General features: G+C 69.2%; 42 protein-coding genes, 1 tRNA gene and 3 riboswitches. Of the genes, 18 read left to right on the forward strand and 25 right to left on the reverse strand.

What is annotated here, in order from left to right:
- Window positions 1-809: peptidogalycan biosysnthesis protein (locus VEC03_RS10775; RefSeq protein ID WP_324915103.1), on the reverse strand; the 809-nt coding region annotated here is incomplete at its 3' end.
- Here VEC03_RS10775 and VEC03_RS10780 point away from each other — a divergent pair.
- Together VEC03_RS10780 and VEC03_RS10785 are read left to right on the forward strand one after the other, a co-directional pair.
- On the forward strand, window positions 808-2,472 hold the full coding sequence (locus tag VEC03_RS10780; RefSeq protein ID WP_324915105.1) for an NAD+ synthase: 1,665 nt from the start codon (window positions 808-810) through the stop codon (window positions 2,470-2,472). The two genes, VEC03_RS10775 and VEC03_RS10780, sit on opposite strands and share 2 nt — an antisense overlap.
- Window positions 2,473-2,491: 19 nt before the next feature.
- Window positions 2,492-2,830 (forward strand): P-II family nitrogen regulator, encoded by a 339-nt coding sequence (locus VEC03_RS10785; RefSeq protein WP_324915107.1) that lies wholly within the window; start codon window positions 2,492-2,494, stop codon window positions 2,828-2,830.
- Between the two features lies 1 nt (window position 2,831).
- Here VEC03_RS10785 and VEC03_RS10790 read toward each other — a convergent pair whose 3' ends face one another.
- The 5 genes from VEC03_RS10790 to VEC03_RS10810 all read right to left on the reverse strand — a co-directional run bounded on the left by VEC03_RS10790 (window position 2,832) and on the right by VEC03_RS10810 (window position 5,732).
- Window positions 2,832-3,455, reverse strand: coding sequence for a TIGR00730 family Rossman fold protein (locus tag VEC03_RS10790; RefSeq protein WP_324915108.1), 624 nt, complete (start codon window positions 3,453-3,455; stop codon window positions 2,832-2,834).
- A 13-nt stretch (window positions 3,456-3,468) separates the two neighbouring features.
- Window positions 3,469-4,032, reverse strand: a complete 564-nt coding sequence (locus VEC03_RS10795; protein ID WP_324915110.1) for an RDD family protein — start codon at window positions 4,030-4,032, stop codon at window positions 3,469-3,471.
- Window positions 4,033-4,042: 10 nt separating this feature from the next.
- The gene (locus tag VEC03_RS10800; protein WP_324915112.1) at window positions 4,043-4,666 is read right to left on the reverse strand and encodes a DUF3106 domain-containing protein; all 624 of its coding nucleotides are present in this window, start codon (window positions 4,664-4,666) and stop codon (window positions 4,043-4,045) included.
- Window positions 4,667-4,740: 74 nt separating this feature from the next.
- Window positions 4,741-5,169 carry a DUF3619 family protein gene (locus VEC03_RS10805; RefSeq protein ID WP_324915114.1) on the reverse strand — a complete coding sequence of 143 codons (429 nt, stop codon included), beginning with the start codon at window positions 5,167-5,169 and terminating at the stop codon, window positions 4,741-4,743.
- Complete coding sequence (locus VEC03_RS10810) at window positions 5,166-5,732, reverse strand: RNA polymerase sigma factor (protein WP_324915117.1); 567 nt, start codon at window positions 5,730-5,732, stop codon at window positions 5,166-5,168. Before VEC03_RS10810 ends, VEC03_RS10805 begins: the two co-directional genes overlap by 4 nt.
- A 264-nt stretch (window positions 5,733-5,996) precedes the next feature.
- On the opposite strand from VEC03_RS10810, the gene VEC03_RS10815 reads away from it, so the two are divergent.
- The 8 genes from VEC03_RS10815 to pbpG all read left to right on the forward strand — a co-directional run bounded on the left by VEC03_RS10815 (window position 5,997) and on the right by pbpG (window position 15,991).
- Window positions 5,997-7,784 (forward strand): acetolactate synthase 3 catalytic subunit, encoded by a 1,788-nt coding sequence (locus VEC03_RS10815; RefSeq protein ID WP_324915119.1) that lies wholly within the window; start codon window positions 5,997-5,999, stop codon window positions 7,782-7,784.
- Window positions 7,785-7,914: 130 nt separating this feature from the next.
- The gene (gene ilvN / locus VEC03_RS10820; RefSeq protein WP_324915121.1) at window positions 7,915-8,406 is read left to right on the forward strand and encodes an acetolactate synthase small subunit; all 492 of its coding nucleotides are present in this window, start codon (window positions 7,915-7,917) and stop codon (window positions 8,404-8,406) included.
- 35 nt (window positions 8,407-8,441) lie between these two features.
- Window positions 8,442-9,458: a ketol-acid reductoisomerase gene (gene ilvC, locus VEC03_RS10825; RefSeq protein WP_324915123.1), complete on the forward strand. Its 1,017-nt coding sequence runs from the start codon at window positions 8,442-8,444 to the stop codon at window positions 9,456-9,458.
- 135 nt (window positions 9,459-9,593) lie between these two features.
- Entirely contained in the window at window positions 9,594-10,490 is an 897-nt protein-coding gene (locus VEC03_RS10830) for an MBL fold metallo-hydrolase (RefSeq protein WP_324915126.1), read from the forward strand.
- Between the two features lie 59 nt (window positions 10,491-10,549).
- Entirely contained in the window at window positions 10,550-11,368 is an 819-nt protein-coding gene (gene pssA, locus VEC03_RS10835; RefSeq protein ID WP_324915127.1) for a CDP-diacylglycerol--serine O-phosphatidyltransferase, read from the forward strand.
- Between the two features lie 208 nt (window positions 11,369-11,576).
- On the forward strand, window positions 11,577-13,271 hold the full coding sequence (gene leuA / locus VEC03_RS10840; protein ID WP_324915179.1) for a 2-isopropylmalate synthase: 1,695 nt from the start codon (window positions 11,577-11,579) through the stop codon (window positions 13,269-13,271).
- An 11-nt stretch (window positions 13,272-13,282) separates the two neighbouring features.
- The gene (locus tag VEC03_RS10845; RefSeq protein ID WP_324915129.1) at window positions 13,283-14,821 is read left to right on the forward strand and encodes a 2-isopropylmalate synthase; all 1,539 of its coding nucleotides are present in this window, start codon (window positions 13,283-13,285) and stop codon (window positions 14,819-14,821) included.
- 117 nt (window positions 14,822-14,938) lie between these two features.
- Window positions 14,939-15,991, forward strand: a complete 1,053-nt coding sequence (gene pbpG / locus VEC03_RS10850; RefSeq protein WP_324915131.1) for a D-alanyl-D-alanine endopeptidase — start codon at window positions 14,939-14,941, stop codon at window positions 15,989-15,991.
- A gap of 97 nt (window positions 15,992-16,088) precedes the next feature.
- On the opposite strand, the gene VEC03_RS10855 is transcribed toward pbpG, so the two are convergent.
- Genes VEC03_RS10855 through VEC03_RS10880 form a run of 6 tightly spaced genes read right to left on the reverse strand, consistent with a single transcriptional unit; the run spans window position 16,089 to window position 20,403 of the window.
- On the reverse strand, window positions 16,089-16,886 hold the full coding sequence (locus tag VEC03_RS10855) for an IclR family transcriptional regulator (RefSeq protein WP_324915133.1): 798 nt from the start codon (window positions 16,884-16,886) through the stop codon (window positions 16,089-16,091).
- A gap of 29 nt (window positions 16,887-16,915) precedes the next feature.
- Window positions 16,916-17,677, reverse strand: coding sequence for an arginyltransferase (locus tag VEC03_RS10860; protein ID WP_324915135.1), 762 nt, complete (start codon window positions 17,675-17,677; stop codon window positions 16,916-16,918).
- Complete coding sequence (aat, locus tag VEC03_RS10865) at window positions 17,674-18,420, reverse strand: leucyl/phenylalanyl-tRNA--protein transferase (RefSeq protein ID WP_324915138.1); 747 nt, start codon at window positions 18,418-18,420, stop codon at window positions 17,674-17,676. The genes VEC03_RS10860 and aat overlap by 4 nt, the downstream gene beginning before the upstream one ends.
- Before the next feature lie 52 nt (window positions 18,421-18,472).
- Window positions 18,473-19,252 carry a hypothetical protein gene (locus tag VEC03_RS10870; protein ID WP_324915139.1) on the reverse strand — a complete coding sequence of 260 codons (780 nt, stop codon included), beginning with the start codon at window positions 19,250-19,252 and terminating at the stop codon, window positions 18,473-18,475.
- Window positions 19,253-19,261: 9 nt separating this feature from the next.
- A complete protein-coding gene (locus VEC03_RS10875) occupies window positions 19,262-19,564 on the reverse strand; it encodes an acylphosphatase (RefSeq protein ID WP_324915141.1) in 303 nt (100 codons plus the stop codon).
- A gap of 26 nt (window positions 19,565-19,590) precedes the next feature.
- Window positions 19,591-20,403 carry a universal stress protein gene (locus VEC03_RS10880; protein WP_324915142.1) on the reverse strand — a complete coding sequence of 271 codons (813 nt, stop codon included), beginning with the start codon at window positions 20,401-20,403 and terminating at the stop codon, window positions 19,591-19,593.
- 412 nt (window positions 20,404-20,815) lie between these two features.
- Here VEC03_RS10880 and VEC03_RS10885 point away from each other — a divergent pair, with 412 nt between their 5' ends.
- Both VEC03_RS10885 and VEC03_RS10890 read left to right on the forward strand, forming a co-directional pair.
- Entirely contained in the window at window positions 20,816-24,034 is a 3,219-nt protein-coding gene (locus tag VEC03_RS10885) for a PAS domain-containing hybrid sensor histidine kinase/response regulator (RefSeq protein ID WP_324915144.1), read from the forward strand.
- Window positions 24,035-24,104: 70 nt separating this feature from the next.
- Window positions 24,105-25,049, forward strand: a complete 945-nt coding sequence (locus VEC03_RS10890) for a response regulator (protein WP_324915145.1) — start codon at window positions 24,105-24,107, stop codon at window positions 25,047-25,049.
- Window positions 25,050-25,172: 123 nt separating this feature from the next.
- On the opposite strand, the gene VEC03_RS10895 is transcribed toward VEC03_RS10890, so the two are convergent.
- A tRNA-Asn gene (locus VEC03_RS10895) sits at window positions 25,173-25,248 on the reverse strand.
- Window positions 25,249-25,287: 39 nt separating this feature from the next.
- On the reverse strand, window positions 25,288-27,378 hold the full coding sequence (locus tag VEC03_RS10900; RefSeq protein WP_324915147.1) for a TonB-dependent siderophore receptor: 2,091 nt from the start codon (window positions 27,376-27,378) through the stop codon (window positions 25,288-25,290).
- A gap of 72 nt (window positions 27,379-27,450) precedes the next feature.
- A riboswitch (TPP riboswitch) is annotated at window positions 27,451-27,547 on the reverse strand.
- A 49-nt stretch (window positions 27,548-27,596) separates the two neighbouring features.
- Window positions 27,597-27,701: riboswitch (TPP riboswitch) on the forward strand.
- 50 nt (window positions 27,702-27,751) lie between these two features.
- Between VEC03_RS10900 and thiM the strand changes: the two genes are divergently transcribed.
- The 3 genes from thiM to thiD are packed head-to-tail and all read left to right on the forward strand — an operon-like array spanning window position 27,752 to window position 30,056.
- The gene (gene thiM, locus VEC03_RS10905; RefSeq protein ID WP_324915149.1) at window positions 27,752-28,585 is read left to right on the forward strand and encodes a hydroxyethylthiazole kinase; all 834 of its coding nucleotides are present in this window, start codon (window positions 27,752-27,754) and stop codon (window positions 28,583-28,585) included.
- The gene (thiE, locus tag VEC03_RS10910; protein ID WP_324915151.1) at window positions 28,579-29,223 is read left to right on the forward strand and encodes a thiamine phosphate synthase; all 645 of its coding nucleotides are present in this window, start codon (window positions 28,579-28,581) and stop codon (window positions 29,221-29,223) included. Before thiM ends, thiE begins: the two co-directional genes overlap by 7 nt.
- The gene (gene thiD, locus VEC03_RS10915; protein WP_324915153.1) at window positions 29,220-30,056 is read left to right on the forward strand and encodes a bifunctional hydroxymethylpyrimidine kinase/phosphomethylpyrimidine kinase; all 837 of its coding nucleotides are present in this window, start codon (window positions 29,220-29,222) and stop codon (window positions 30,054-30,056) included. Before thiE ends, thiD begins: the two co-directional genes overlap by 4 nt.
- Here thiD and VEC03_RS10920 read toward each other — a convergent pair.
- The 8 genes from VEC03_RS10920 to VEC03_RS10955 all read right to left on the reverse strand — a co-directional run bounded on the left by VEC03_RS10920 (window position 30,053) and on the right by VEC03_RS10955 (window position 38,398).
- Window positions 30,053-31,348, reverse strand: coding sequence for a purine-cytosine permease family protein (locus VEC03_RS10920; RefSeq protein WP_324915155.1), 1,296 nt, complete (start codon window positions 31,346-31,348; stop codon window positions 30,053-30,055). The two genes, thiD and VEC03_RS10920, sit on opposite strands and share 4 nt — an antisense overlap.
- A gap of 53 nt (window positions 31,349-31,401) precedes the next feature.
- A riboswitch (TPP riboswitch) is annotated at window positions 31,402-31,502 on the reverse strand.
- Between the two features lie 83 nt (window positions 31,503-31,585).
- Complete coding sequence (locus VEC03_RS10925) at window positions 31,586-32,689, reverse strand: NAD(P)/FAD-dependent oxidoreductase (protein ID WP_324915157.1); 1,104 nt, start codon at window positions 32,687-32,689, stop codon at window positions 31,586-31,588.
- Between the two features lie 135 nt (window positions 32,690-32,824).
- Window positions 32,825-33,148 (reverse strand): ferredoxin FdxA, encoded by a 324-nt coding sequence (gene fdxA / locus VEC03_RS10930; RefSeq protein ID WP_324915159.1) that lies wholly within the window; start codon window positions 33,146-33,148, stop codon window positions 32,825-32,827.
- A gap of 109 nt (window positions 33,149-33,257) precedes the next feature.
- A complete protein-coding gene (locus VEC03_RS10935; RefSeq protein WP_324915161.1) occupies window positions 33,258-34,547 on the reverse strand; it encodes a sulfate adenylyltransferase subunit 1 in 1,290 nt (429 codons plus the stop codon).
- Window positions 34,547-35,479 carry a sulfate adenylyltransferase subunit CysD gene (gene cysD, locus VEC03_RS10940; protein WP_324915162.1) on the reverse strand — a complete coding sequence of 311 codons (933 nt, stop codon included), beginning with the start codon at window positions 35,477-35,479 and terminating at the stop codon, window positions 34,547-34,549. Before cysD ends, VEC03_RS10935 begins: the two co-directional genes overlap by 1 nt.
- The gene (locus VEC03_RS10945) at window positions 35,476-36,198 is read right to left on the reverse strand and encodes a phosphoadenylyl-sulfate reductase (RefSeq protein WP_324915164.1); all 723 of its coding nucleotides are present in this window, start codon (window positions 36,196-36,198) and stop codon (window positions 35,476-35,478) included. Before VEC03_RS10945 ends, cysD begins: the two co-directional genes overlap by 4 nt.
- Window positions 36,198-36,590, reverse strand: a complete 393-nt coding sequence (locus VEC03_RS10950; protein WP_324915165.1) for a DUF934 domain-containing protein — start codon at window positions 36,588-36,590, stop codon at window positions 36,198-36,200. The genes VEC03_RS10945 and VEC03_RS10950 overlap by 1 nt, the downstream gene beginning before the upstream one ends.
- A complete protein-coding gene (locus tag VEC03_RS10955; RefSeq protein WP_324915167.1) occupies window positions 36,587-38,398 on the reverse strand; it encodes a nitrite/sulfite reductase in 1,812 nt (603 codons plus the stop codon). Before VEC03_RS10955 ends, VEC03_RS10950 begins: the two co-directional genes overlap by 4 nt.
- A gap of 135 nt (window positions 38,399-38,533) precedes the next feature.
- Here VEC03_RS10955 and VEC03_RS10960 point away from each other — a divergent pair, with 135 nt between their 5' ends.
- Entirely contained in the window at window positions 38,534-39,277 is a 744-nt protein-coding gene (locus VEC03_RS10960) for a response regulator (protein ID WP_324915169.1), read from the forward strand.
- On the opposite strand, the gene mnmD is transcribed toward VEC03_RS10960, so the two are convergent.
- Together mnmD and VEC03_RS10970 are read right to left on the reverse strand one after the other, a co-directional pair.
- The gene (gene mnmD, locus VEC03_RS10965) at window positions 39,252-41,093 is read right to left on the reverse strand and encodes a tRNA (5-methylaminomethyl-2-thiouridine)(34)-methyltransferase MnmD (protein WP_324915171.1); all 1,842 of its coding nucleotides are present in this window, start codon (window positions 41,091-41,093) and stop codon (window positions 39,252-39,254) included. The genes VEC03_RS10960 and mnmD overlap by 26 nt on opposite strands.
- 11 nt (window positions 41,094-41,104) lie before the next feature.
- A complete protein-coding gene (locus VEC03_RS10970) occupies window positions 41,105-41,377 on the reverse strand; it encodes an oxidative damage protection protein (protein WP_324915172.1) in 273 nt (90 codons plus the stop codon).
- Window positions 41,378-41,555: 178 nt separating this feature from the next.
- Between VEC03_RS10970 and epsC the strand changes: the two genes are divergently transcribed.
- Window positions 41,556-42,464, forward strand: a complete 909-nt coding sequence (gene epsC, locus VEC03_RS10975; protein WP_324915174.1) for a serine O-acetyltransferase EpsC — start codon at window positions 41,556-41,558, stop codon at window positions 42,462-42,464.
- A 119-nt stretch (window positions 42,465-42,583) separates the two neighbouring features.
- A complete protein-coding gene (locus VEC03_RS10980; RefSeq protein ID WP_324915176.1) occupies window positions 42,584-43,144 on the forward strand; it encodes an NAD(P)H-dependent oxidoreductase in 561 nt (186 codons plus the stop codon).
- Between the two features lie 49 nt (window positions 43,145-43,193).
- On the opposite strand, the gene VEC03_RS10985 is transcribed toward VEC03_RS10980, so the two are convergent.
- On the reverse strand, window positions 43,194-43,551 hold a 358-nt coding region (locus VEC03_RS10985; protein ID WP_324915178.1), incomplete at its 5' end, for a glycosyltransferase.

The raw sequence follows: 43,551 nt of genomic DNA on the forward strand, positions 1-43,551 counted from the left end.
AGAATCAGCACCATGTGCCGGGGCAGGGCGCGGCCGATGCGGCAGAAAAACTCCAAAGTGAGGTACGGACTGGAGTGGTGGTCACGGTAAGTCTGCCGGTAGCAGCGCTCGAAGAATGCCCAGTCGCGTTCGCGGATGTCATCGCCTTCCAGCCACTTGAAGCGAATCCCTGCGTCCAGCACTTTGCGGCGCTCCTGCCTGACTTTCTTGCGCTTGTCATGGCTGAAGCCAGCCAGGAATTGCCCGAAATCCGCATAGCCGCGATTTTCCCAGTGAAACTGAACGGTGGTGCGCGGCATCATGCCGTGAGCCACCATCACGGCGGCTTCGTCCCGGGTCGGAAAGAGGCAATGCAGCGACGACACCTTGAGGTCCCGTGCGAGCTGTAGCGCACCCTGCAACAAGGTGTCACGCGCTTCCTGCGTCGCGGCCAGCAGCCGGCATCCGGATACGGGCGTGAATGGCACTGCCGAAAGGAGCTTCGGGTAGTACGCGATGCCATGACGGTGATAGGCATCGGCCCAGGCCCAGTCGAACACGTACTCGCCATAGGAATGCGCCTTCAGGTGGAAGGCGCAGGCCGCTTGCAGCGTGCCGGCGCGCCACAGCGTGACGAAGGCCGGCTCCCAGCCGGTGGCCGCCGTGGCGCTGGCGCTGTCGTGCAGCGCGGCGAGGTACTCGTGCCGCATGAAGGGGGTCGGCTGGTCCTGCGCCGCGAGCAGTTCGTTCCAGTCCTCGCGGGGCGCTTCGCCCGGCGTGGCGAGGAGTCGAATGACATAATCGTCCGGCTGTTTTCGCACTGCTGACATGGCCCTCCGGATCTGTACCGCCCAGCTCAACTTCGTGGTGGGCGACATGCCCGGCAACGCCCGCAGGATCGTCGAGGCCGCCCGGCAGGCCTACCAGGACGGCGCGCGGCTGGTCCTCACGCCCGAGCTCTCCATCTGCGGCTACGCGGCCGAGGACCTGTTCCTGCGGCCTGCGTTCATCGCCGCCTGCGATGATGCCGTCAAAACCGTGGCCCGCGAACTCGCGGGGTTGAAGGGGCTGCACGTCGTGGTCGGCCATCCGGTGGGCGGCGACGTGCGCAGCCGGTCGGTGCAGGTGCAGCGGCGGCTGAATGCCGCCAGCGTCCTCAGCGAGGGCAAGGTGCTGGAGACCTACGCCAAGCGCGAGCTGCCAAACTACCAGGTGTTCGACGAGCGCCGCTACTTCACGCCCGGCCGCGGCAGCTGCGTGTTCCAGGTCGAGGGCCTGAACGTGGGCCTGCTCATCTGCGAAGACGCCTGGTTCGAGGAGCCGGCCCAGCTGGCCGCCGAGTCGGGCGCGCAATTGCTGGCCGTGATCAACGCGTCGCCCTTCCACATGGGCAAGGGCGGCGAACGGATCGCCCGCATGGCCGAACGTGCCCAGGCGGTCGGGCTGCCTATCGTCTACGCCCACCTGGTGGGCGGCCAGGACGAGGTGGTGTTCGACGGCGGGTCGTTCGCGCTGGCGGCCGACGGCACGCTGGCCGGCCGCGCGCCCTCGTTCCGCGAGGACCTGTTCACGGTGAATGTCGAGGGTGCGCCCGATGCGCTGGTGCTGAATGGGCCGATGGCGCCGGCGCGGGAACCCGAAGCCGAGCTCTGGGATGCGCTGGTCCTGGGCGTGCACGACTACGTCACCAAGAACGGCTTCCCGGGGGTGCTGCTGGGGCTGTCGGGCGGCATCGATTCCGCGCTGGTGCTGGCGATCGCCGTGGACGCGCTCGGCAAGGACAAGGTGCGCGCGGTGATGATGCCGTCGCCGTACACGGCCGACATCTCGTGGATCGACGCGCGCGACATGGCCACCCGGCTGGGCGTGCGCTACGACGAGATCTCCATCGTGCCGCAGTTCGAGGCCTTCAAGGCCGCGCTGGCCGGGGAGTTCCAGGGGCTGCCGGAGGACGCCACGGAGGAGAACATCCAGGCCCGCATCCGCGGCGTGCTGCTCATGGCGCTGTCCAACAAGTTTGGCAGCATCGTGCTGACCACCGGCAACAAGAGCGAGATGGCCACCGGCTACTGCACGCTTTACGGCGACATGGCCGGCGGCTTCGCGGTGATCAAGGACGTGCTCAAGACCAGCGTGTTCGCGCTGGCGCGCTGGCGCAACGCCAACGACCCCTACGGCACCGGCGCGCATCCGATCCCCGACCGCATCATCACCCGCCCGCCCAGCGCCGAGCTGCGGCCGGACCAGGTCGACCAGGACAGCCTGCCGCCGTACGAGGTCCTCGACGCCATCCTCTCGCGCTACATGGAGGAGGACGAGGGCGTGGAGCAGATCGTGGCCGAGGGCTTCGACCGCGCGATGGTCGAGCGGGTCGCGCGGTTGGTGAGGATCAACGAGTACAAGCGCCGACAGGCACCGGTCGGCATCCGCGTCACGCACCGGGGCTTCGGCAAGGATTGGCGCTATCCTATTACCGGGAAGTTCGGCTCCTAGAGGGAGCATGAAAGGCTACATGAAACAGATCACCGCCATCGTCAAACCCTTCAAGCTCGAGGAGGTGCGCGAGGGCCTCGCCGAGTGCGGCGTCACCGGGCTGACGGTCACCGAGGTCAAGGGCTTCGGTCGGCAGAAGGGCCACACCGAGCTGTACCGCGGCGCCGAGTACGTGGTGGACTTCCTGCCCAAGGTGAAGATCGAGGTGGTCGTGAAGGACGAGGACGTCGAGCGTTGCGTCGATGCCATCGTCAAGGCCGCGCGCACCGGCAAGATCGGCGACGGCAAGATCTTCGTCACCAGCGTCGAGAAGGTGGTGCGCATCCGCACCGGCGAGACGGACGAGTCCGCCGTCTGAGCTAGATCTGCGACAGGTCCTGCGCCGACGCCGGCGTGGACTCCGCCACCAGGGCCTGCAGCAGCGCATCCGGCTCGCTGCCGATGCGCACCAGGTCCATCTGCCAGTCGTTCATGAACCCGTGGGCCACGCTGCTGCGCAGGAACGCCAGCATCGGGCCATAGTAGCCATCCGTATCCAGGATGCCCACCGGCTTGGCGTGGTAGCCGAGCTGCCTCCAGGTCCAGGCTTCGAACAGTTCCTCCAGCGTGCCTATGCCGCCGGCCAGTGCCAGGAAGGCACCGGCGCGTTCGGCCATCAGCCGCTTGCGGTCGTGCATGCTGTCCACCACGTGCAGCTCGGTGCAGTCGCGCTTGGCGAATTCCTTGTCCACCAGGGCCTGCGGGATCACGCCGATCACGGTGCCGCCGGCCGCGAGCGTCGCGTCGGCCACGACGCCCATCAGCCCGGCGTTGCCGCCGCCGTAGACGAGCTGGCCGCCGCGTGAGCCGATCCAGTGGCCCACTTCGCGTGCGGCGTGCACGAAGGCGGCGGCAACGCCGGATCGGGAGCCGCAGTACACGCAGATCGAGAAGGGCGGGGTGCTGGCGGAAGCGGAATCGGAAGCGTGCAACGGCTGGGACATGGGTCCCGATTGTCTATGAGCCGCGTGACCTGCCGCCCGACGTGGGCGGCACCGCAACCAGCCGCGTGCCGGCCAGCGCATCGTGCCAGAACTGCCGCTGCGGATGGAAGCGGCTGAGCAGCGCCCATACCGCCACCCAGCCGAAGACCACCACGGCGTACTCGCCGAGCCCGAGATGGAAGGGCGCCAGCGCGATCAGCGGCGGCAGGAACCACAGCCAGCTGCACAGGTAGCGCACCAGGGCGCGGCCCTGGGTCAGGGGGCGGCCGGCCGCATCGACCGCGCGGATGTTCCAGGTCTTCATGGCCAGCGTCTGCCCGCGGCTCCAGAACCACGAGAAGTAGATCCCGAAGACCACGAACAGGAAGGCCTGCAGCAGCGGGCGCCGCTCGTCCATGCCGCTGCGGACCTGGCCCAGCGTGCTGAACAACCAGCCGGCGACGAAGACGACGGCGAACAGCAGCATGCCTTCGTAGACCCAGCAGGCCATGCGACGGCGCAGCGAGGGGGCAGTGAGATCGGGGGCGGCAGGCGAAGGAATGGCCGTGCCGCCGGACGGGACCGGCGCGTGCGTCATCGTCGGGATGCTAGTCGGGGTTGGCCGGAACCGGCGACGCAGGCTGCGCCTCCGCCGGTGGCGCCTTCCGGGACTTGCGAGGGGGGCGCGGCACCTTGGCGAGCTTCTGGGCCGGCACCGGCTTGAGGGCGGCTGCGGCCGGCGGGGTGCGCGCCGGCGCGCCGGCCGCCAGCTTGCGCTTTTCCTCGGGCGAGAGGGCCTGGTAGGCCTCCCACTTGGCCTTCTTGTCGTCGGCCGACAGGCCCTTGGTCTCGGCGAAGTTCAGCCGCGCCTGGGTGCGCTGGTGCGGGCTCAGGGCCACCCAGTCTGTCATCCGGCTGTGCAGGCGCGCCTGGTCCTGCGGCGCCATGCGCTGGTAATTGCGGGAAAGGGCGATCCACTTGCGCTTCTGCGCTTCGCTCAGCGTCGGCCAGGCGCCGGCCAGCGGCTGCAATGCCTGCTGCTGCTTGGGGCTGAGGTCGGCCCAGCCCGAACGTCGCTCCGCGCCGGCCCGGCCGCTGCCGGCCTGGGCGACCCGGGTACCGGGCGTCTTGGCGGTGGCCGCTTGCGCGGGCGCAGCAGCCCCGGGCGGCGGGTTGGCCTGCGCGGCCGTCCCGTGCAGCGCCAGGCTGCCGGCGAACGCCAGGACGAGCATGCCCGCGGCGCGGCGCAGCCGGGGCAGTGCGGCGCCTGGGCCGGAACGCGGGAAATGCACTCGCGACCCCGGCATCAGAGGCTGGACTTGAGGAACTGGACGAAGCCCGGGTCGGCGTAGGCGGCGGGCGGCAGGTCGTCGGTGAGGAGGTCGGCGTCGACTTCGGCCACTTCGCGCGCGCGCCTATCGTCCTGCACGACCTGGATGGCGACCAGGCCGGCCACCAGCGCGACCAGCGGCAGGGCCAGTGCCACGCGCTGCCAGAGGCGGATGCGATCGGGCCCGCGCAGCGCGGCCTGGCCATTGCCGGCGGCCGAGACCGTGCGCGTAGGCTGGAGAGCGGGGGCCTTGCGCCGCGCCAGGGCCTGTTCGCGCGCGGCGCGCAGGCGCTCGGTGATGTCGCGGGGCAACTCGGCCGCGGCGGTGTCGAGACGGGCGGCAACCCGGCGGCCGAACTGGTCCTGGCGGGCCTGGGCCAAGGCCAGGGTGGAGACGTCTTTCATGGTTGTAATCCCTTTGCCTTCAGTGCCTTGCTGAGGGCCTGGACCGCCCGGGAGCAGTGCGTCTTGACGCTTCCCTCGGAGCAGCCCATGGCGGCGGCCGTTTCGGCCACGTCCATGTCCTCCCAATAACGCATGAGAAAAGCCTCGCGTTGACGGGGGGGCAGGGCCTTGACCTGCGCTTCGATCTCCCTCAGCACCTCGGCCCGGCGGCTGGCATCCTCGGCGCTCTCCGACTGCTGGGAACCCTCCAGCGCGGCATAAGTTTCCAGCAGGTCGAAATCGCCGTCGTCCGAGGCCGATTCGAAGTCGCTCAGGTTGGAGAACAGCGCATTGCGCGTCTTCTGGCGGCGGAACCAGTCCAGCGTGCAGTTGGAGAGGATGCGCTGGAACAGCATGGGGAACTCGGCCGCCGGCTTGTCGCCGTAGTGCTCGGCCAGCTTCATCATGCTTTCCTGCACGATGTCCAGCGCCGCCTCCTCGTCCCGCACGTGATAGACGGAGCGCTTGAAGGCCCGCTTTTCGACGCTCTTGAGGAAGTCGGAGAGTTCTCGTTCGGTGGCCAAGGGGCGGAGGGCCTTTCGGGGCGCAGCGGCTCGCCGTCGGGGTGGTCGAGGCGGCGGGGATTATGGCACCGGGGTCATCCAGTTGGGCTGCGGCTCGCCGCGGTGACATAATGCGCGCTGCAGGTCACAGGCAAACGAGCCCGGATCCGGCGGCGCGATCGGCCCGTCCATGGTCCCAGGGTTCAAAGTCCGGACGCGGCTTCACGAGAGTTCGCGAAGGGGCACCCAACTGGTCTTTCGTTCCCGAAGCCCGAAAGGTTGATCATGGAAATCTCGAAGGCGGAGATCACCTCCGCGGCGGCCGCCGGTACCGGCGCCGAACCCCATACACCCACCGAACTGCGCGGCGCCGAGATCATGGTGCGCGCGCTGCAGGCCGAAGGCGTCAAGTTCGTCTGGGGCTATCCCGGCGGCGCGGTGCTGCACATCTACGACGCGCTGTACAAGCAGGACGGCATCCAGCACGTGCTGGTGCGGCACGAGCAGGCGGCGGTGCATGCCGCCGACGGCTATGCGCGGGCCACCGGCGAAGTGGGCGTCGCGCTGGTCACCTCGGGTCCCGGCGTCACGAATGCCATCACGGGCATCGCCACCGCGTACATGGACAGCATCCCGATGGTGATCGTCACCGGGCAGGTGCCGACCGCGGCCATCGGCCTGGATGCTTTCCAGGAGTGCGACACCGTCGGCATCACGCGGCCGGTGGTCAAGCACAACTTCCTGGTCAAGGACGTGCGCGACCTCGCCGCGGTGATGAAGAAGGCCTTCCACATCGCACGCAGCGGCCGCCCCGGGCCGGTGGTGGTGGACATCCCCAAGGACGTCTCCTTCAACAAGACGTCCTACACCGGGTATCCCGACAAGATCGAGATGCGCTCGTACAACCCGGTCCGCAAGGGGCACGGCGGCCAGATCCGCAAGGCGGTGCAGTTGCTGATGACGGCCAAGCGGCCCTACATCTACGCCGGCGGCGGCGCGATCCTGGGCAACGCCACCGCCGAACTGCGCGCGCTGGCCGACCTGCTGGGGTATCCGTGCACGAACACGCTGATGGGCCTGGGCTCGATCGACGGCACCGACCCGAAGTTCCTGGGCATGCTGGGCATGCACGGCAGCTTCGAGGCCAACAACGCCATGCAGAACTGCGACGTGCTGCTGGCCGTGGGCGCGCGTTTCGACGACCGCGTGATCGGCAACCCCAAGCACTTCGGCTCGGCCGAGCGCAAGATCATCCACATCGACATCGACCCCTCCAGCATCTCCAAGCGGGTGAAGGTGGACGTGCCCATCGTCGGCGATGTCAAGGACGTGCTGGCGGACCTGGTGGCGAACATCCGCGAGTCCGGCCAGAAGCCCGACGCACAGGCGCTGGCGGGCTGGTGGGAGACGATCGAGGGCTGGCGCAAGCGCGACTGCCTGAAGTACGACCGCGCCAACAAGGACGTGGTCAAGCCGCAGCACGTGATCGAGACGCTTTGGAAGCTGACCAAGGACGTCGACACCTACATCACGTCGGACGTCGGCCAGCACCAGATGTGGGCTGCGCAGTTCTACAAGTTCCGCGAGCCGCGGCGCTGGATCAACTCCGGCGGCCTTGGCACCATGGGCGTGGGCATCCCGTACGCGATGGGCATCAAGCTCGCCAAGCCCGACTCCGAGGTGTACTGCATCACCGGCGAAGGCTCGGTGCAGATGTGCATCCAGGAACTGTCGACGTGCCTGCAGTACAACACGCCGATCAAGATCATCTCGCTGAACAACCGCTACCTGGGCATGGTGCGCCAGTGGCAGGAACTCGATTACGAGGGCCGCTACAGCCACAGCTACATGGACGCGCTGCCCAACTTCGTGAAGCTGGCCGAGGCCTATGGCCACGTGGGCATGCTGATCGAGAAGCCGCAGGACGTGGAGCCGGCGCTGCGCGAGGCGCGCAAGCTCAAGGACCGGACGGTCTTCATGGACTTCCGCACCGACCCCACCGAGAACGTCTGGCCGATGGTCAAGGCGGGCAAGGGCATCACCGAGATGCTGCTGGGGAGCGAGGACCTGTAAGTCGACCCGTCGCCTCCGCGCAGGCGGGGACGGCGCATTTCCCGCCCCGGCGGGCCCGAGACGAATCTATTGACCGCCAAGCCCGGCGCTTACCGGCACCGGGGGAGGGCGGCGAGAAGAGGAATCGCACATGAAACACATCATCGCCGTGCTGCTGGAGAACGAACCCGGCGCACTCTCCCGCGTGGTCGCCCTGTTCTCGGCCCGCGGCTACAACATCGAATCGCTGACCGTGGCGCCGACGGAAGACCCGTCGCTGTCGCGCATGACGATCCAGACCACCGGTTCGGACGACGTGATCGAGCAGATCACCAAGCACCTGAACCGACTGATCGAGGTGGTCAAGGTGGTCGACCTGACCGAAGGCGCCTACACCGAGCGCGAGCTCATGATGGTGAAGGTGCGCGCCGTCGGCAAGGAGCGCGAGGAGATGAAGCGCATGGCGGACATCTTCCGCGGCCGCATCATCGACGTCACCGAGAAGAGCTACACCATCGAGCTGACGGGCGACCAGTCCAAGAACGACGCGTTCCTGGTGGCCATCGACCGCAGCGCCATCCTCGAGACCGTGCGCACCGGCGCCAGCGGCATCGGCCGCGGCGAGCGGGTGCTCCGCGTCTAGTCCCCATTCCCCCCTGTATCCAACCTGGAGAGACCATGAAGGTTTACTACGACAAGGACTGCGACCTGAGCCTGATCAAGGGCAAGACCGTCGCCATCATCGGCTACGGCTCGCAGGGCCATGCGCACGCGCAGAACCTGAACGACAGCGGCGTCAAGGTCGTGGTCGGCCTGCGCCCGGGCGGGGCTTCCTGGCCCAAGGTCGAGAAGGCCGGCCTGAAAGTCGCCGCGGTGGCCGAGGCCGTGAAGATGGCCGACGTGGTCATGATCCTGCTGCCCGACGAGCAGATCGCCACGGTCTACAAGACCGAGGTCGAGCCGAACATCAAGCAGGGCGCCTCGCTGGCCTTCGCGCACGGCTTCAACGTGCACTACGGCCAGGTCGTGCCCCGTGCCGACCTCGACGTGTGGATGGTGGCGCCCAAGGCACCCGGCCACACCGTTCGCAGCACCTATAGCCAGGGTGGCGGCGTGCCGCACCTGGTGGCCGTGCACCAGGACCAGAGCGGCAAGGCGCGTGACCTCGCGCTGTCGTACGCCATGGCCAACGGCGGCGGCAAGGCCGGCATCATCGAGACCAACTTCCGCGAGGAGACCGAGACCGACCTGTTCGGCGAGCAGGCCGTGCTGTGCGGCGGCACCGTCGAGCTGATCAAGGCCGGCTTCGAGACGCTGGTGGAAGCCGGCTACGCGCCCGAGATGGCGTACTTCGAGTGCCTGCACGAGCTCAAGCTGATCGTGGACCTGATCTACGAAGGCGGCATCGCGAACATGAACTACTCGATCTCCAACAACGCGGAGTACGGCGAGTACGTCACCGGCCCGAAGATCGTGACCGAGGAGACCAAGGCCGCCATGCGCCAGGCCCTGAAGGACATCCAGACCGGTGAGTACGCCAAGAGCTTCATCCTGGAGAACCGCGCCGGCGCGCCGACGCTGCAATCGCGCCGCCGCCTCACGGCGGAACACCAGATCGAGGTGGTCGGCGAGAAGCTGCGTGCGATGATGCCCTGGATCAAGAAGAACAAGCTCGTCGACCAGACGCGCAACTGACCTTGCCGAGCGGCCTCCGGCCGCGCGCAAGGCCATCCCCGCGAAGGCGGGGATCCGGAAGGGGCGGCCGAGAGGCCGCCCTTTTTGTCGTCACGAGCCTTGCTAGAGTCCTCCTTGAAGTTCCGACCAACCACCATGGACCCATCGCTGCGCTTCGGCCCCGTCTCCATCTTCCTGGGCGACAAATCCGGCAAGTACCCCGACGGCAACCAGGTGCTGGTGCACGGCAGCGACATGCGGGTCGCCTTCGACACGCCACAGGTCGCCAACCGCATCGGACCCGCCTTCGACGATGCCATCGACCTGGTGATCCTCGGCCACGTGCACGAGGACCACATGGCCGGGCTGCACCGGCTGCCGCGCGCGCAGGTCCAGGTGCACGAGGCCGACCTGGAGGCCGCGCGCTCGTGGGAAGGGCTCTCGCGGCACTACGGCTATCCGCAGGAGGTGCTGTCCGCGCTCCGTCCCATGCTGGAGCGTGATTTCGACTACCGGCCGCGACCCGACGCCATTGGCTATGCCGACGGCGCCTGCTGGGACCTGGGCGGCGGCGTGACCGTCCGCGCGCACCACCTGCCCGGCCACACCGCCGGGCATTGCGCCCTGGTGGTGGAGAGCGAGGGACTGGCCTTCATCGGCGACATCGACCTGACCGGTTTCGGGCCGTACTACGGCGATGCCACGTCGGACCTGGCGGCCTTCCGCCGCAGCCTGCAGGCGGTGGCGGACATCGAGGCCCGTGTGTGGGTGACCTCGCACCACCGCGCCGTGCTGGTCGAGCGGGCGCAGTTCCTCGACCAGCTGGCCCGCTTCGCACGCCGCATCGACGAGCGATCCGACACCCTGCTGGGGTACCTGCGCGAGGGGCCGCAGACCCTCGCGCAACTGGTGCAGCGCCGGATCCTCTACCCGGCGGGCTTCAGCGTTCCGTACGCCGAGTGTGCCGAGCGCAACAGCATCCGGATGCACCTCGACGAGCTGGTCGCGCAAGGACGCGTGCGCGCCGAGGACGGGGTGTTCGGGCTGGCCTGAACCCGCTGCGGCGACGCCATGGCGGAACCCGCCATGGCGCCGCGCTTACACTCTGCGCCATGCACGACGGCGCCGATCACACCGACCACAGCCCCGAGGAGGGCATCGTGGTGCGCCGCCGGCGCAAGGGCATCTACATCCTGCCCAACCTGTTCACGCTGGCCGCGCTGTTCGGTGGCTTCTATGCCGTGGTGATGGCGATGAACCAGCGCTTCGACATGGCCGCCGTGGGCGTGTTCGTGGCCATGGTGCTGGACAGCCTGGACGGGCGCGTGGCCCGCATGACCAACACCCAGAGCGCCTTCGGCGAGCAGATGGACTCGCTGTCCGACATGGTGTCCTTCGGCGCGGCGCCCGCGCTGATCGCCTACGAATGGGCGCTCAAGGGACTGGGCCGCTGGGGCTGGATCGCGGCCTTCGTCTATTGCGCCTGCGCGGCCCTGCGCCTGGCCCGCTTCAACGTCAACACCGCCGTGGTCGACAAGCGCTACTTCCAGGGGCTGCCGTCCCCGGCTGCGGCGGCCCTGGTGGCGGGCTTCATCTGGCTGATGAACGACTACGGCGTCAAGGGCTACGAGATGGTGTGGGCCATGTTCGCCATCGCGCTGTATGCCGGCCTGACCATGGTGACCAACGTGCCGTTCTACAGCTTCAAGGACATCGGGATGAAGAAGAGCGTCCCGTTCGCCGTGATCGTGCTGATCGCGCTGGGCATCGCCGTCATCAACATCGACCCGCCCGTGGTGCTGTTCGTGCTGTTCTGCGTGTACGGCCTCTCCGGCTACGCGCTCTATGGCTGGCGCAAGGCCAAGGGCCTGCAGACCAGCGTGATCAGCACGTCCACCGACGAACCCGACGAGCGCGGCCTGCACCGCTAGGAAAGCCCCCAAGCGGTCGCGGTCCTCATCCTGTGCTACATTCGTTGCCCATGAACCGCATTGCGCTGGCCCTACTCCTAATCCCCCACGGGCGGAGACGGTAGCGCGCGCGCAAGAAACCCACCTCGACGGCCCGTATGCACCAGCAGCGGGCCGTTCTGTTTTTGGGGCTGCTGGTCCACCACCCTGACCGAAAGACCACATGTCCATGCTGAAGAACCCCGCCGCCAAGTACCGTCCGTTCGCCCCGGTCGGCCTGAAGGACCGGATCTGGCCGGACGCGGTGCTGAGCCGCCCGCCCGTGTGGTGCAGCGTGGACCTGCGCGACGGCAACCAGGCGCTGATCGAGCCCATGGACATCCCGCGCAAGCTGCGCATGTTCCAGACCCTGGTGAAGATCGGCTTCAAGGAGATCGAGGTCGGCTTCCCGTCGGCATCCCAGGTCGAATTCGATTTCGTGCGCCGCCTGATCGAGGAGGACCTGATCCCCGCGGACGTGACCATCCAGGTGCTGACGCAGGCGCGCGAGCCGCTGATCCGCCGCACCTTCGAATCGCTGCGCGGTGCCCGCCGTGCCATCGTGCACCTGTACAACGCGACCGCGCCGGTCATGCGCAAGGTCGTGCTCGGGCTGGACGAGGACGGCATCGTGGAACTGGCGACCTCGCAGGCACGGCTGTTCAGCGAACTCGCGGCCCGGCAGCCCGGCACCGACTGGGTGTTCGAGTATTCGCCCGAGATGTTCTCCGGCACCGAGCTGGCGTTCGCCAAGCGCGTGGTCGATGCCGTCACCGAGGTCTGGCAGCCCACGCCGCAGCGCAAGTGCATCGTCAACCTGCCGTCGACGGTGGAGCACTCCACGCCGAACATTTTTGCCGACATGATCGAGTGGATGCACCGCCACCTGGCGCGGCGCGATTCGATCGTGCTGTCGGTGCATCCGCACAACGACCGCGGCACCGGCACCGCCGCCGGCGAGTTCGCCGTGATGGCCGGCGCCGACCGACTGGAAGGCTGCCTGTTCGGCAACGGCGAGCGCACCGGCAACCTCGACATCGTCAACGTCGCCCTGAACCTGTACACGCAGGGCGTGGACCCGGGGCTGGACTTCTCGGACATCGACGAGATCCGCCGCACGGTGGAGCACTGCAACCAGTTGCCGGTGCACCCGCGCCACCCCTACGCCGGCGACCTGGTCTACACCTCCTTCTCCGGCTCGCACCAGGACGCCATCAAGAAGGCGTTCGCGGCGCGCCGCGAAGGCGACATCTGGGACATGCCGTACCTGCCGCTCGATCCCAAGGACCTGGGCCGCAGCTACGAGGCCGTGATCCGCGTCAACAGCCAGTCGGGCAAGGGCGGCATCTCCTACCTGCTCGAGACCGAGTACGGGCTGGAGCTGCCGCGGCGGCTGCAGATCGAGTTCAGCCAGGTGGTGCAGGCGGTGATGGACGACAGCGGCAAGGAACTGACCGCCCGCGAGATCCACGACCTGTTCGAGCGCGAGTACGGCATGCGCAGCATCGCCTCGCTGCGCCACCAGGTGCTGGAGGAGGGCGACGACGGCCGCGTCACCATCGCCGCCGAAGTGGCGCTGGCCGGCGGGAACCTGAAGCTGCAGGGCACCGGCAACGGACCGATCGATGCCTTCGTGCAGGGCCTGTCCGCCGCCACCGGCGAGACCGTGCGGGTGCTCGACTACCGCGAGCATGCGATCGGCGCCGAGGCGCACGCGCAGGCCGTGGCCTACCTCGAGCTTCGGGTGGGCGATCGCACCTTGTTCGGCGTCGGTCGGGATGCGAACATCGTGTCCGCTTCGCTCAAGGCCATCGTCTCCGGCCTGCAGCGGGTCCGGGCGATCGAGGCCCGGCAGGTGCAGGCGGAATTCGCGCCGGCGAAATGAGGAACCAGGACATGGCCGACAAGCTGATCATTTTCGACACCACCCTGCGCGACGGCGAGCAGTCGCCCGGCGCTTCCATGACCCGCGACGAGAAGCTGCGCATCGCGCGCCAGCTCGAGCGGCTGAAGGTCGACGTCATCGAGGCGGGCTTCGCCGCCAGCTCCAACGGCGACTTCGAGGCCGTGCAGTCCATCGCCAACGCGGTCAAGGATTCCACCGTCTGCTCGCTCTCGCGCGCCAACGACCGCGACATCGCCCGTGCGGCCGAGGCACTCAAGGGCGCCGCCCGCTCGCGCATCCACACCTTCATCGCGACGTCGCCGCTGCACATGGAGAAGAAGCTGCGCATGACGCCCGAGCAGGTGCTGGAGCAGGCCAAGCTGTCGGTGCGGTTCGCGCGCAACCTCTGCGGCGACATCGAGTTCTCGCCCGAGGACGGCTACCGCAGCGAGATCGACTTCCTCTGCCGGGTGCTGGAAACCGTGATCGCCGAGGGCGCCACCACCATCAACGTGCCCGACACGGTGGGCTACGCCGTGCCCGAGCTGTACGGCAACTTCATCCGGACCCTGCGCGAGCGCGTCCCCAACTCCGACAAGGCGATCTGGTCGGTGCACTGCCACAACGACCTGGGCATGGCGGTGGCCAACTCGCTGGCCGGGGTGAAGATCGGCGGTGCGCGCCAGGTGGAGTGCACCATCAACGGTCTGGGCGAGCGCGCCGGCAACTGCTCGCTGGAAGAGATCGTCATGGCCGTCAAGACCCGGAAGGACTACTTCGGGCTCGAGGTCGACATCGACACCCGGCACATCGTGCCGGCCAGCCGCATGGTCAGCCAGACCACCGGCTTCGTGGTGCAGCCCAACAAGGCGGTGGTCGGCGCCAACGCCTTCGCCCACGCCAGCGGCATCCACCAGGACGGCGTGCTCAAGGCGCGCGACACCTACGAGATCATGCGGGCCGAGGACGTGGGCTGGAGCGCCAACAAGATCGTGCTGGGCAAGCTGTCGGGCCGCAACGCCTTCAAGCAGCGCCTGCTGGACCTGGGCGTGCAGCTCGAGAGCGAGGCCGACATCAACGCCGCCTTCGCCAAGTTCAAGGAACTGGCCGACCGCAAGAGCGAGATCTTCGACGAGGACATCCTGGCCCTTGTCAGCGACGAGGCGGTCACGCACGAGCAGGAGACCTACCGACTGGTCTCGCTCGCCCAGCACAGCGAGACCGGCGAGCGGCCGCACGCCGTGGTCGTGTTCACGGCCAACGGCCAGGAAGTGCGCGGCGAATCCGACGGCAACGGCCCGGTCGACGCCTCGCTCAAGGCCATCGAGAGCCACGTGCGCAGCGGCGCCGAGATGGTGCTCTATTCGGTGAACGCCATCAGCGGCTCCACCGAGAGCCAGGGCGAGGTCACGGTCCGGCTGCAGAACTCCGGACGGGTGGTCAACGGCGTGGGCGCCGATCCCGACATCGTGGTGGCCTCGGCCAAGGCTTACCTGAGTGCTCTCAACAAGTTACAAAGTAAAGCTGATCGGGTGGCTGCACAAGGTTAGGTTTGTGTCCATATAATTCGGCCCCGGCTGAGGTTTCTTGCCTAAGTTGTTGATCTTGTGTAAGTTTTGCAGGATCGACCCTCAGCCCTGAAACAAGAGCCGAAAAAAGGAGACCGGATGCAGCCCCCCTTGCCGATGGCCCTGCCCAGGACCTGGACTCGCGCCCTGCGGTCGTTCGCCGCAATCCTCATCGTCTGCGCCCTGGTTCCGGTCACGGCCGACGCCGGTACGCGCAAGGAAACGGTCGCCAAGAAACAGCGCACCGCTTCGGCCCACAAGACGGCGAAGGCCACTATCCGCAAGAAGCGCCGCTCGGTGGTGATCACCCAGACGCCGCGTCCGTCCTACGGCCACCTGGCCGGCCTGCACGACACGCGCGACGACCTCGACCTCAAGTCCAGCGTGGCCTTGGTCATCGACCAGGACACGAGCGAGGTGCTGTTCTCCAAGAACGAGCAGGCGGTGCTGCCGATCGCCTCGCTGACCAAGCTGATGACGGGCCTGATCATCAGCGAGGCCAAGCTGCCGCTGGACGAAGAGATCACGATCACCCAGGACGACGTGGATACCGAGAAGGGCAGCCGCTCGCGCCTGCGCGTGGGCACCCGGCTGACGCGCGGCGAGGCGCTGCACCTGGCCCTGATGTCCAGCGAGAACCGGGCCGCCAACGCGCTCGGCCGCACCTATCCCGGCGGTCTGGATGTGTTCGTCCAGCTGATGAACGCCAAGGCCCGCCTGCTGGGCATGAAGGACACCCAGTACGTCGAGCCGACCGGCCTGTCCAGCCGCAACCAGTCCAGCGCCAAGGACCTCGCCACGCTGGCGAACGCCGCCTACCAGGACCCGTTGCTGCGCGAGTACACCACCTCGCCCGGCTACGAAGTGGCGGTGGGCAATCGCACGCTCCAGTACAACAACACCAACCGGCTGGTGAAGAACCCCGACTGGGAGATCGGCCTGCAGAAGACCGGCTACATCTCCGAAGCCGGCCAGTGCCTGATCATGCAGGCCAAGGTGGCCGGCCGGAAGGTGATCATGGTGTTCCTCGATTCGGCCGGGAAGCTGAGCCGGCTGGCCGATGCCGAGCGGGTGAGGCGCTGGGTGGAGACGAATGCACCCGCGGCGGCGAAGGCTTCGGAGTCGACGGTGATCCGGCAGGTGAACGGATAAGCCGCTCCGCTGGAATCCGCTACGCTGGAATCCGCTACGCTCCAACACGAAACACGGCGCCTTTGGCGCCGTGTCCTTTTGTGGGTTCCTGCCCTTCTCAGGCGGCTCTTGCGGGAATTGGGGGCTTGTACCCCAGCGCTGCCGAGATCTCGCTGGCGGTGGTCTGGAGCTTGCTGAGCCAGCCTTCGTCCAGGCGGTCGGCGGGGGCGGAGATGGACAGGCCGGCCACCAGCCGGCTCTGGTCGTCGTAGATGCCGGCGGCCATGCAGCGCACGCCGAGCTCCAGTTCCTCGTTGTCGCGCGCGATGCCGTACTGGCGCGCCTTGGCCAGTTCGCGCTCCAGCAGCGGCAGTTGCGTGATGCTGTTGCGCGTGTGGCCGGCCAGGCCGGTGCGGGTGGCGTAGGCACGCACGCGCTGCGGCTCGTCCGCAGCCAGGAACAGCTTGCCGGTCGACGTCAGGTGCAGCGGGGCCCGTCCGCCGATGGCGCGCACCACCTGCATGCCGGAGCGCTCGCTGTAGGCGCGCTCGACGTAGACGATCTCGTCGCCCTGGCGCACCGACAGGTTGACCGGTTGCTGGATCATCCGGTGCAGCTCGCGCATGGGCATCAGAGCCGCGTCACGCACGTTCAGGCGCGCCTTGACCAGGTTGCCCAGCTCCAGCAGCCGCAGGCCCAGCCGGTAGCTGCCGGCCTCGGGCCGGTCGACGAAGCGGCCCACGGCCAGGTCGTTGAGGATGCGGTGGGTGGTGGAGGGATGCAGGCCGGTCTTCTCGCTGATCTCCTTGAGGGAGATCGCTTCCTCGCGCGATGCGAGCACGTCGATCAGCGCGAACATGCGCTCGATGACCTGGATGGTGGGGGTTGCGGCGACGCCGCTGTCGGGCTTTCTCATGCGGAAACGGCTGGAGCGTTTCCGGTATTTTACTTTGTGAAATCGCGGCGGGTACGCGGCCCCTCGACCCAGCGGCCTTCCTGCAACACGTGATGGGGCAGGAAGCGCGCCTTGTAGCCCATCTTGGGACTCTCGGCGATCCAGTAGCCCAGGTAGACGTGGGGCAGCTTCAGCTTGCGCGCCTGGTCGATCTGCCAGAGCACGCTGTAGGTGCCGTAGCTGGCCGAACCCTCGGGTTCGTAGAAGGTGTAGACGGCCGAGAGGCCGTCGCCCAGCACGTCGAGGATGGACACCATCCGCAGCGCACCCGGCGAGCCGTCGGGCAGCGGCTCGCGGAATTCCACCAGCCGCGAGTTCACCCGGCTTTGCAGCAGGAACTGGGTGTACTGGTCGATGCTGTCGTGGTCCATGCCGCCGCCCGCATGGCGGCCGCTCTGGTAGCGCAGGTACAGCTGGTAATGCTCCGGCACGAAGCACAGCTTGAGCACCCGCGCCTGCAGGTTGCGGTGCTGCGCCCAGGCGCGGCGCTGGCTGCGATCGGGCTTGAACTGCTCGGCCAGCACGCGCAGCGGCACGCAGGCGCGGCAGCCGTCGCAGTACGGCCGGTAGGTGAACATGCCGCTGCGCCGGAACCCGCTGGTGACCAGGTCGGAATAGGCGTCGTTGTGGATCAGGTGGCTGGGTGTGGCCACCTGCGAGCGGGCCTGCTTGCCCGGCAGGTAGCTGCACGGGTAGGGCGCGGTCGCATAGAACTGCAGGGTATGAAGCGGAAGGTCCTTGAGGTGCGTCACGCGGAGGGCTTCTGCAACTGGAGTTCGCGCCAGTATAGGGGCTCGAAATTCCACTGCGGTGACGGTTTTGCGGTGCGGGCGGCGACGGCTGCAACGAATGCCTCGCGCGGGATTTCACGCGCGCCCAGCGAAGCCAGGTGGCGCGTGTTCTGCTGGCAGTCGATGCAGTCGATGCCGTGTGCGCGGCAGAAGGCCACCAGCGCCGCCAGCGCGATCTTGGAGGCGTCGGGCACGCGCGTGAACATGGATTCGCCGAACACCGCCTGGCCGATGGCCACGCTGTACAGGCCGCCGACCAGCTCGCCGTCGACCCAGGTCTCCACGCTGTGCGCGTGGCCGGCGGCGTGGAAGGCCTCGTAGGCGCTGACCATCTCCGGCACGATCCACGTGCCCGACTGGCCCTCGCGGCGGCTGCCGGAGCAGGCGCGGATGACATCGCCGAACGCGGTGTCGAAGCGCACCTCGCAGTTCGCGTCCTCCACGAAACGCCTGAGCGTCTTGCGCAGGGAGCGGTGCAGTCGGAATTCCGCCGTGAACAGCACCATGCGCGGATCGGTGCTCCACCAGAGGATGGGCTGCCCTTCGCTGAACCACGGGAAGATGCCGCCCGAGTAGGCCCGCCTCAGCGTATCGACGTCGAGCGCGCCGCCGGCCGCGAGCAGCCCCGGCGCGGGATCGTCGATGCCCCAGGCACGGCGGGCAGGCGGGAAGGGGTCGCCGGGTTCGAGCCAGGGCAGCTTCATCGCGGACAGGGGTGCGGCACAGCCGGCATTGTGTGCCGGCGGCAGCGGCGGGTCAGCGGATCGACCCTTGCGAGAGCGCAAATATCACGAGCAGGCCGGCCGCCGCGGCGATCGCGGCCGACTGCTGGAACTGGTGGCTCTCGGCTTCGGGCACCAGCTCGGTCATGGTCAGGTAGAACATCGCGCCTGCGCCGGCGGCCAGCAGCAGGCCCAGCACGCCGGGCGGGAGGTTGCGCAGCAGGAACCAGCCCGCCATCGCCGAGATGAACAGCGCCAGGCCGATCAGGCCGGTCCAGCCGAGGATGCGGCGTGCCTGCCGTTCGCCGCCCTTCTCGCGGATCAGCTCGCCGATGCTCAGGGCCTCGCTGACGTTGTCGATCACGATGGCCAGCCCGACGACCAGGCCGACCGAGGGATCGGTCGCGGCGCTGACGCCGATGGTGAGCCCCTCCACCAGTTCCTCGGCGCTGGTGCCGCCGGCCAGCACCGTCACCTCGTCACCGCGGGAGCGCCGCCGGCGCCGCACGCTGCGCACCCAGTCGCGCTGCGCGGCCTTGTCGCCCGCGCTGGCGCCGCGGTGCACGAACAGGTCCAGTGCGTAGAGCAGACCGAAGCCGATGGCGAATCCCGCCAGCGCGGTGGGCAACGACGCCACCTTCGCGGCCTTGGGCAGCATCTCGAAGGCGAAGGCGCCCAGCAGTGCGCCGGCCGCGAAGCCGACGGCGATGGACAGCGCCAGCGTGGTCGGCTTGCGGACCAGGGCGAGGGCCCCGCCGATGGGGGAGGCCAGCGCGCCGGCCAGGGCAATGGCGAGCAGCGTGCCGAATTCCATGGCAGCGGCTCAGGCGGTGGGCCGCTGCTCGAAGCCGTCGAACGAGGGGGCGGGCTCCGGGACTTCCGAAATCTCCAGTGCCTCCACGCGGGCCCCCGGGTTGCACGAGCGCAGGCGTTCGCACATGCGCTCCACGGGGTCGGGGTGGCCCTGCAGCACGGCTTCGACTGAACCGTCGAGCCGGTTGCGCACCCAGCCCGCGATGCCCAGGCTGCGGGCCAGCTCGGCACAGGCGTAGCGGTAGCCCACGCCCTGGACGAGCCCGCGCACCCGCACCCGGCGGGTCAGCAATGGCGGCTGCAGCGGATCCATCGCCGGTGCGAGCCGGTCCGCCCGGCTCAGGGAAGGCGCGTGAACACCGGCACGCCAGCGTCGCGCAGGGCGGCCGCGGTGACGCTCCCGAGCAGGGCGGAGGTCACGGCGCTGCGCCCGCGCGTGGTCATGGCGAGGATCGATGCGGGATGGGTGCGCACGAATTCGGGAATGGCCTTGGCCGGATCGCCATGCAGGACTTCCCACCCTGCGTCGATCCCGTGCGCCTTGGTGATCGCGGCCGCCTGCGCCTGGACGTAGCTGGACTCCATGATGTCCAGCCCCTCCACGCCGGAAGCACCGGAGCCGGCCGGCCCGAGGACGGTCACCACCACGATGCGCGACTTCAGAGCGCGGGCGAGTTCCACCGCCTGCGGGATGATCGATTCGGAGACCGGGCTTCCGTCCAGCGGGATGAAGACGCGTTCGATCGCTGCCCCGGCGGCTGCGGATCCGGGAGCGTGCTCCTTGGGGCGGAACACGAGGATGGGCTTGCTGCCGGCACGCACGACGTCCAGCGCCGTACTGCCGAGCACGGCCCGCATGACGCCGGATCGCCCGTGCGAGGTCATGGCCACCAGCGTGCCGGGTACCCGCTCGGCTTCCTGCAGGATGGCGTGTGCCACGTCGCCGTGCACTTCCGTGCAGATGGCCTCTGCGCCGGAGACATCGGCCTGGGTCCGCAGTGCGGTCTCCGCCTCGGCCATGCGGTCGTGCCTGCCGACCGCGCGGTATAGGGCCAGCTGGGCCCCGGTCGTCCTCGCGATCGTCTGTGACAGCGGCAGGATCTGGTTCGAGAACGAGGAGCCGTCGACCGGAACGAGGATTCGCTTGTACATGGTGGGAGCTCGGGAGTTGTGAACCGAGCTTGCCCCAGGCGCCCGAATCCGGCAAGTCCGGCTGCATCCGGCTCCAGCCAGAGGAGAGGCGCGTCACGTGCGCGCGGGGGCCTCGCCGGCAGCATTCGCCACGTGCCAACGTTGCGGATCCGGTAGAACGCCCGGCCTGCCGCACGCGCAGGCCCACCCCCCGAAGCTCCGCGCGTGACGGCGAAGCCGGCCCCTGGGTAGCAAGGGTCATGAGTTCCGGAACGCTACTCCTTCACGCCCCGGCCCGCATGTTTCTTGATGAGGGTCAACGAGATCACGCGAACCCGCTCGAAAAGGCGGTGGTTAAGAAAATTCCGTAGGGGGCATGCCGCAAGCGCCATCTAAAGTTTTGTCACATCGAGTTACACAAACGGAGTCTGGCGTGGCAACTCTTGATCTTGCGAGGGAGAACGAACGACTGCGGTCGCAACTGGCGGATTGCCTGAAGTCCCAGGCGACCTTGCACGCGACCCTGAACAGCACCAGCGACGGGATCGTGTCGATGCGCCTCGATGGCTCGCTGTTCATGAACGTGCGCGCCGCCGAGATCTGGTCGGTGCCCGAGGACCAGATCAGCAACATCGACGGGCCTGCATTTCGTGGCCTGATCGCCAGCCAGTTGAAGGACCCGGAAGCGTTCTGGAGCATGGCTCTTGCCCTCGACCGGCCCTTCGACCAGGAATCCACCAGCATCCTTGCGTGCAAGGATGGGCGCTTCATCGAACGGCGCGCCCGCCCCCAGTACGTCCTGGGCAGGCAGCTGGGTTTCGTGATCGCCTACCGCGACGTGACCGAGCAGGTGTCGCACGAGCGGCAGATGGCGTTCAGTGCACTGGTTCTGGACAACTCGGGCCCGATGGCATGGATCGACCGCGATACCGACCGCCTCACCTATGCGAACCGGGCGATGTGCGCGCACCTGGGCTACTCGCAGCAGGAACTGGTCGAGCTGAAGGTGACCGATATCGATGTGGCGCATTCCGCGGCGCGCCGCGCGTATATCTTTCGCGAGCTGGCCAGCGGACGGACGGCCATGTTCGACACGCAGCACAGGCGCAAGGACGGCACGGTGCGCGAGGTGGAGGTATCCGTCTTCCTCACCGAGCATGCGGGACGGGCCATGTTCGTCATCAATGTCAAGGACTTCACCGAGAAGAAGGCCGCGCAGCGCGAGAGCCAGCTTCAGCAGAACCTGCTCAAGTCCATCATCAATTCGACGGTCGACGGCATCTATTTCAAGGACCTCGAGGGTCGTTACCTCGGCTGCAACCAGTCATACGCGGACATCGCTGAAACGGATGTGGAGGCGATCAAGGGCAAGACCGTCGATGACCTGCCGTTTCGGCCAGACGCGATCGAGCGGATCAAGGAGCGGGACAGGCGGGTGTTGAGCACGCTCCAGCCCGATACCGCCGAGTATTGGGCCGAACACTTTTCCGATGGCAGGCGCCGCCTGTACGAGAGCGTGGTCTCTCCCCTGTGGGACGAGCTCGGCAAGCCCATGGGGGTGTTGTGCATCGGACGGGACGTCACCGGACGCAAGCAGGCCGAGGAGGAGTTGCGAGCCGCCAAGGAAGCGGCCGAAGCGGCGACGCAGGCGAAGTCGCAGTTCCTGGCCAACATGAGTCATGAGATCCGCACTCCGATGAACGCGATCATCGGGCTGTCGCACCTGGCCCTCAGGACGGAGCTGACGCCCCGGCAACGCGACTACATCGAGAAGGTGCAGGGCGCCGGGCAGAACCTGCTGCGGGTGATCAACGACATCCTGGACTTCTCGAAGATCGAGGCCGGCAAGCTGGACCTGGAAACGGCGCAGTTCGACCTGAACCACCTGCTGGAGAGCACCTGCACGTTGGTGTCCTCGCTTGCAGAGGCCAAGGGGCTGGAGCTGGTGCTGGAGGTGGACCCCAGCGTGCCCCGGCAGCTCATTGGCGACTCGCTGAGAGTGGGGCAGATCCTGCTGAACCTGGCCAACAACGCCGTGAAGTTCACCGAGCGCGGCGAGGTCGGGATCGGCGTGAAGCCGGTGGAGACCGGCGACGCCCGGGTGGTGCTGGAGTTCGCGGTTCGCGATACGGGTATCGGCCTGGACCGCGAGCAGATCGAGCGCCTGTTCAAGAGCTTCACGCAGGCCGACACTTCGACCACGCGCCGCTTCGGCGGCACGGGCCTGGGCCTGGCCATCTGCAAGAAGCTGGTCGAACTGATGGGTGGCGAAGTGGGCCTGGACAGCGAGGTGGGCCGCGGCAGCACGTTCTGGTTCCGGCTCCCACTGGGTATCGGACTGCAAACCACCGCCGACCCCGTGTTGCTGCCGGACCTTCACGGCTGCCGGGCACTGGTTGTGGACGACAGCTTCTATGCGCGCGCGGCGATCGCCGAGATGCTGTACGACATGACCTTCGATGTCAGTGAAGCCTCCTCCGGCGAGCAGGCCGTGGATGCCGTGCGCGAGGCGGCCGTCCAGGGCCGGCCGTTCCAGGTGGTCTATCTCGACTGGCGCATGCCCGGAGGGATGGACGGATTGGAGACCGCCCGGCGCATTCGCGAACTCGGGCTGGAACTTCCGCCGACGCTGATGATGGTGTCCGCATACTGCCGCGAGGAGATGCTCAAGCAGGCCGAGTCAGCGGGTATCGAATCGGTGCTGGTCAAGCCGGTGCATGCATCGGCCTTGTTCGACGCGACCGTGCAGGTACTGTCGACGCGGACCGGCCGGATAAGTGACCAACCGGCTCGCGCCCGCGCCGGGCAGCCCGAACAGGGCGTGGACGCTGCGCCTGCGCTGCTGGGGGCGATCCGGGGCTCGCGCGTACTGGTCGTCGAGGACAACGAGATCAACCAGATGGTGGCCATGGAGATGCTCCACCAGGCCGGCATGCAGGTGGAGGTGGCCGAGAATGGTCAGATCGCCCTGGAGAAGGTCCAGGCCGGCTACTACGACCTGGTGTTCATGGACATGCAGATGCCGGTGATGGACGGCGTCACGGCGACCCAGGAGATCCGCAAGATCACCCGCCTGGCCGGGCTACCCATCGTGGCAATGACGGCCAATGCGATGGAGCAGGATCGCCGTCGCTGCCTGGGAGCCGGCATGAACGACACGCTGACCAAGCCTGTTGCACCGGCGGCGCTGTGGTCGACGCTGCTGCGCTGGATCCCGCCGTTCGAAGCTGCCCGGGTCGAACCAGCCGCTACGGCGCCCTGCAAGTGCGAGGGCCAGCACTTCTGCGGCATCGAGGGCCTGGATGCAGCCCGCGGCCTGGAGATCGTCAATGGCAACCGCAAGCTCTATCGCACGATCCTCGCCCGCTTCGTACAGGGCCAGTCCAAGGTGCCAGCCCAGATCCACGAGGCGCTGGCCACCGGAGACCTGACGGCCGCCGAACGTCTGGCACACACCCTGAAGGGCGTTTGCGCGAACATCGGCGCGGAGGAAGTGCGCCAACTGGCCGCCAGCGTGGAGGATGCGCTTCGAACCTACGAGCCGCCCCAGGTGGTGCAGGAGCGCCTGAAGGCACTGGAGCGCGTGCAGGCGCGGCTCGTGGCCGCAGTGTCCGGGCAACTGGACGAGGCCGAGGCGCCTGAACTAGCCTGAAGGCCATCACCTGAAACCCCGAATAGTCAGCTATCCCCAAGTGGTTCAACCCAAGCCCAGGAGTTCCGGCATGGCAAGTCCCTCGAACAACCCCCTCGTGCTGCTCCCGATGGAGCAGACCTTCGACCTGAGCGCCAAAGGCACCGCCGAACTGAATGGGCATGCCACCACGCTCAACCCCGCGCAACTGGAGTTGCTGATCCGGCTGGACGGCGCCCTCACCCTTGGGCAGGTGCGCCAGTCGATGCCCCAAGTTTCCGATGACCGGTTTGCGGCCGCCTTCAAGGCGCTGCAGCAGCGGGGTCTCGTCCGGCAGGTCAAGGTCGATCGCTTCGATGCGATGGCCACGCAGCAGCTGAGCAGGCTGCAGCTCACGGGCACTGCTTCGTCCCAGGCGCCTCGCTCACTCGCCCGGGCCGGCTTCTCGGTCGGGTTGACCTGGCGGCGCGCCCGGGCAGCGACAGCAAAGCCATCACAACCGTACCGCGCGGTAGTCGTGGAGGACGATCCGGTGCTCTCGCGCATGATCGAGTGCTTCCTCGCCCTGGAGGGCTTCGAAGTGTGCCTGGCGGCGAACCGTGCCGAGGTGGTGGCCGCACTGAGCCGGCGGCAGGTCCCAGACGTCGTGTTGCTGGACGTCATGCTGCCCGACGCGGACGGCTTCCAGGTCCTGTCCAGGCTGCGCGCCCACCCGCGTCTGTGCCATGTTCCGGCGCTCATGCTGACCGGCCGTGCGACCCGCGAGGCCGTGCTGGAGGCACTCGCGGGCGGCGCGGACGGCTATCTCACCAAGCCGTTCGATCCCGAGTCGCTGATGTTCGCGGTGCGCTGCATCATGGGACTGGATGCGAGCATCCCGGCCATCGACCCGTGGGCGAACCCCGACGCGCTGGAGACGAGGGATTTCGAGAGGACGCAGCCCATGCCGATGTCGCACGACTACGAGCCGACCCGTCCCATGGGGCTGCCGAATCCGCCGTTCGCATCGACGCAGCCCGGGTGGCTGCACCCCTGAACGCGGACGGTCGTTCCTCACAGGCGTCTGGCCGTATCTGGCCGTCGCATGAGCGCTGCCTTGCGGGAGGCAGCTGTACAAAAGAAAGTGGGCACCGCAAGGGTGCCCACTTCCGTGCCTGTTTGGCTCCCCGACCTGGGCTCGAACCAGGGACCTACGGATTAACAGTCCGGCGCTCTACCGACTGAGCTATCGGGGAATGAAGCCCGCGATTATAGCGGGAGATTTTGGCTCTTCCTCAGAACGCGGCCGCAAAAGACAAACGGACCGTGCGCGGTGCGCCGGGGTACAGGTAGGCGTGCGAGAACTGGTAGGGCGCTTCGCGCCAGTAGCGGCGGCCCAGCAGGTTGTGCACGCCAAGGGTCCAGGTGGTCTGCGCGGCACCCAGGCGCCGCTCGTAGCGCAGCGCCGCGTCCACGCGCGTCCAGGCCGGGATGTCGAAGGAGCCGTCGGCCAGCACCGAGCGTGAGCCCTCGTGCGAGACGTGGCCCTGCAGCTCCAGTCCGGGCACGGCCGCGACTCGGTAGGCCGCGCTCGCACGCAGCACGATCTCCGGCACGTTCACCGGCCGCTGGCCGTTGGTGGCGGGCTCGTAGCTGCTGCCCTCGCGGCGCGCCCGCAGCAGCGTGGCGCCGCCCTGCAGCCGCCAAGGGCCCTGCGCCCAGTGGGCCGAGGCCTCCAGGCCGCGGTGCACGGCCGAGCCGTCGTACTCGCCGACGGCGCAGCTGAATGTGCGCGTGCAGAAGTCGAAGTTGGTCATGGGGCGGCGGATCTGGAACAGCGCGAGCTGCCAGCCGAGTGCGGCATCGCCGCCGCGCAGGCCGATCTCCGCCTGTCGCGCCTTGGCGGCCGGCAGCACCTCGCCGGCGTTGGCCAGCGCGAACACCGGGTTGGTCGTGACCTGCCAGGACTCCACGCCTTCGCCCCAGCTGCCGTACGCGACCACGTCGCCGAGCTGGTAGCTGATCGCGGCCCATGGGGTGGTGAGGCCCTGCCGGTAGCCGCGGTCCAGCCGCGTGTGGCGCAGGCCCAGCCAGGTGGTCAGGCGATCGTTCCAGCGGATCGCATCCTGCACGTGGATCTCGGTGGCGTGCTCGTCGCGGTCCGGCACGATGAAGCCCGGCGTCGGGTTGGGCGCCACCACGGCATTGCCGTCCAGGGTGCCGGTGCCGGCGAAGTTGAAGGCCTGCGGGTTGAAGCGATCGCGGGTGCGGTGGCGCAGGAGGCCGGCTGACAGCTCGTGCCCGATGGCGCCCGTATGCACGCTGCCGGCCAGCCTGAGCGCGGCGGCGTCGCGCTGGCGCCGCTCGTCCTCGCTGCGGAAGTCCCAGTAGTCGAAGGTGCCGTCGGAACAGAAGCGGTCGAAGTTGCCTTCGGCCATGCAGCCGAACGGGAAGGCGGTGTAGTCGTCGGTCTCCAGCCGCTGCGTGCCCGCCTGCGCGCTCCAGCGCCACTGGCTGCCCAGCGCCTGGGTGAAGCGCACGGTGCCGGTGAGCGCGTCGAAGCGGGAGCGCGGCGTCCAGGGCTGGTTGTTCAGGTTCAGGCGCGGATCGACCGGGCCGGGCAGCACGTTGCCGAGCAGGCTGGAGCCGGTCTGGCTCGCCTGGCTGCGCTGGCTCCACTCGAGCTCGCCCTCCAGCAAGGCATCGGGTGTCACCCGCCAGTCGGCGGCCAGCGCCAGCAGGCTGCGCTCGCCATCCGTGTTGCGAACGAGAGGCCGCAGCCGTTCCTGCGCGGCATTCAGCCGCCAACCGAAGACCTGGCCGGCGCCGAAGCGGCCGCCGAGGTCGGCGGCGCCCAGCAGGCTGGCACGCTCGGTCGCTTCCAGGCGGACCTCGCGCAGCGGGCGCTCCGTGGGGCGCTTGACCACGTAGTTGACCAGGCCGCCCGGCGCGCTGGTGCCGGCCTGGATGCCGCTGGTGCCCTTGAGGACCTCGATGCGCTCCTTGTTGTCCAGCGGGATCATGGTCTCCGCGTTGATCGGCAGGCCCTCGCGGCGGTAGTTGAACTGGTTGTTCAGGATGAAGCCACGCACCGACAGGAAGTCCCAGTAGCCGGGCGCGTTGTAGGCATCGCTGACCGAGCTGTCGAAGCGCGTCAGGTCGGCCAGCCGGCGCGCGCCGGACGCCTCGATCTCCTGGTGGGTGATCACGGTGGCCGAGACGGGGACTTCCTTGCGCGGGAAGTCACCGAAGCCGGTGACGTCGGGGGCCGTGGTTGCCGCGGCCGGGGTGATGGTGAGGGGACGCAGGCTGCTTTCCTGCGCTTGCGCTGCGGTCAGCGCGAACAGGAGCGCCGCAGCGCCCGGGATCGGTTGGAATCGTGCCACGCCGTTTCCTTCGACGGTGGTGGCAGGTGGGCTCGGAGGGCGGCCTGTGCTGCTCCTGCGAGAACCCGGAGCGCCGCCCGACACGTGCTTCCCTGCGCGAGGATTACCTCAATCAGGTTCAAAGGGACTCTCTCAGTCGCCGCGCGCGGCAACACCCCCAGCGGACTTCACCCAGAGGTGAAGAGCTGCGGATTCTAGCGGCGGCCGCGGCGCATAATCGCGGTTGCTAGAGGTGTCCTGCGGCAATTCCGCCCTGGGGCTGAGAAAAACTCTTTGAACCTGACCTGGGTCATGCCAGCGTAGGGAAGCGCCAGCCCTCCAGGGGGCCTTCTCCCCGCCGCCGCCGGCCCGGTCCACACCGAAGGACGACGACGTGCCCCAACTCCTGACCGCCTCCGATCTCTGGTCCGACATCGCCGCCGTGCGCGCGCGCTCGCCGCTGGTCCACAGCATCACCAACCTGGTGGTGATCAACCTCAATGCGAATGTGCTGCTCGCCGCCGGTGCCTCGCCGGTGATGGCGCACGCGCACGAGGAGGTCGCAGACATGGCGGGCATCGCGCAGTCGCTGGTGGTCAACATCGGCACGCTGGACCCGTACTGGGTGCGCAGCATGGAGCTGGCGATGGCCGCCGCCGCCGGGCGCGGCATCCCCATCGTGCTGGACCCGGTGGGCGCCGGCGCCACGCCGTACCGCAACCAGGCGCTGGAGCGACTGATCGCCACGGCCGCGCCGACGGTGATCCGCGGCAACGGCTCCGAGGTCATGAGCACCGCCGGCGCTGCCATCCGCACGCGCGGCGTCGACAGCAGCGCCGGCGCCGGCGATGCGCTGGACGCGGCGCAGGCGCTGGTGCAACGGACGAAAGGCGTGGTCTGCGTCAGCGGCGTCACCGACCACGTGCTGGATGCGCAGCGACGCTGGAGCCGCCTGTCCAACGGCCACGAATGGATGACGCGCATCACCGGCATCGGCTGCTCGGCCACGGTCCTGGTGGGCGCGTTCTGCGCCGTGCAGCCCGACGCGTGGCGCGCCACGACCGCGGCGATGGCCCTGCTGGGCGTGGCCGGCGAGCTGGCGGCGCAACAGGCACAGGCCGCGAGCGCCGGCGTGGGCAGCATGCAGGCGCTGCTGCTGGACGCGCTGCAGTTGCTGCCGCAGGCCGAGTTCGAGCGGCGCCTGCGGCTCGAGGTCGCGCAGTGGTAGCACGCGGTGGCCTGCGGCGCAGCCTGCGCCTGTACCTGGTGACCGATCGGCGCTTCTGCGGCGATCGCAGCCTGGAGGCGGTGGTCGCAGCGGCGGTGCAGGGCGGTGCCAGTTGCGTGCAGCTGCGCGAGAAGGACACGGACACGCGGGAGTTCGTCGCGCTGGCACTGGCCCTGAAGCGCCTGCTCGCGCCCCGCGGGATCCCGCTGGTGATCAACGACCGGATCGACGTGGCGCTGGCCTGCGGTGCCGACGGCGTGCACCTGGGGCAGTCCGACATGCCGCCCGACCTGGCGCGCCGGCTGCTGCCGCCCCATGTCTTCATCGGCTGGTCGGTCGAGACACCCGATGACGTGGTGCGCAGCGCCGGCCTGCCGGTCGACTACCTGGGCGTGAGCCCGGTGTTCGATACCCCGACCAAGACCGACACGCGGACCGCCTGGGGACTCGAAGGCCTGCGGCGCGTGCGCCTGATGACGCCGCTGCCGCTGGTGGCGATCGGCGGCATCCACGCCGGCAATGCGGCGCAGGTGCTGCGCGCCGGCGCCGACGGGCTGGCGGTGGTCAGCGCGCTGTGCGCGGCCGAGGATCCCTGCGCGGCGGCACAAGCCTTGTTCGAACGGATGGAGGCGGCATGAAGCAGGAACGGTACGTGCGCGTGCTCTCGATCGCGGGCTCCGACAGCGGTGGCGGTGCCGGCATCCAGGCCGACCTGAAGACCTTCGCCGCGCTGGGCTGCTACGGCATGACGGCCATCACGGCGTTGACGGCACAGAACACGCAGGGCGTGCGCGGCATCCACGCGGTGCCCCCGGAATTCCTGAAGGCGCAACTGCAGGCCGTGATCGAGGACATCGGCGTCGACGCGGTGAAGATCGGCATGCTGCACGCGCCGGAGATCGTGGAAGTGGTCGCGTGGGCCATCGATACCTACCGCCTGCCGCACGTCGTGCTCGATCCGGTCATGGTCGCGACCAGCGGCGACCGCCTGATCGCACAGGAGACGGTGCAGGTGCTGGTGCGCGAGCTGTTCCCGCGCGCCGAAGTCGTCACGCCCAACCTCGACGAGGCGGCGCTGCTGCTGGGGCGTGCGCTGCCCGATGCGGCCTCGCTGCAGCCGGCGGCGACGGACCTGCTCGCGCTCGGCGCGCGTGCGGTGCTGCTCAAGGGCGGCCACCTGCCGGGCGAAGAGGTGGTCGACCTGCTGGCGCAGGCCGGCACGCCGCCGTCGTTCACCGCCCTGAGCGGCGCGCGCATCGCCAGCCACAACACGCACGGCACCGGCTGCACCCTGTCGTCAGCAATCGCGTGCGGGCTGGCGCTGGGGCAACCGCTGGCCGAGGCGGTGGCGCAGGCGCGCGAGTACGTGCGGGCGGCGATGAAGTCCGGCGCCAGCGTCCCCGTCGGCCAGGGACACGGGCCACTCGACCACGGCTTCGCGCCGCAGCCTTCGCGCCGTCGAAGCGGCTAGACCTTGGCCCGCGGCCGCGAGGCCCACGCCAGCGCGAACGTCAGTGCGAGCGCGGGCAGGGCCGAGCCCAGTGCCGGCGCGAAGCGGCCACAGGCGTGGTAGGTGACGATGCCCCCGATCCAGATCACGATCGGCACCGCCTCGGCGCGGCGCGCCCGCGCCAGCAGGGCCACGGCATCGGTGCCGAAGGCCAGGCGTCCCAGCATCACGCCGAACAGCGGCACGAACACCGAGCTGAGCATCAGCAGGAACGGCTCCAGGCTGTGCATGGGCAGCACCAGGGCCATGGCCGTGCAGGCGGCGGCGATGGCGAGCCCCCAGCGCCGGATGCTCCAGCCGGGCACCAGGCTGTGGCTGGACACGGCGCCCGAGTAGGCGTCGCCATAGGCGTTGTCCACTTCGTCCACCAGGATCAGCGACAGCGCGATCAGGCCGCCTTGCGCCAGCAGCAGGGCGGTGACCAGGTCCTCGCTGGGCAGGGTCAGGGCCACCAGCACGCCGAGCGCATAGCACCAGCTGTTGGCCAGGGCGTAGCCCAGCCAGGTGCCCTTCAGGGCGGCACGGCCGCTGGCTCCGTGGCGGGCGTAGTCGGCCACCAGGGGCAGCCAGGAGATCGGCATGGCGATCACCAGGTCCAGGGCCGAGAGCACGCCCATGCCGCCCGTGCCCGGGCGCTGCCACAAGGCCTCGGCACCCTGGGCCCGCGCCATGGCCAGGAACTGCCAGCTGAGCCAGATGAGCGACAGCACCACCAGCGGCAGTGCCACGCGCGAGACCACCTGGCGCACCAGCCGCACCATGGAGCCGGAGACCAGCAGCGCCACCAGCCCGCCCCAGGCGAGCGTCGCGGCCAGCGGCCACCAGCCGCCCGCATTGCCGCCCTGGGCGGCAATGGCCACCGTGGCGTCGCGCATCACGACCAGCTCGAAGGTGCCCCATCCGAGCAGCTGCACGATGTTCAGGATGATGGGCAGGCGGGCGAAGCCGCTGCCGTACACCGCGTGCATCAGCCCGGCGCTGGCCAGGCCGCTGTCGCAGCCCAGCTTGGCCACCCAGGCCAGCAGGCCGGCGCCGATGACCGAGCCGGCCACGATGGCCAGCAGGGCGTCGCGCGGACCGAGCGCCGGCACCAGGTAGGCGCCGACCTGCATCACCAGCAGGCCCACACCCAGGCTGAACCACAGGGACGCGTGCTCGCGCCAGCCGAACACGCGTTCGGCGGCGGGCAGCGGCGTCAGCGCCCGGTTGGCGGCGGGAAGGGGCAGCGTTGCTGCGGCGGGCGGGCTGGCCATCGCGATCTCCAGGCGGTCGCGCGGGGGCGGGCTGGAGGCAGGTCGCGCAGGACGCTGCAGGAGGCCGGCTTCCCTGCGCGAGGATTACCTCAGTCAGGTTCGAAGGGACTGTCTCAGTCGCTGCCGGACGGCAGCAACACCCCTAGCGGATGCACCCTTGCGGTTGCGGCGCGGATTGTAAGCCGCCAACGCGAAGGGCCCCGCAGGGCCCTTGTCGCGTCGTGGTTGCCGCGCGGCTCAGTCGAAGACCGGCGTCTCCACCCCCAGCACCTTGTGCAGCTTGGGCGAGGTGGTGGTGTACTGCAGGTGGATCTTGCCCTTCTCCGGGAAGATGATGGGCGCAGCGGCGAAGGCCGCCAGGGCGCACTCGTGGAAGCCCGAGAGGATCAGCTTCTTCTTGCCGGGGTAGGTGTTGATGTCGCCCACCGCGAAGATGCCGGGCACGCTGGTGGAGAACTTCTCGGTGTCCACCACCAGCTGCTTGCGTTCGATGTCCAGGCCCCAGTCGGCGATCGGCCCCAGCTTGGGCGACAGGCCGAAGAACACCAGCAGCATGTCCAGCGGCACCACCCGCGTCACGCCATCCGCGCCGGTGACCTTGACGCCCGAGAGGCAGCCGTTCCGTTCCTCGTAGCCGGTGACCTGGCCGACCATGAACTGCATCTCGTACTGCTCGCACAGCTCCTTCATCTTCGCGACCGATGCCGGCGCGGCCTTGAAGCCGTCGCGGCGGTGCACCAGGATCACGCTCTCGGCCTTGTTCGGGCCGTCGGCGACGAAGTTGAGCGTCCAGTCCAGCGCCGAGTCGCCGCCGCCGACGATCACCAGGTTCATGCCGGCGAACTTGGCCGGGTTGCGCACCCGGTAGAACAGCTGCGAGCCCTCGAACTTGTCGAGCCCGTCGACCTTGAGCGTGCGCGGCTCGAAGGCGCCCACGCCGGCCGCGATGAACACGGTCTTGGTCAGGAACTCCGTGCCGCGGGACGTGCGCACGAAGAAGCGGCCGTCGTCCTGCTTCTGCAGTTCGGTGACGGTCTGGCCGAGGTGGAACGTGGCGCCGAAGGGCTCGATCTGCTTGAGCAGCGCGTCGGTCAGTTCCTTGCCGGTGCACACCGGGATGGCCGGGATATCGTAGATCGGCTTGTCCGGGTACAGCTCGATCGGCTGCCCGCCGGGGTAGGCCAGCGAGTCGATCACGTGGGCCTTGATCTCCAGCAGGCCCAGTTCGAACACCTGGAACAGCCCGACCGGGCCGGCCCCGATGATCACCGCGTCGGTTTCGATGGGGCCGTCGTGTTCGGCAGCGGTCTTGATCACTTCTTGGCTGAGTCGGGGTTCCATTCGAATCCTAGCTTGCACCGTACTTTCTCGTTGAGGTGCGTCTATACGCGGGCCACCGCGGAACCGGCTTTGCCGGGCCGCTGGTGGCGCCCCTTGAGGGGAGGCGCCGAAGGCGCTTCGGGGTGGTCTTTCACTTCAGCGGACCAGCTCGGACAACTTGCCCGGCTTGCCGTTCCATTCTTCGGCATCGTCCAGCGCAGGTTTGCGCTTGGTGATGCTCTTCCAGGCGGGTGCCAGCTCGGCATTGAGCTTGATGAAGCCGACCTGGTCGGCCGGCACGTCTTCCTCAGCGTAGATGGCATTGACCGGGCACTCGGGGATGCACACCGCGCAGTCGATGCACTCATCCGGGTCGATCACCAGCATGTTCGGCCCCTCGCGGAAGCAGTCCACGGGGCAGACGTCCACGCAGTCGGTGTACTTGCAGCGGATACATTGTTCGGTGACGACGTGGGTCATTGGCTTGCGGTCATCGCTGGGGAAAACCCCGAATTTTAACGGCCGGCCCGGGGCCGGACGGGCTCAAGGGCATGGTGCCGCAGAGCCCCGGTGGCTACTTTGACGTTGCTCAATCGACCAGCACCGCTCCCGCCGTGCGATGGCTGGCGGTGTCCACCAGCACCAGTGACCCGGGGCCGCGCGCCCGTTCGAACGGCCGGATGGCCAGCGGTTCCTGCAACTGCAGTTCGATGCGGCCGATGGCATTGGGCTCCAGCTGGTCGGCCGGCTGCGGTTGCAGCGTGTGCACGTCCAGGCGGTGCACGACCCGGCGCACGCGCGCCTTCACCCAGCGGTGCCCGTGCAGCGCCCAGTAGGCCCGGCCCGGGGGCAGCGGCTCGTCATCCAGCCAAGCCACGGTACCGGTCAGCTCACGGGCCGGCTCGGGCGCCTCGGGCGCCAGCAGCCAGTCGCCGCGCGACACGTCCACCTCGCGGTCCAGCACCAGGCCGGCGCTGTGGCCGGCCGCGACCTCGCGCGGCTGGCGCACCCCGTCCAGCACCTGCGCCACGGTCGCGGTCTGGCCCGAGGGCATCACCCGGACCGACTGGCCGGGGCGGACGGCGCCGGTGGCGACCCGGCCCCAGAACACCCGCCGGCCCTGGTGCGTGCCGGCGCCGTCGGGCGCCTTCTCGACCCACTGGACCGGCAGGGCGAAGGCCTCGCCGGTTTCGGCTGCCGTGACCGGCAGCGATTCGAGGCACTGCAGCAGGGAAGGCCCGAGATAGCCGCACCAGCCGGGCGCCGGTTCGACCACGTTCTGGCCGTGCAGGGCCGAAATCGGCACCACGGCGCGCGGCGCCAGCCCGGCTGCTTCGCCGAAGCGCCGCAAGGCGGCTTCGATGCGGCTGAAGGCCAGTGCGGGATCCTGCACCGCGTCGAGCTTGTTCACCGCGAACACGATCGAGGGCACGCGCAGCAGGTGGGCCAGCAGGGCGTGACGGTGGGTCTGCGGCAGCAGGGCCGGCTCGCCGGCCTGCCATGGGAGCTTGGTCGCGTCCACCAGCACCACGACCGCATCGGCCGCCGAGGCCGCCGTGACCATGTTGCGGGTGTACTGCTCGTGGCCGGGGGCGTCGCCGATGATGAACTTGCGCGCCGGCGTGGCGAAGTAGCGCCAGGCCACGTCGATGGTGATGCCCTGCTCGCGCTCGGCCTGCAGGCCGTCGGTGAGCAGCGCCAGGTCGGTGGCACCGGCCCGCTGCACGCCGGCCAGCTGGTCCTGCAGCACCGCCTTGCTGTCCACCAGCAGGCGGCCGATCAGCGTGCTCTTGCCGTCGTCGACCGAGCCGGCGGTGATGAAGCGCAGCGGGGCGGCGTGCGCTTCGTCGGCGGCGTGGATCAGGGTGCTGGCATCCATCAGAAGTACCCGTCCTTCTTGCGTTTTTCCATCGAGGCGTCCGACGTCCGGTCGTCCATGCGGGTCGCGCCGCGTTCGCTCACCTCGACCGCGAGGGTCTCGAGGACCACGTCCGAGGCGTTCGCCGCCGTGCTCGCCACGGGGCAGGTGCAGGTGATGTCGCCCACGGTGCGGAAGCGCACCGTGCGCGTGACCGCCGTCTCGCCCTCGCGCACGGGCGTCAGGTCCGTCACCGGCACCAGCAGGCCCTTGCGCTCGACCACCGGGCGCTCGTGAGCGTAGTAGATCGACGGCAGCTCGATGCCTTCGCGCTCGATGTACTGCCACACGTCCAGTTCGGTCCAGTTCGAGATCGGGAACACGCGGAAGTGCTCGCCCGGGTGCAGCCGGGTGTTGAACAGCGTCCACAGCTCGGGTCGCTGGCTCTTGGGCTGCCACTGGCCGAAGCCGTCGCGGTGCGAGAACACCCGTTCCTTGGCCCGCGCCTTCTCCTCGTCGCGCCGGGCGCCGCCGATCAGCGCGTCGAAGCGGAACTCCTCCACCGCCTCCAGCAGCGTCACCGACTGGTGCGGGTTGCGCGGCTCGTCCGGGCGCGACAGGCGTACCGTGCCGCGCCGCATGGAGTCCTCCACGCTGCGCACGATCAGCTCCGCGCCCAGTTGCCCGGCACGCCGGTCGCGGAACCGGGTGACTTCGGGGAAGTTGTGCCCGGTGTCGATCATCAGCAGCGGGTAGGGGATTCGGCCGGTGCCGAAGGCCTTCTCGGCGCAACGCAGCAGCACCAGCGAGTCCTTGCCGCCGGAAAAGAGCAGGGCGGGGCGCTCGAAGGCGCCCGCGACCTCGCGCAGGATGAAGATGGCCTCTTCCTCCAGCGCATCCAGGTGCCGGTTGCCTAGGCCGGTGAGCAGGCGGGGTTCGACGCGGGCGTTCATGCGGCTCCTCCTTCGTTCCTGACGTGCAGGCCGCACTCCTTGGCGGACCCGTCTTCCCACCACCAGCGGCCGGCCCGGAAGTCCTCGCCGAGGCTGATCGCGCGCGTGCAGGGCGCGCAACCGATGCTGGGATAGAAGTCGTCGTGCAGCGGGTGGTAGGCGACGCCTTCGGTGGCGATGCAGTGCCAGACGTCGCCCCAGGTCCATTCGGCCAGCGGGTTGAACTTGACCCGCGGCTCGCGGGTGTCCACCAGCGGCACGTCGGCCCGCGCGGCCGACTGCTCGCGGCGCAGGCCGGTGATCCAGGCGCGCTGGCCCTCCAGCGCCCGCTGCAGCGGCTCGACCTTGCGGATGTGGCAGCAGGCCTTGCGCAGTTCGACGCTGCGGTACATGGCGTCGCTGCCTTCGCGGGCCACGAATTCGCGCGCGGAGGCCTCGATGGGGCGATACACGTGCACCGGCACCCGCAGCGAGCCCTTCAACCGGTCGAGCATCTCCAGCGTCTGCGGGTGCAGCAGGCCCGTGTCCAGCACGAACACGGGGATGTCCAGCTCCAGCCCCTGCACCAGGTGGGTGATGACCATGTCCTCCGCCCCCAGGCTGCTGGCCTGGACCAGGGGCTGGTAGTCGGCCGCGGCCTGCACCAGCAGCGCGCGGGTGCGGGCCAGCTTGGCTTCGTAGTCGGGCGAGGGCCGCGCGTGCCGTTCGATGGCGCCCATCAGGCCGCGCTCCGGAAACGCGGCCGTCCGCCGGTGGCGTCGCCCTGGTAGAAGGCGGCGAAGCGCGCGAACTGGCGCTGCGCGATGGCGGGGTCCTGGTCGGCCCGCAGCACGGCGCTGGAGAAGCCGGTGCGCTGCATCAGCAGCAGCTGGTCGACCAGCACCGCGCCCACGGCCCGGATCTCGCCGGCGAAGCCGCGCCGCCGCAGCGCCCAGGCCTGGCTGTAGGCGCGCCCGTCGGTGAACTTCGGGAAGTCCAGTTCGATCACCTGCGGACCGTCCAGGGGCAGGCCCTCCACGTCCTGGTCGTTGGCGATTCGCACCACTTCGGGCCCGGTGCCCAGGGCGGCGTACTCTTGCGCCGTCAGGATCCTGATGCTGCGGGGGGTCATGCAAGCTCCCGTTCCACGCTGCGCACCGCGTTGGCGGCGGCCTTGAAGGGCTCCACGCCGATGCGCCGCACGGTGGCGATGAAGGTCTCCAGGCGCCCATCGGCGACGATGCGCTCGCGGCGGTAGGTGTCCAGCAGGGCCTCGACCACCTCCGGCACCTCGGCGGCGCTGAAGGACGGGCCCAGCACCTTGCCGGGCGTGGCGCGCCCCGACAGGTCGGAGCCGTCGGCCCCGCCGACGGTGACCTGGTACCACTCGCGGCCGTCCTTGTCGACGCCCAGGATGCCGATGTGGCCGGCGTGGTGGTGGCCGCAGGAGTTGATGCAGCCGGAGATGTTCAGGTCGATCTCGCCCAGGTCGTGCTCCTCGTCCAGGTCCTGGTAGCGCTGGGCGATGGCTTCGGCGATCGGCAGCGAGCGCGCGTTGGCCAGCGAGCAGAAGTCCCCGCCGGGGCAGGCGATCATGTCGGTGAGCAGGCCGATGTTGGGCCGCGCCAGGCCCAGCTTGCGCGCCGCCGCCCACAGCTCGGGCAGGTCGTCCTGGTGCACCCAGGGCAGCAGCAGGTTCTGCTCGTGGGTGACGCGGGCCTCGCCGCTGGAGAAGCGCTCGGCCAGTTCCGCGGCGGCGTCGAGCTGGTCCGCGGTGGCGTCGCCCGGGTTCTGGCCCAGGCGCTTGAACGACAGCGTGACGGCCCGCAGGACCGGATCGCGGTGCGCGTGCACGTTGCGCTGCAGCCAGCGGTCGTAGGCCGGATCGGCCTCGGCGTCGGCCCGCACGATCTCGTGCAGGCGCAGGTCCTTCAGCAGCGGGCGCACCGACGGCGCCTCGAAGCAGGCCGAGACCCGGTCGAACTCGGCCTGCGTGATGGTGTGCGCGGCGCCGCCGGCCAGGATGCGGGTGAATTCCTCCTCGACCGCGTCGATGTAGCGCTGCCCCTCGGCCTTGACCAGGATCTTGATGCGCGCCTTCCACAGGTTGTCGCGCCGGCCGTAGCGGTTATAGGCACGGATCACCGCCTCGACGTAGTTGAGCAGCTGGTCCCAGGGCAGGAACTCGCGCACCACGGTGCCGATGATGGGCGTGCGGCCCATGCCGCCGCCGACCTGGACGCGGAAGCCCAGCTCGCCGGCCTCGTTGCGATGCAGCTGCAGGCCGATGTCGTACCAGCCGAGCGCCGCCCGGTCCTCGCGCGCGCCGTTGATCGCGATCTTGAACTTGCGCGGCAGGAAGGCGAACTCCGGGTGCAGCGTGCTCCACTGGCGCAGGATCTCGCAGAACGGCCGCGGGTCGGCGATCTCGTCGGGCGCGATGCCGGCCAGGGCGTCGGCGGTGATGTTGCGCACGCAGTTGCCGCTGGTCTGGATGCCGTGCATGTTCACGCTCGCCAGCAGCTCCATCACATCGGCGCTGCGCGCCAGCGGGATCCAGTTGAACTGCACGTTGGTGCGGGTGGTGAAGTGGCCGTAACCGAACTTCAGCCGGCTCGCCACCGGCGTGCCGCCGGGCACGGGCACCTCGCCCAGCGCCAGCTGCGTTTCCTGGGCGCGCCGCAGCAGTTCGGGGTCGGGCTGGTCGAACTCGCGCGCGATGCGGGCCAGCACCCGCAGCTGGGCGCTGGCGATCTCGCCGTAGGGAACGGCGATGCGCAGCATCGGGGCGTAGCGCTGGATGTACCAGCCGTTCTGCAGCCGCAGCGGGCGGAAGTCCTCCTCCGGCAGCTGGCCGGCCAGGTGGCGTTCGAGCTGGTCGCGGTATTGCGCGGCGCGAGCGTGCACGAAGGTGCGATCGAACTCGGTGTAGCGATACATGGGGTGCGACTCTAGAAGTCGCGTCCGCGCGGACCAACGATTTTTTTCTTGGCCGCTTATCCGCATATGCATATTCACGCGCTTTCCGGTGGCCCGTGCTGCAGCCATAATCCGGCGCCAAAAGCCGAGGAGCATATGCAGAGGGTCTTCGTCAAGGTGCTGGGATTCAGCGACGTCGAGCGGCACGCGTTGAACACCCTGTTCCGCCTGTCCGAGGAGCGCGAGACCGGTTATGCACTGTGGAATCCGGAATACGGCGTCGCGGCCCAGATCGCCCTGATCGACAGCGACTCGCACGAGGCGGTGGTCGAATTCGAGTCGCCCAGCAACGCCGGGCTGAAGCGGATCTGGATAGGCCCCCACGCCCCGGCGCAAGCCTGGCGCAGCTTCGAGCGGCCGATCCAGTGGCCCGAAGTGATCTCGGCCATGGACCACCTGTTCATGCCGCCGCCGGACCTGGACTTCGACCTCGGCGATCCGCAGGAGGCCCAGGACACCGTGCCGCCCGAGCCCGGGCCGCCGCCCCGGCGAGCCCTCATCGCCAGCCCCGACCGCGAGCAGCGCCTGTACCTGCGCGCCCGTCTGGCGCTGGCCGGCCTGACGCAGGCGGACGACGCCGCATCGGCCGCCGATGCGCTGGAGTGCGCGCGCCTGAACCGCTACGAGATCGCGCTGGTGGACTTCGCCCTGGCCGGCGAGGCCGGCTGGACCTTCGTCCGGCAGCTGCGCGCCTGCGAACCCGGCATCCCGCACGTGATCGTCACCAAGGACCGCGTGTCCGCCGGCGAGAAGCTGCGGGCCTGGTTCGCCGACCAGCCGGTGCTGCTGGCCAAGCCGCCGCACCCGGGCAAGCTCAAGGCGTTGCTGGAACGCGTGTAGCCGAGGCGGCCGGCCGCCCCAGGTCCAGCGCCGCGGCCAGCCGCGGCGGCAGCGGCAGGGGCTCCCCATGCAGGCGGGCCGCCAGCAGTTCGGCGCACAAGGTGGCGAAGGTCAGTCCGCGCGAGCCCAGTGCCGTGCACAGCCACAAGCCCGGTTCGAGCTCGCCCACCAGCGGCCGCCGGTCGCCGGACGCGCAACGAACACCCACCCAGGCGCGCACGCGCTGCGCTTCGAACTGCGGCGCCAGCCGCTCGGCCGCTTCCGGCACCAACAGGCGCAGGCGCTCCAGGTTGGCCAGCTGCTCCTCCGGCCGGATGTCCAGCGAGCGATCCGCTCGCACGTAGGTGGACCCGGACAGCCAGGCACGGCCCTCCGGCAGCTCGATGGCGGGCATGAAGTGGCCCTTGCCGTTGTGCGGATGCGCGGCCAGGGGCGGGCCCTCGTCCAGCAGCCCCCAGCCCAGCTGGCCACGGACGGGATGCAGGCGGATGGGCCGGTGCGGTTCCGCCCCGGTCGAGGGCAGCAGGTCGGCGGTTCCGAGGGCGGCGGCCAGCACGGCGATGTCGGCCTGCGCCAGCACGCGACCGTCGGCATCCAGCGCCTGCCACTGGCCGTCCTTGTGTTCGAGCCGCGCGACCCGGGCGTCGCCCTGCCAGTGAACGCCCGGCTCCGCCAGCCAGGCTTGCACCAGCGCCGACGGTCGCACCCAGGCAGCCGCGGCGTGCCAGAGGGCGGTTCCGTCCTCGCCTACGGGTTGCTGCCAGTCCTCCTGGCCGGGACCGAGCTGCGGCACGCCGCGGCGGTCGAAGCGGTGTTCCAGCACGCCGGTGCGCTGCCAGTCGCGTCCGGGCGCCAGCCGCATGGCCGCCTGCTCCAGCGTCATGCGAACGCCGGCGCGCGACAGCCGCGACAGCAGGTTGTCGTCCGGCGAGGTGTGCGGGGCCAGCATGCCGGCGGGCAGGCCGGAAGCGCCCGCCGCCGGCGTGCCGGCGGCATCGAGCACCTGCACCTGCCAGCCGCGCCGCGCGAGGCTGGCGGCGACACCGGACCCCGCGAGGCCGGCGCCGACCACGAGGGCCGTGCCCGCTGCCGCCCGGCCTTGCGGCGGCGCATGGCGCAGGGTCCAGTGCGGATCGAAGCGGGCCTGCAGGCATTCGCGCTTGGGCGGCAGGCCGGCGACTTTCTCCACCTCGAAGCCGCACTGCTTCAGGTCGCGACGCACACCCCCGGCGACCGTCCAGGTCGCCAGCCGGGTGCCGCGACGGCAGCAGCGCGCCACCGCCTTGAGCGTGTCCAGCGACCACAGCTCCGGATTGCACTGCGGATCGAATCCATCCAGGAACACGGCGTCGGCGGCGAAGGCCTGCTCGCGCAGCAGCGCCCGGGCGTCGCCCACGCACAGCGTCAGGAGCACCCGTCCGCCCTCGAACGGCAGCCGGTGGAAGCCGGGGACCAGGCCCCACCACTGCGTGGCCAGCTCGCGGGCCAGCGGCTGCAGCTCGGGCGAGTCCGCCGCGCTGCGCACGATGTCCTCGGCGCCGACCGGCCAGGCTTCGATCGAGACGACGTGCAGCAGGCCGGGGCGCTGCGGATCGTCCTTCCAGGCGCGCCAGGCGGCCAGGAAGTTCAGCCCCAGGCCGAAGCCGGTTTCGAGGATGCGCCACTTCGGCTGCCCGGCCCAGGCGGCCGGCAGCCCGCAGCCGGCGAGGAACACGTGCCGGACCTGCGCCAGCCCGCCGCTGCGGCTGCGGTAGACGTCCTGGAAGCGGGGGCTGTAGGGCGTTCCGTCAGGCGACCACTCGACCCGTTCGGCCACGGTGGCGTCGTTCAGCGCGTGGGCGGAACGTAGCCCTGCGCCACCTCGGCGCCGCTGCCGAAGAAATGCGCCTCCATCTGGCGCTTGAGGTATTCGCGTGCGCGCTGGTCGGCGAGGTTCAGGCGGTTCTCGTTGACCAGCATGGTCTGGTGCTTGAGCCAGTCCTGCCAGGCCTGCTTGCTGACGTTCTCGTAGATGCGCTTGCCGAGTTCGCCCGGGTAGGGCGGGAAGTCGAGGCCCTCGGCTTCACGGCCGAGCTTGATGCATTGGACGGTGCGCGCCATCGGCGCCTCCTGCTGGACGAAGATTGGGGATCCGCCGACTTTAGCAACATCGCCGGACGTCCCTTCCGGTCGCCGCCGCGCACACACCCACTGCGCAGCGGGATGTTGAGCCGGGCCGGATCATGCGCCGGCGTTCTCCGGTATCGTGGCGCCATCCATCCGGAGAGACGGAACACCCATGACCCACTTCGACATCGGCGTCATCGTGCAGGGCCTGCGCGGGGCGCGCAGCGACTGGCGCGAGGCGCAGGGCCGCTCGCGCGAGAACGGCGGCCGCGAGCTGCCCTCGCCGCAGGCGCTGGAGCGCATCGTCGAGCAGCTCAAGGGCGCCTTGTTCCCCATGCGCCTGGGCCCGCCGGACCTGCGCAACGAGGCCGAGGACTTCTACGTCGGCCACACGCTGGACGCTGCGCTGCGCGGGCTGCTGGCGCAGGCGGTGCTGGAGGTGTGCCAGGCCTCGCGCCGCGGCGAGGGCGCGACCGAGGACGTGCGGGAGCGCGCGGCCGGGCTGGTGCGCAGCTTCGCCCAGTCGCTGCCGGCGATCCGCCGCCTGCTGGACACCGACGTGCTGGCCGCCTGGCAGGGCGACCCGGCGGCGCGCAGCGTCGACGAGGTCCTGCTGTGCTATCCGGGCGTGCTGGCGATGATCCACCACCGGCTGGCGCACAAGCTCTACGAACTGGGCCTGCCGCTGCTGGCCCGCATCGTGTCGGAGATCGCGCACAGCCGCACCGGCATCGACATCCACCCGGGCGCGACCATAGGTGCCGGCTTCTTCATCGACCACGGCACCGGCGTGGTGATCGGCGAAACCTGCGTGATCGGCGAGCGCGTGCGCCTGTACCAGAACGTGACCTTGGGCGCCAAGCGCTTCCCGGTCGGCGAGGATGGCAAGCTCACCAAGGGGCTGCCGCGCCATCCCATCGTCGAGGACGACGTGGTGATCTACGCCGGTGCAACCGTGCTGGGCCGCGTGACCATCGGCAAGGGCGCCGTGATCGGCGGCAACGTGTGGGTGACGCACGACGTGCCGGCCGGCGGCAGCGTGGCGCAGGCGCGCAACGACGAAGGCCGCGGCGTGAGCTGAAGGGCAGGCCGCAGGGCGTTGCGACAGTTCTTTCGGAAGGTTTCCGTGGTCGGCACACGGGAGCAAGGGCACCCAGAATGGTCCTCGCGTCCCGCGTGCAACCTCGCTCTGGAGAAACCATGGCCGACAACTACCGCATCGCCGTCCTGATCGGCAGCCTCCGAAAGGATTCCTTCAACCGCAAGCTGGCCCATGCGCTGTTCAAGATGGCGCCGGCCGAGTTCAGCTTCCAGGAGTGCGCCCTCGGTGACATCCCGCTCTACAACCAGGACCTGGACGGCAACATGCCCGAGCCGGTCAAGCGCCTCAAGGGCGAGATCAGCAATGCCCAGGGAGTGCTGTTCGTGACGCCCGAATACAATCGCTCCGTCCCGGGCGTGCTGAAGAACGCAATCGACAGCGCTTCGCGGCCCTATGGCCAGAGCGCGTTCGCCGGCAAGGCGGCCGGCGTGATCGGCATCTCGGTCGGCGCGCTGGGCACGTCCATGGCGCAGCAGCACCTGCGCAACACGCTGGCCTACCTGGACATGCCCACCCTGGGCCAGCCCGAAGCCTTCGTGCAGGCCCGCGAGGGCTTGTTCGCACCGGACGGCGGCATCGGTATCGAGGATACGAAGAAGTTCCTGCAGGGCTGGATGAAGACCTACTGCGACTGGGTGCGCAAGCACGCGAAGCAGTAGGACACCGATCCGCCAGGCAAAACCCGCGATCGCACGCCGTGGATGAAGTTCACGCCGTGCGGAAGAACCGCGGCCGGGCCCGTTCGACCGCTTCGCGGTACACCTGCTCGTAGCGGCGCGCGCTCGCCGCCCAGCCGAAGTCGCGGCGCATGCCGTTGGCCTGGATCCGGTGCCAGTCCGCCGGGCGTTCCCAGGCGGCGCGGGCCCGCGACAGCGCGTCGGAAAACCCCTGCGCATCGGGCGACCGCATGACGAAGCCGGTGCCCTCGGCGGGGTCCAGCGTCGCGTCCAGCACCGAATCCACCAGTCCGCCGGTGCCGTTCACCAGCGGCGGCGTGCCGTAGGCCTGGCTGTACATCTGGTTCAGCCCGCAGGGCTCGAATCGCGAGGGCATCAGGAAGCAGTCG

Source organism: Ramlibacter sp. (assembly GCF_035627355.1).
GTDB lineage: Bacteria > Pseudomonadota > Gammaproteobacteria > Burkholderiales > Burkholderiaceae_C > Ramlibacter.

Coding starts and splice junctions, on each gene's coding strand:
- VEC03_RS10780 (WP_324915105.1), top strand. CDS start 808: ATGGCCCTCCGGATCTGTACCGCCCAGCTCAACTTCGTGGTGGGCGAC.
- VEC03_RS10785 (WP_324915107.1), top strand. CDS start 2,492: ATGAAACAGATCACCGCCATCGTCAAACCCTTCAAGCTCGAGGAGGTG.
- VEC03_RS10790 (WP_324915108.1), bottom strand. CDS start 3,455: ATGTCCCAGCCGTTGCACGCTTCCGATTCCGCTTCCGCCAGCACCCCG.
- VEC03_RS10795 (WP_324915110.1), bottom strand. CDS start 4,032: ATGACGCACGCGCCGGTCCCGTCCGGCGGCACGGCCATTCCTTCGCCT.
- VEC03_RS10800 (WP_324915112.1), bottom strand. CDS start 4,666: ATGCTCGTCCTGGCGTTCGCCGGCAGCCTGGCGCTGCACGGGACGGCC.
- VEC03_RS10805 (WP_324915114.1), bottom strand. CDS start 5,169: ATGAAAGACGTCTCCACCCTGGCCTTGGCCCAGGCCCGCCAGGACCAG.
- VEC03_RS10815 (WP_324915119.1), top strand. CDS start 5,997: ATGGAAATCTCGAAGGCGGAGATCACCTCCGCGGCGGCCGCCGGTACC.
- ilvN (WP_324915121.1), top strand. CDS start 7,915: ATGAAACACATCATCGCCGTGCTGCTGGAGAACGAACCCGGCGCACTC.
- ilvC (WP_324915123.1), top strand. CDS start 8,442: ATGAAGGTTTACTACGACAAGGACTGCGACCTGAGCCTGATCAAGGGC.
- VEC03_RS10830 (WP_324915126.1), top strand. CDS start 9,594: ATGGACCCATCGCTGCGCTTCGGCCCCGTCTCCATCTTCCTGGGCGAC.
- pssA (WP_324915127.1), top strand. CDS start 10,550: ATGCACGACGGCGCCGATCACACCGACCACAGCCCCGAGGAGGGCATC.
- leuA (WP_324915179.1), top strand. CDS start 11,577: ATGCTGAAGAACCCCGCCGCCAAGTACCGTCCGTTCGCCCCGGTCGGC.
- VEC03_RS10845 (WP_324915129.1), top strand. CDS start 13,283: ATGGCCGACAAGCTGATCATTTTCGACACCACCCTGCGCGACGGCGAG.
- pbpG (WP_324915131.1), top strand. CDS start 14,939: ATGCAGCCCCCCTTGCCGATGGCCCTGCCCAGGACCTGGACTCGCGCC.
- VEC03_RS10855 (WP_324915133.1), bottom strand. CDS start 16,886: ATGAGAAAGCCCGACAGCGGCGTCGCCGCAACCCCCACCATCCAGGTC.
- aat (WP_324915138.1), bottom strand. CDS start 18,420: ATGAAGCTGCCCTGGCTCGAACCCGGCGACCCCTTCCCGCCTGCCCGC.
- VEC03_RS10870 (WP_324915139.1), bottom strand. CDS start 19,252: ATGGAATTCGGCACGCTGCTCGCCATTGCCCTGGCCGGCGCGCTGGCC.
- VEC03_RS10875 (WP_324915141.1), bottom strand. CDS start 19,564: ATGGATCCGCTGCAGCCGCCATTGCTGACCCGCCGGGTGCGGGTGCGC.
- VEC03_RS10880 (WP_324915142.1), bottom strand. CDS start 20,403: ATGTACAAGCGAATCCTCGTTCCGGTCGACGGCTCCTCGTTCTCGAAC.
- VEC03_RS10890 (WP_324915145.1), top strand. CDS start 24,105: ATGGCAAGTCCCTCGAACAACCCCCTCGTGCTGCTCCCGATGGAGCAG.
- thiD (WP_324915153.1), top strand. CDS start 29,220: ATGAAGCAGGAACGGTACGTGCGCGTGCTCTCGATCGCGGGCTCCGAC.
- VEC03_RS10920 (WP_324915155.1), bottom strand. CDS start 31,348: ATGGCCAGCCCGCCCGCCGCAGCAACGCTGCCCCTTCCCGCCGCCAAC.
- VEC03_RS10925 (WP_324915157.1), bottom strand. CDS start 32,689: ATGGAACCCCGACTCAGCCAAGAAGTGATCAAGACCGCTGCCGAACAC.
- fdxA (WP_324915159.1), bottom strand. CDS start 33,148: ATGACCCACGTCGTCACCGAACAATGTATCCGCTGCAAGTACACCGAC.
- VEC03_RS10935 (WP_324915161.1), bottom strand. CDS start 34,547: ATGGATGCCAGCACCCTGATCCACGCCGCCGACGAAGCGCACGCCGCC.
- cysD (WP_324915162.1), bottom strand. CDS start 35,479: ATGAACGCCCGCGTCGAACCCCGCCTGCTCACCGGCCTAGGCAACCGG.
- VEC03_RS10945 (WP_324915164.1), bottom strand. CDS start 36,198: ATGGGCGCCATCGAACGGCACGCGCGGCCCTCGCCCGACTACGAAGCC.
- VEC03_RS10950 (WP_324915165.1), bottom strand. CDS start 36,590: ATGACCCCCCGCAGCATCAGGATCCTGACGGCGCAAGAGTACGCCGCC.
- VEC03_RS10955 (WP_324915167.1), bottom strand. CDS start 38,398: ATGTATCGCTACACCGAGTTCGATCGCACCTTCGTGCACGCTCGCGCC.
- VEC03_RS10960 (WP_324915169.1), top strand. CDS start 38,534: ATGCAGAGGGTCTTCGTCAAGGTGCTGGGATTCAGCGACGTCGAGCGG.
- VEC03_RS10970 (WP_324915172.1), bottom strand. CDS start 41,377: ATGGCGCGCACCGTCCAATGCATCAAGCTCGGCCGTGAAGCCGAGGGC.
- epsC (WP_324915174.1), top strand. CDS start 41,556: ATGACCCACTTCGACATCGGCGTCATCGTGCAGGGCCTGCGCGGGGCG.
- VEC03_RS10980 (WP_324915176.1), top strand. CDS start 42,584: ATGGCCGACAACTACCGCATCGCCGTCCTGATCGGCAGCCTCCGAAAG.